The 57,038-nt window shown below is 70.0% G+C and carries 53 protein-coding genes and 1 tRNA gene (1 of these 54 running past the window's edge); 30 read left to right on the top strand and 24 right to left on the bottom strand.

The genetic code is table 11. The features are described from left to right. On the top strand, positions 1-164 hold the 3' end of the coding sequence (locus KBO27_RS17360) for an ABC transporter ATP-binding protein (protein WP_210971047.1). It extends 835 nt beyond the left edge of the window; 164 of the gene's 999 nt are visible here — the last part of the coding sequence; its start codon lies off the left edge, out of view; it ends in the stop codon at positions 162-164. A gap of 63 nt (positions 165-227) precedes the next feature. Here the strand turns inward: KBO27_RS17360 and sepF are convergent, their stop codons facing one another. Together sepF and KBO27_RS17350 are read right to left on the bottom strand one after the other, a co-directional pair. Beyond that, entirely contained in the window at positions 228-470 is a 243-nt protein-coding gene (gene sepF / locus KBO27_RS17355) for a cell division protein SepF (protein WP_210971046.1), read from the bottom strand. Between the two features lie 195 nt (positions 471-665). Next, positions 666-2,132 carry a S10 family peptidase gene (locus tag KBO27_RS17350; RefSeq protein WP_210971045.1) on the bottom strand — a complete coding sequence of 489 codons (1,467 nt, stop codon included), beginning with the start codon at positions 2,130-2,132 and terminating at the stop codon, positions 666-668. Positions 2,133-2,202: 70 nt separating this feature from the next. Here KBO27_RS17350 and KBO27_RS17345 point away from each other — a divergent pair, with 70 nt between their 5' ends. Then, positions 2,203-2,949, top strand: a complete 747-nt coding sequence (locus KBO27_RS17345) for a uracil-DNA glycosylase (RefSeq protein WP_307870482.1) — start codon at positions 2,203-2,205, stop codon at positions 2,947-2,949. 139 nt (positions 2,950-3,088) lie between these two features. On the opposite strand, the gene KBO27_RS17340 is transcribed toward KBO27_RS17345, so the two are convergent. Further along, positions 3,089-3,529, bottom strand: a complete 441-nt coding sequence (locus KBO27_RS17340; RefSeq protein WP_210971043.1) for a DUF3224 domain-containing protein — start codon at positions 3,527-3,529, stop codon at positions 3,089-3,091. A gap of 65 nt (positions 3,530-3,594) precedes the next feature. Here KBO27_RS17340 and KBO27_RS17335 point away from each other — a divergent pair, with 65 nt between their 5' ends. The 8 genes from KBO27_RS17335 to KBO27_RS17300 all read left to right on the top strand — a co-directional run bounded on the left by KBO27_RS17335 (position 3,595) and on the right by KBO27_RS17300 (position 11,562). Then, positions 3,595-4,395 (top strand): helix-turn-helix domain-containing protein, encoded by an 801-nt coding sequence (locus KBO27_RS17335; RefSeq protein WP_210971042.1) that lies wholly within the window; start codon positions 3,595-3,597, stop codon positions 4,393-4,395. A gap of 56 nt (positions 4,396-4,451) precedes the next feature. Then, positions 4,452-5,021, top strand: a complete 570-nt coding sequence (locus KBO27_RS17330; RefSeq protein ID WP_210971041.1) for a DinB family protein — start codon at positions 4,452-4,454, stop codon at positions 5,019-5,021. Positions 5,022-5,334: 313 nt separating this feature from the next. Continuing rightward, the gene (locus tag KBO27_RS17325; RefSeq protein ID WP_210971040.1) at positions 5,335-6,657 is read left to right on the top strand and encodes an NAD(P)/FAD-dependent oxidoreductase; all 1,323 of its coding nucleotides are present in this window, start codon (positions 5,335-5,337) and stop codon (positions 6,655-6,657) included. 311 nt (positions 6,658-6,968) lie between these two features. Continuing rightward, positions 6,969-8,102 carry an ATP-grasp domain-containing protein gene (locus tag KBO27_RS17320; protein ID WP_210971039.1) on the top strand — a complete coding sequence of 378 codons (1,134 nt, stop codon included), beginning with the start codon at positions 6,969-6,971 and terminating at the stop codon, positions 8,100-8,102. Positions 8,103-8,201: 99 nt separating this feature from the next. Continuing rightward, positions 8,202-8,275 (top strand) — tRNA-Leu (locus tag KBO27_RS17315). A gap of 244 nt (positions 8,276-8,519) precedes the next feature. Then, complete coding sequence (locus tag KBO27_RS33735) at positions 8,520-9,326, top strand: hypothetical protein (RefSeq protein WP_246537498.1); 807 nt, start codon at positions 8,520-8,522, stop codon at positions 9,324-9,326. Positions 9,327-9,593: 267 nt separating this feature from the next. Then, entirely contained in the window at positions 9,594-10,628 is a 1,035-nt protein-coding gene (gene yidC, locus KBO27_RS17305) for a membrane protein insertase YidC (protein ID WP_210971038.1), read from the top strand. Positions 10,629-10,770: 142 nt separating this feature from the next. Next, positions 10,771-11,562 carry a Bax inhibitor-1/YccA family protein gene (locus KBO27_RS17300; RefSeq protein ID WP_210971037.1) on the top strand — a complete coding sequence of 264 codons (792 nt, stop codon included), beginning with the start codon at positions 10,771-10,773 and terminating at the stop codon, positions 11,560-11,562. Positions 11,563-11,807: 245 nt separating this feature from the next. Here the strand turns inward: KBO27_RS17300 and KBO27_RS17295 are convergent, their stop codons facing one another. Both KBO27_RS17295 and KBO27_RS17290 read right to left on the bottom strand, forming a co-directional pair. After that, a complete protein-coding gene (locus KBO27_RS17295) occupies positions 11,808-13,028 on the bottom strand; it encodes an acetyl-CoA C-acetyltransferase (RefSeq protein ID WP_210971036.1) in 1,221 nt (406 codons plus the stop codon). A 201-nt stretch (positions 13,029-13,229) separates the two neighbouring features. Further along, positions 13,230-14,168, bottom strand: coding sequence for an SGNH/GDSL hydrolase family protein (locus tag KBO27_RS17290; protein WP_210971035.1), 939 nt, complete (start codon positions 14,166-14,168; stop codon positions 13,230-13,232). A gap of 242 nt (positions 14,169-14,410) precedes the next feature. Between KBO27_RS17290 and KBO27_RS17285 the strand changes: the two genes are divergently transcribed. The 3 genes from KBO27_RS17285 (at position 14,411) to KBO27_RS17275 (ending at position 18,286) form a co-directional block, all read left to right on the top strand. Further along, positions 14,411-15,778, top strand: a complete 1,368-nt coding sequence (locus KBO27_RS17285; RefSeq protein ID WP_210971034.1) for a cystathionine beta-synthase — start codon at positions 14,411-14,413, stop codon at positions 15,776-15,778. A 98-nt stretch (positions 15,779-15,876) separates the two neighbouring features. Then, positions 15,877-17,043 carry a hypothetical protein gene (locus tag KBO27_RS17280; protein ID WP_210971033.1) on the top strand — a complete coding sequence of 389 codons (1,167 nt, stop codon included), beginning with the start codon at positions 15,877-15,879 and terminating at the stop codon, positions 17,041-17,043. Positions 17,044-17,146: 103 nt separating this feature from the next. Next, the gene (locus tag KBO27_RS17275) at positions 17,147-18,286 is read left to right on the top strand and encodes a cystathionine gamma-synthase (RefSeq protein WP_210971032.1); all 1,140 of its coding nucleotides are present in this window, start codon (positions 17,147-17,149) and stop codon (positions 18,284-18,286) included. A 43-nt stretch (positions 18,287-18,329) separates the two neighbouring features. Here the strand turns inward: KBO27_RS17275 and KBO27_RS17270 are convergent, their stop codons facing one another. Then, the gene (locus KBO27_RS17270) at positions 18,330-18,575 is read right to left on the bottom strand and encodes a hypothetical protein (protein ID WP_210971031.1); all 246 of its coding nucleotides are present in this window, start codon (positions 18,573-18,575) and stop codon (positions 18,330-18,332) included. A gap of 200 nt (positions 18,576-18,775) precedes the next feature. Here KBO27_RS17270 and ilvA point away from each other — a divergent pair, with 200 nt between their 5' ends. Both ilvA and KBO27_RS17260 read left to right on the top strand, forming a co-directional pair. Beyond that, entirely contained in the window at positions 18,776-19,987 is a 1,212-nt protein-coding gene (gene ilvA, locus KBO27_RS17265) for a threonine ammonia-lyase (protein ID WP_210971030.1), read from the top strand. 13 nt (positions 19,988-20,000) lie between these two features. Beyond that, a complete protein-coding gene (locus KBO27_RS17260; protein ID WP_307870462.1) occupies positions 20,001-20,546 on the top strand; it encodes an Lrp/AsnC family transcriptional regulator in 546 nt (181 codons plus the stop codon). Positions 20,547-20,667: 121 nt separating this feature from the next. Here KBO27_RS17260 and greA read toward each other — a convergent pair whose 3' ends face one another. Both greA and KBO27_RS17250 read right to left on the bottom strand, forming a co-directional pair. Then, entirely contained in the window at positions 20,668-21,156 is a 489-nt protein-coding gene (gene greA, locus KBO27_RS17255) for a transcription elongation factor GreA (RefSeq protein WP_207918450.1), read from the bottom strand. A gap of 191 nt (positions 21,157-21,347) precedes the next feature. Further along, positions 21,348-21,788: a DUF4307 domain-containing protein gene (locus tag KBO27_RS17250; protein WP_210971029.1), complete on the bottom strand. Its 441-nt coding sequence runs from the start codon at positions 21,786-21,788 to the stop codon at positions 21,348-21,350. Positions 21,789-21,992: 204 nt separating this feature from the next. Between KBO27_RS17250 and mca the strand changes: the two genes are divergently transcribed. The 3 genes from mca (at position 21,993) to KBO27_RS17235 (ending at position 25,407) form a co-directional block, all read left to right on the top strand. Continuing rightward, positions 21,993-22,877 (top strand): mycothiol conjugate amidase Mca, encoded by an 885-nt coding sequence (gene mca / locus KBO27_RS17245; protein ID WP_210971028.1) that lies wholly within the window; start codon positions 21,993-21,995, stop codon positions 22,875-22,877. Then, complete coding sequence (locus KBO27_RS17240; protein WP_210971027.1) at positions 22,874-23,212, top strand: hypothetical protein; 339 nt, start codon at positions 22,874-22,876, stop codon at positions 23,210-23,212. Before mca ends, KBO27_RS17240 begins: the two co-directional genes overlap by 4 nt. 182 nt (positions 23,213-23,394) lie before the next feature. After that, entirely contained in the window at positions 23,395-25,407 is a 2,013-nt protein-coding gene (locus tag KBO27_RS17235; protein ID WP_210971026.1) for a thioredoxin domain-containing protein, read from the top strand. Here the strand turns inward: KBO27_RS17235 and trhA are convergent. Next, on the bottom strand, positions 25,398-26,075 hold the full coding sequence (trhA, locus tag KBO27_RS17230) for a PAQR family membrane homeostasis protein TrhA (RefSeq protein ID WP_372448856.1): 678 nt from the start codon (positions 26,073-26,075) through the stop codon (positions 25,398-25,400). The two genes, KBO27_RS17235 and trhA, sit on opposite strands and share 10 nt — an antisense overlap. A gap of 197 nt (positions 26,076-26,272) precedes the next feature. Between trhA and KBO27_RS17225 the strand changes: the two genes are divergently transcribed. Then, positions 26,273-27,049, top strand: coding sequence for an isoprenyl transferase (locus KBO27_RS17225; protein ID WP_132674022.1), 777 nt, complete (start codon positions 26,273-26,275; stop codon positions 27,047-27,049). A gap of 62 nt (positions 27,050-27,111) precedes the next feature. Here the strand turns inward: KBO27_RS17225 and KBO27_RS17220 are convergent, their stop codons facing one another. Beyond that, positions 27,112-27,357 carry a hypothetical protein gene (locus KBO27_RS17220; protein ID WP_307870461.1) on the bottom strand — a complete coding sequence of 82 codons (246 nt, stop codon included), beginning with the start codon at positions 27,355-27,357 and terminating at the stop codon, positions 27,112-27,114. Positions 27,358-27,607: 250 nt separating this feature from the next. Then, positions 27,608-27,853, bottom strand: a complete 246-nt coding sequence (locus tag KBO27_RS17215; RefSeq protein WP_210971024.1) for a hypothetical protein — start codon at positions 27,851-27,853, stop codon at positions 27,608-27,610. 255 nt (positions 27,854-28,108) lie between these two features. On the opposite strand from KBO27_RS17215, the gene KBO27_RS17210 reads away from it, so the two are divergent. Both KBO27_RS17210 and phoH2 read left to right on the top strand, forming a co-directional pair. Then, positions 28,109-29,323 (top strand): DUF885 domain-containing protein, encoded by a 1,215-nt coding sequence (locus tag KBO27_RS17210; protein ID WP_210971023.1) that lies wholly within the window; start codon positions 28,109-28,111, stop codon positions 29,321-29,323. Between the two features lie 452 nt (positions 29,324-29,775). Beyond that, complete coding sequence (phoH2, locus tag KBO27_RS17205; RefSeq protein ID WP_210971022.1) at positions 29,776-31,152, top strand: RNA 5'-3' helicase PhoH2; 1,377 nt, start codon at positions 29,776-29,778, stop codon at positions 31,150-31,152. A gap of 83 nt (positions 31,153-31,235) precedes the next feature. On the opposite strand, the gene KBO27_RS17200 is transcribed toward phoH2, so the two are convergent. From KBO27_RS17200 to KBO27_RS17180, 5 genes are all read right to left on the bottom strand, one after another. After that, positions 31,236-32,675, bottom strand: a complete 1,440-nt coding sequence (locus KBO27_RS17200; protein WP_210971021.1) for a GuaB1 family IMP dehydrogenase-related protein — start codon at positions 32,673-32,675, stop codon at positions 31,236-31,238. A 50-nt stretch (positions 32,676-32,725) separates the two neighbouring features. Continuing rightward, positions 32,726-33,145, bottom strand: a complete 420-nt coding sequence (locus KBO27_RS17195) for a DUF4288 domain-containing protein (RefSeq protein ID WP_210971020.1) — start codon at positions 33,143-33,145, stop codon at positions 32,726-32,728. A 12-nt stretch (positions 33,146-33,157) separates the two neighbouring features. Beyond that, positions 33,158-34,672 (bottom strand): ATP-dependent DNA ligase, encoded by a 1,515-nt coding sequence (locus KBO27_RS17190; RefSeq protein WP_210971019.1) that lies wholly within the window; start codon positions 34,670-34,672, stop codon positions 33,158-33,160. 42 nt (positions 34,673-34,714) lie between these two features. Continuing rightward, complete coding sequence (locus KBO27_RS17185) at positions 34,715-36,109, bottom strand: class II fumarate hydratase (RefSeq protein ID WP_210971018.1); 1,395 nt, start codon at positions 36,107-36,109, stop codon at positions 34,715-34,717. A gap of 153 nt (positions 36,110-36,262) precedes the next feature. Next, positions 36,263-37,036 carry a S1 family peptidase gene (locus tag KBO27_RS17180; protein WP_210971017.1) on the bottom strand — a complete coding sequence of 258 codons (774 nt, stop codon included), beginning with the start codon at positions 37,034-37,036 and terminating at the stop codon, positions 36,263-36,265. 183 nt (positions 37,037-37,219) lie between these two features. On the opposite strand from KBO27_RS17180, the gene KBO27_RS17175 reads away from it, so the two are divergent. Then, positions 37,220-38,191 (top strand): NAD(P)/FAD-dependent oxidoreductase, encoded by a 972-nt coding sequence (locus tag KBO27_RS17175; protein WP_210971016.1) that lies wholly within the window; start codon positions 37,220-37,222, stop codon positions 38,189-38,191. Between the two features lie 266 nt (positions 38,192-38,457). Here the strand turns inward: KBO27_RS17175 and KBO27_RS17170 are convergent, their stop codons facing one another. Continuing rightward, positions 38,458-39,204: a S1 family peptidase gene (locus KBO27_RS17170; protein WP_210971015.1), complete on the bottom strand. Its 747-nt coding sequence runs from the start codon at positions 39,202-39,204 to the stop codon at positions 38,458-38,460. A gap of 195 nt (positions 39,205-39,399) precedes the next feature. Continuing rightward, positions 39,400-40,410, bottom strand: a complete 1,011-nt coding sequence (gene glpX, locus KBO27_RS17165) for a class II fructose-bisphosphatase (protein ID WP_210971014.1) — start codon at positions 40,408-40,410, stop codon at positions 39,400-39,402. A gap of 177 nt (positions 40,411-40,587) precedes the next feature. On the opposite strand from glpX, the gene KBO27_RS17160 reads away from it, so the two are divergent. Continuing rightward, complete coding sequence (locus tag KBO27_RS17160; RefSeq protein ID WP_210971013.1) at positions 40,588-41,181, top strand: DUF4245 domain-containing protein; 594 nt, start codon at positions 40,588-40,590, stop codon at positions 41,179-41,181. 116 nt (positions 41,182-41,297) lie between these two features. On the opposite strand, the gene KBO27_RS17155 is transcribed toward KBO27_RS17160, so the two are convergent. The 4 genes from KBO27_RS17155 to KBO27_RS17140 form a co-directional block, all read right to left on the bottom strand. Continuing rightward, positions 41,298-41,552, bottom strand: coding sequence for an exodeoxyribonuclease VII small subunit (locus KBO27_RS17155; RefSeq protein WP_210971012.1), 255 nt, complete (start codon positions 41,550-41,552; stop codon positions 41,298-41,300). Next, complete coding sequence (locus KBO27_RS17150) at positions 41,549-41,944, bottom strand: hypothetical protein (protein ID WP_132674006.1); 396 nt, start codon at positions 41,942-41,944, stop codon at positions 41,549-41,551. Before KBO27_RS17150 ends, KBO27_RS17155 begins: the two co-directional genes overlap by 4 nt. A 14-nt stretch (positions 41,945-41,958) precedes the next feature. Further along, on the bottom strand, positions 41,959-43,182 hold the full coding sequence (gene xseA / locus KBO27_RS17145) for an exodeoxyribonuclease VII large subunit (RefSeq protein ID WP_210971219.1): 1,224 nt from the start codon (positions 43,180-43,182) through the stop codon (positions 41,959-41,961). Positions 43,183-43,383: 201 nt separating this feature from the next. Continuing rightward, complete coding sequence (locus tag KBO27_RS17140) at positions 43,384-43,842, bottom strand: lipid droplet-associated protein (RefSeq protein ID WP_210971011.1); 459 nt, start codon at positions 43,840-43,842, stop codon at positions 43,384-43,386. A 162-nt stretch (positions 43,843-44,004) separates the two neighbouring features. On the opposite strand from KBO27_RS17140, the gene KBO27_RS17135 reads away from it, so the two are divergent. Continuing rightward, positions 44,005-45,033, top strand: coding sequence for a 4-hydroxy-3-methylbut-2-enyl diphosphate reductase (locus KBO27_RS17135; RefSeq protein ID WP_132674003.1), 1,029 nt, complete (start codon positions 44,005-44,007; stop codon positions 45,031-45,033). 65 nt (positions 45,034-45,098) lie between these two features. On the opposite strand, the gene KBO27_RS17130 is transcribed toward KBO27_RS17135, so the two are convergent. Further along, a complete protein-coding gene (locus KBO27_RS17130) occupies positions 45,099-45,959 on the bottom strand; it encodes a DUF6542 domain-containing protein (protein ID WP_210971010.1) in 861 nt (286 codons plus the stop codon). Between the two features lie 241 nt (positions 45,960-46,200). Between KBO27_RS17130 and KBO27_RS17125 the strand changes: the two genes are divergently transcribed. The 4 genes from KBO27_RS17125 (at position 46,201) to KBO27_RS34310 (ending at position 52,620) form a co-directional block, all read left to right on the top strand. After that, on the top strand, positions 46,201-47,787 hold the full coding sequence (locus tag KBO27_RS17125; protein WP_210971218.1) for a sugar ABC transporter ATP-binding protein: 1,587 nt from the start codon (positions 46,201-46,203) through the stop codon (positions 47,785-47,787). Next, positions 47,784-48,824, top strand: a complete 1,041-nt coding sequence (locus KBO27_RS17120; protein WP_372448855.1) for an ABC transporter permease — start codon at positions 47,784-47,786, stop codon at positions 48,822-48,824. The genes KBO27_RS17125 and KBO27_RS17120 overlap by 4 nt, the downstream gene beginning before the upstream one ends. 24 nt (positions 48,825-48,848) lie before the next feature. Next, entirely contained in the window at positions 48,849-49,856 is a 1,008-nt protein-coding gene (locus KBO27_RS17115; protein ID WP_210971009.1) for a substrate-binding domain-containing protein, read from the top strand. Positions 49,857-50,298: 442 nt separating this feature from the next. Then, the gene (locus KBO27_RS34310) at positions 50,299-52,620 is read left to right on the top strand and encodes a glycoside hydrolase family 172 protein (RefSeq protein ID WP_210971008.1); all 2,322 of its coding nucleotides are present in this window, start codon (positions 50,299-50,301) and stop codon (positions 52,618-52,620) included. Positions 52,621-52,722: 102 nt separating this feature from the next. Here the strand turns inward: KBO27_RS34310 and KBO27_RS17105 are convergent, their stop codons facing one another. Then, a complete protein-coding gene (locus tag KBO27_RS17105) occupies positions 52,723-53,715 on the bottom strand; it encodes a LacI family DNA-binding transcriptional regulator (protein ID WP_210971007.1) in 993 nt (330 codons plus the stop codon). A 193-nt stretch (positions 53,716-53,908) separates the two neighbouring features. On the opposite strand from KBO27_RS17105, the gene KBO27_RS17100 reads away from it, so the two are divergent. Together KBO27_RS17100 and KBO27_RS17095 are read left to right on the top strand one after the other, a co-directional pair. Continuing rightward, positions 53,909-55,333, top strand: a complete 1,425-nt coding sequence (locus KBO27_RS17100; protein ID WP_210971006.1) for an L-fucose/L-arabinose isomerase family protein — start codon at positions 53,909-53,911, stop codon at positions 55,331-55,333. After that, positions 55,330-56,862: an FGGY-family carbohydrate kinase gene (locus tag KBO27_RS17095; RefSeq protein ID WP_210971005.1), complete on the top strand. Its 1,533-nt coding sequence runs from the start codon at positions 55,330-55,332 to the stop codon at positions 56,860-56,862. Before KBO27_RS17100 ends, KBO27_RS17095 begins: the two co-directional genes overlap by 4 nt. Positions 56,863-57,038 lie beyond the last annotated feature (176 nt).

The following is a 57,038-nucleotide window of genomic DNA, read 5'->3' as shown; positions in this document are numbered from 1 at the left end:
ACGTCCCCAGCCCGGCCAACCCGCCGTCGGGCTGCCGCTTCCGCACCCGCTGCTGGAAGGCCCAGGACATCTGCGCCGAGAAGGCCCCCGAACTGGAGGTCCGCACGGGTTCTCACCCGTCGGCCTGCCACTTCGCGGAGGAGATCCCGCACGTCGTGGTCTGATGCCGCACGAGAACCGGGCGCCCTCACCGAACTCGGGTGGGGGCGCCCTTTTCGCGCGCCGGATCAGCGTTCCGGCTGCTCGGGGTGGCTGAGGAGGAAGACCTTCGGGGCGACCCGCTGCATGTCTCCGCCGCGGGCCACGACCAGGCCGGCCGCGAAGTCGACGAGCTGGGTCGCCTCGGGACCCCGGACGTCGGTGAGGTCCATGAGGACTGCGTTGCCCTGGCGGTAGTAGTCGCCCACGTAGTAGACGTCGGCGTAGTTCTGCGGGTGCAGCGTCTTGACCACGTGCTCAGTGTCGCCCACCGCCGCGCGGTGTCAATCGCAAGCAACCGCCGTGGCGCACCGAAATTTCGAGAATCCGGCGGTCGCGGGGCAGGCGATTCGAATTTCGCGCGAAATTCGAGTGCGAAAGTTCGGGCTCGAATTTCGCGCGAAATTCGAATCCCCCGAGCCGAGCGTGCTCCTGAGCTGCGCAGACACGCCCGGCCGGGGTTTCCGCTAGGAGCGGGTGATGAAGGTGGCGAGGTCGTCGGACTGCTGGATCCGGGACGGCTCGTGGACGTACATCATGTGACCCGCCGGGTAGTAGCGGACGTCGATGTTCTCCCGCAGCTCCTCCGGGACGGGCAACCGCGCCAGGACGTGCTCGGCGGCGAAGTACGGCGTGGCGCCGTCGGTGTAGCCGCAGCCCACGTGCACCCGCAGGTGCGGGTTGGCCTGCATCGCCGCACCGAGCCGGTCCACGACGGACACCGCCGCGCCCTCGAACTCCTTGTACGACCAGGGCTGCACCCGGCCGGTCAGGGTCTCGTAGGGCAGGTCGCTGCGGTAGTCGAGCTCTTCGCGCAGGTAGTGGTTGATGGCCGCCGAGTAGGCGCCGCGGATGCCGGAGATGCTCGGGTCGTCGGTGAAGCGCTCCACCGCGGCGTCGGGCTCCCAGCCGGTGAACCGCCCGTCCATCCGGCCGACGGTCTTGCGCTCGTCGCGCAGCAGCTCGGTGAAGAACCGGACGTGCTCGATGCGCAGGTTGACGCGGTCCACGTAGTCCTCGGACAGGCCCGACAGCTCGGCGACCTTGCGCACCACGTCGGCCCGCTCCTCGGCGGTCAGCCGAGCGCCTCGCGCCAGCGCCCACGCGTAGTCCCCGGCGGCGAACTTCTCGGCCTCGTCGAGGACGTCGCGCAGCGGGCGGTCGCCGTGCTTGCCGTGGTGGTGGGCGATGGCCGCGTAGGTCGGCAGGTACAGCGAGTACGGCAGGTCGTTGCCCTCGGTGAACCGGATCGTGCCCATGTCCAGCACGGACGAGATCAGCAGCAGCCCGTTCGGGTACAGCCCGTGCCGCGACTGGAGGTGGTCGGCCAGCGCCGCCGCGCGCAGCGTCCCGTAGGACTCGCCTGCGAGGTACTTCGGCGACATCCACCGGCTGTTGCGGGTCGTCCACAGCCGGATGACCTCGGCGATCGACTCGACGTCGCCCTGGAAACCGTGGAAGTCACCGGGCTTCCCGCCTTCGATCGCCCGCGAGTAGCCGGTGGAGACGGGGTCGATGAACACCAGGTCGCTGTGCTTGAGCAGCGTCTCGGGGTTGTCGGCGAGCCCGTAGGGCGGCGGGGCGAGGTCCCCGGCATCGCCGGACAGGACGCGGCGCGGGCCCAGCACGCCGAGGTGCAGCCACACGCTCGCCGAACCCGGGCCGCCGTTGAAGGCGAAGGTCACCGGGCGGTTGCTGTCCGGAGCGGCGTCGAGGACGTAGGAGGTCAGGAAGACCTCGGCCTTGGCCTTGTGCCCGTCGAACTTGCCGTCGGTGTAGACCTCGTCGCGCAGCACGACGCGTCCCGTGGTCGCGGTGTAGGACAGCTCGGTGCCGTCCACGGTGATCGCGTGGTGCGTGCTGACCAGATCGTCCACCGGCTCGGCGGGGGTGGTGTCCTGCTGCGTCGCCTCGTCGGCCTTCTCGTCTGCCATGCCGCCCACATTACGTGCCACGAGAGGCGTTTTCTGTCAGTTTTGCGGGGTGGAGAACCCCTCGGAGTTGATCACCGACCCGGCCGGAGAACCCGCCGACGCGGCCCCTGGCGCGGGCGACCTGGCGGAGCTGGACGAACTGGTCGGCCGCTGCACGGCCTGCCCCCGCCTGGTCGACTGGCGCGAGGAGGTCGCCCGCGTCAAGCGCGCCGCCTTCCGCGACGAGGACTACTGGGGCCGCCCGGTTCCCGGTTTCGGCCCGCCCGACGCGGAGATCGCGATCGTCGGTCTCGCCCCCGCCGCCCACGGCGGCAACCGCACCGGCCGGATGTTCACCGGCGACCGCTCCGGCGACGTCCTCTTCCAAGCGCTCCACGACGTCGGCCTGGCCTCCCAGCCGGAGTCGGTCTCGCTGCACGACGGCCTGCGGCTGCACCACACCCGCATCACGGCCCCGGTCCACTGCGCCCCACCGGCCAACAAACCCACCCCGGCCGAACGCGACACCTGCCGCCCCTGGCTGGTCCGCGAGCTGGACCTGCTGCGCCCGACCCTCCGAGTCGTCGTGGTCCTCGGAGGCTTCGGCTGGCAATCCCTCCTACCGGTCCTCGCCGACGCCGTCTGGCAGGTCCCCCGCCCCAGACCCAAGTTCGGCCACCTCGCCCACGCCGAACTCCCCGCCACCGACGGAGGACCCCCGCTCCACCTCCTCGGCTGCTACCACGTCAGCCAGCAGAACACCTTCACAGGAAGACTGACGCCGGCGATGCTCCGAGAGGTCTTCCAACGAGCGAAGCACCTGGCAGAGCTCGAATGAGAGAAACGATGCCGTCGCGACCTCGTCGGCCAGACCGGCTTCGCTCAGTCCTCGCTCGCACCACAGCCATGCTCAACCCGGTTCTCTCGCTTGCGAGGGGCCGGGTCTTTTTGTGCTTCTGGACGGTTCGGGTCAAACCTCAGCCCACGGAGTACGTGAGGGTGAGTTCGTAGCCGTTGTCGGTGTGGCCTGCGATGGCGACGTCGGCTTCGCCTCGGAGGGTTTCGAGGCCGCCGGTGCCCATGCCCGGGACGACCTGGAGGTGCGCGGAGACCGAGGTCTTGTCCTGGGTGCCGGTGTGCTGGAAGACGCAGGTGCCTTCGTGACCTGCGATGGAGCCTTCGAACCGCTCGAAGCAGAGGATCGGTGCCGCGTCGGCCTTGTAGGCGATCAGGTACGTCAGGGTGCTCGTTCCCTCGATCTCCCCGGTGTAGGTGTACTGGACCTCGGCGCGGGTGATGCCCCGGTTCGGGTAGTAGGCGTCGCCGGCCTTCGTCCCTTCGCCGTCGATGTCGACGACGAGGTGTTCCGACCACGCGGTGACGGTGAAGCGAGCGGCGGCTTTGTGCTGGTAGGTCATGCCCTCGACGCTAGGTCGGGTCGTTTCGCCGGTCTTGAACAAACGCGACGGCTTACGCTGAGCCCATGTCGAAAGCCGGGCGGCCCGAGGCGATCGTGCGCCCGAAGGCGGGGGAGCGGGCGTTCGAGGTGGAACGCCTCGAACCGGATGCTGCGCTGGCCGAGTTCGTCGACTACCACTGGCTCGTCCGCTGGAACGTCACCGATCCGCACCGGCAGCAGGTGGTGCCGCAGCCGCGGGTCCACGTCGCGGCGGAGGACGGCAGGCTCTTCGTTCACGGGGTCTCCCGCGAACCGTTCTTCCGGACCCTGACCGGTGCCGGGCACGTGCTCGGCGCGGCTTTCCACCCCGGCGGGTTCCGGGCGCTGCTGAAGGGCAGCGTCGGAGCGATCTCGGGAACCGTCCGGACCGCCGAGGACGTCCTCGGCCACGACGACCGCGCCGCGGCCGAGCAGATCCTGGCCACCAGCGAAACCGCCGAGATCGTCCCGGTCCTCGACGCCTACCTGCTGGCCTGCGAACCCGAACCCGATCCCACCGGCCGCGAAGCGACCGATCTGGTCAACGAGGCCCAACGGCGGCCCGACATCGTGCGCGCCGAACAGCTCGCCCAGCTCGCCGGGCTCAGCCTGCGCAGCCTCCAGCGGCTCTTCGCCGATCACGTCGGCATCGGCCCGAAGTGGGTCATCCAGCGCTCCCGCATCCTCGACGCCACTGCGGCAGCTCACTCCGGCGAGCCGGTCGACTGGTCCGAACTCGCCGCCGAGCTCGGCTTCAGCGACCAGGCCCACCTGACCCGCGCCTTCACCCAGGTCGTCGGCACCTCCCCGGCCACCTACCGCCGAGACCCCGGCACCGCGGGGTGAGCCCTGCGGGTTCGGACGGCCGGTGAACGTCGGTGGGGTGTGGGAGTTTTGGCGCCATGACCGATGAGAAGGCGGCTTTGCAGCACTACGTGCGAGAAGGCCGGGAGGCCGTGCTGTGGAAGGTGGAGGGACTTTCCGAGTACGACCTGCGGCGGCCGATGACGCCGACCGGGACCAACGTGCTGGGCGTGGTCAAGCACCTGGCGACGATGGAGCTGGGCTACTTCGGGGACGTCTTCGGGCGCCCGTCGGGGGTCCCGACGCCGTGGATGGAGCCGGGCGCCGAGTTCAACGCCGACCTGTGGGCCGCCGCGGACGAGTCGAGCGCGTGGGTGCTCGACCTGTACCACCGCGCCTGCGCGCACGCGGACACCACGATCGAGGCCCTGGACCTCGACTCGCGGGGAACGGTGCCCTGGTGGTCGAGCGGCGACGTCACGCTGCACCGGATCCTCGTGCACATGATCCAGGAGACCGGCAGGCACGCGGGCCATCTCGACATCGTCCGGGAACTCATCGACGGGGCCGTCGGCCGCGGACGGGGCAACGACAACATGACCACCGACGACCGGCAGCAGTGGCGCGATCACCGCGACCGGCTGGAGCGGATCGCCCGGGAAGCCTGATCGACACGCAGGATTTCCGGGGTGTTGCCGCTTTGTGACGCGTCGACGCAGGTCGAGGTCAACTTGATCAAGAAATGGTGCGGGCTTGGCGCCTCTCGCCGGAGATTCGGTAGGGTGAGCGCAACCAGACCCCCTGACACCAGAGGCGACGTCTGGTCGATGTCGCCCTCCGCGCTTGTTCGTTACAGAGCGCGTACGCAGCGCGTATGGTCGCCTACCGCGCGTTGATCGTGATCGATGCCACTCGCGACTGGCGTCACATTAAGGGGGGTAGCTGCAGCGCGGTCACGGTATGTGGTGCGACCATAAAGTCATGGCTGGTAAATCCGATCCCACGCGGATTCTCATCCTCGGCGGCGGTTACGTCGGCATGTACACGGCACTTCAGCTGCAGAAGAAGCTGGGGCGTCGTGAGGCATCCGTGACGGTCGTCGATCCTCAGCCGCACATGACCTACCAGCCCTTCCTACCGGAAGCGGCCGCGGGTTCGGTTGAACCCCGCCACGTGGTAGCGCCACTGCGACGAGTGTTGAAGCGGTGCCATGTGATCACCGCATCTGTCACCGAGATCAAGCACGACGACAAGCTCGTCACGATCGAGAACCCGCAGAGCGGAACCGAGACGCTCGCCTACGACGTGCTCGTCGTGGCGCTGGGCTCGGTTTCCCGGCTGCTGCCGATCCCCGGCCTCGCCGAGGAAGGCATCGGGCTCAAGACCGTGGGCGAAGCGACGTACCTGCGCAACCACGTGCTGGCCAAGATGGACGCCGCGGCCAACACCGACGACCAGGAGCTGCGCAAGCGGCTGCTCACCTTCACCTTCGTCGGTGGCGGGTTCGCGGGCGTCGAGGCGCTGGCCGAGCTGGAGGACATGGCCCGCTACGCGAGCCGTGACTACCAGAACGTGAGCCCGGACGACATGTCCTGGGTGCTCGTCGAAGCCGCCGGCCGAGTGATGCCCGAGGTCAGCGAGAAGATGGGCGTCTACGTGGTCAAGGCCCTCGAAGAGCGGGGCATCAAGGTCTACCTGAACACCTTCCTGAAGTCTGTCGAGGGTGGTCACGCGGTCCTGTCCGACGGCACGGAGTTCGACACCGACACGCTGGTGTGGAACGCGGGTGTGAAGGCCAACCCGGTGGTCAAGAACAGCGACCTGCCGCTGGACGAGCGAGGCCGCGTCAAGGCCTCGGCGCACATGCAGGTCGAGGGTCTGCCCGGGGTCTGGGCCGCCGGTGACGTCGCCGCGGTGCCGGACCTGTCCAAGACCGACGAGGACCCGGCCGCGACCTGCGCCCCGTCCGCGCAGCACGCGGTCCGCCAGGCCGACCAGCTCGCCAAGAACGTGCTGGCTACCCTGCGCGGCAAGCCGACCAAGGAGTACCGCCACGCGTACGCCGGATCGGTCGCCGGTCTGGGTCTGTACAAGGGTGTCGCGGACGTCTACGGCTTCAAGGCCAAGGGCTTCGTCGCCTGGTTCATGCACCGCAGCTACCACGTGAGCCGGATGCCCACGTTCAACCGGAAGATGCGGATCGTCATCGACTGGACGTTGGCCTTCCTGTTCAAGCGGGAAGCCGTGTCCATGGGTCAGATCGAGAACCCGCGGGCTGCCTTCGAGCGGGCCGCCGCGAGCTGACGCCACACCGAGCCGAATGACACTCAGGCCGCGCGTCGACGATGACGCGCGGCCTCCATGTTTCCAAGATCCTCGTCCAAGCGGTGGACAAGGACCCCGCTATCCTTGACAATCAGTAGCGGGAAAACGAAGACTCACTTCGGGTCTTCACCTGAAAGGATGCGTCACACGGGGGAAGGGGTGAATCCCTTGACGCTGAAAGAACTGGCGGCGATCTTGCGCAGTGGGGAAGCGCAGGACGGCCCGATCGCGGATTTCGAAGCGGACTACGCCGAAGCGTCGAAGGTGTTCCGGAAGAAGGACGACTGATCATGAGCGCGGCCGATGACCGGCCCGCTGACCAGGGGGAACGGGCCGAGCCGGAGCTCCGCCCGACGCCGGTGCTGCTGCAAGGACAGGACTACTTCGTCCGCGCGCCCGGCACTCCGCTGGACTTCCAGGAACGCATGTACCAGGCGGGCCTCGTCGAGGAGGAGCCCGGCGACCCGGTGCCCTGCGTGCTCGTGCTCTCCCGCGCCACCGACATGGAGATGAACGAGCTCTCCCTCGCGCTGGCCGAGCACGACGTCCGCATGGTGCGCATCGACGCGGACCGCTGCCTGGACCTGCCACTGACGGTGCACGCCGATACTCCTCTGATCGAATTCCACCGCTGGCTCTTGCGCCCGGTACTGATCTGGCGGCGACACTTCGACATGACCGCCGTACCCGTTGATCCCGCAACGGTCTACGGGGCCTATGTTCGTGAGCAGTGGCACGCGGTCGGCAACTGGCTGACCACGAGGGACGATTGGGACCAGGTGAACACGGGGCCGTCCGGAGGAGTGCTCGACCGGCTGACGCAGCTTCAGGGCGCGGCGTCGGTCGGCCTGCGCGTGCCGCGCACCTCCGTGACCACGATGCCCGGGCGCAGCCGCCCCGGTGGCGCGCAGTGCATCGTCAAAACCGCAGGTCACCACATGCTCGAACCCGAACCGGGAGCGCTGCGCGGGCTCTTCCCGCAGCCGTTGGACATCCGCCGCACCGGTGGTGACGCGCGGGAGCCGGCTCCCGTGCTCGTCCAGCAGTACCTCGACGCCGACGAGGAGCTGCGGGTGTTCGTGGTGGGGGAGCGCGCGATCGCCTTCCGGGTGAACAAGCTCGACCCGGCTCAGCTGTGGGTCGACCCCGAATCGGTCGTGGTGGAGCCCGTGGACGTGCCGGGCGACCTGGCCGAACGGCTGCTGCGCCTGTGCGAGCGCTGGCAGCTGGACGTGGCGGGCTTCGACCTGCTGCGGGTGGGTGACGAGTGGGTTTTCCTGGAGGTCAACGTCAACTGCGACTGGCGTTGGTTCGAGCAGCGCGCCGACAGCAAGGACGTCTCGGGGGCGGTGCACGACTGGGTCCGCTCGCGGTTCGACGAGCTGGCGGAGTCGGCGGCGGTGGGTGAATGGGGCAGCTGGTGACCAGATCACGAGGGTGTGGAATCTGCCCGCGCGCGGGAACCTTAGGCGGTCTCGCCGCGTCGTAGTGGCGAACCGGCACACGTGCCGGTATCAAGGCTGGCCCCCGTAGCCCAATTGGCAGAGGCAGACGACTTAAAATCGTCAGAGTGTCGGTTCGAACCCGACCGGGGGCACTTTTCCAATCTAACGGGTCATCTCCGCTCGCACCTCCTTCATCCGCGCATTTCGGGCACCTCGTTCGGGTGATCTTCGCGGTTCGGCTTGTTGGTGAAGGCTTTTCGTGCTGGACGCGGTGGCGTTCCGGTTTCGGTTCGGTGAACGCCCGGCTGCGCTCGACGCTCGATCAGGACGCGGTGGGGTGGCGATTACCCCGCGGGGGTTTCGCCCCGGCCGGGTCAACAGCGACAATGCGCCCTCATGGCCTACGAGCGAGACCCCCGGGCCGGACGGCCGGGACCGGGGCAGCAGGGACCGCAGCAGCCGGGACCGCCGCAAGGCGGCCCTCAGCAGCCCGGACCGCCTCCCGGCCCGCCGGGACCACCGCCGGGCGGTCAGCCGAGGCCGCAGCAGGTTCCGCCGGGGCAGATGCCGCCCGGACCTCCGCAGCAGGTGCCTCCGGGGTACCAGCCCGGTCCGCCGGCTCAGCCGCCGATGGGCGGGCAGCCCATGCCGCCCCAGCAGCCGATGCCGCCCCAGCAGCCGCCGGCGGGCGGAGTGCCCGGCTACCAGCCGCCGGTGAACAACCCGTACCCCGAGACCCGCATCGACCAGCGAGTCGACGGCTACCGGGACGACCCGTACGCCGACCCCTACGGCTACCGGGACGACCGCTACGACGACAGGTACGACTACCGCGAGCCTGAGCGCGACCGGTACCGCGACGACTACGACCGCCGCGAGCGGGACCGCGATCGCGACTACGACCGGCGCGACCGGGACGGGTTCCGCGGGCCCAGCGCGGACGCCATCGGCCGCACGGTCCAGGTGCTCAGCGCGCTGATCGCGCTGGTGTTCGTGCTGCACATCATCTTCTCGGTGACCGGCGCGAACCAGGACAACGACTTCGTCGCCTTCACCTACGGCACCGCGAAGTTCTTCGTGCTCGGCCTCGGCGACGTGTTCACCCCGGGTGACGCGACGATCGGCCTGGTGCTCAACTACGGACTGGCTGCGCTGATCTACCTGTTCGCCGGTCGGATCATCGCCCGAGCGCTGCGGCGGTGACGCTGGGTTGAACCGGACCCGGCCTGCACCGGGTCCGGTATTGCTCACGTCACCTGTCCGCGTGACCAGGGAAAACGTTCCGTGATCGGGCTCGGTCGCGGTGGACTGCCAGGGGGCGACAGCCGTCCGGCGTCCGGGCATGGCACCCTTGAACTGGCCGGACCTGCGTTTCAGGCGGGTTCAGCCGCGCACGTACGGCCCGGGTTGCGCCGGATGAAAACGACGTCGGGCGCTCGCCCCCAGCGGCCCATGACCAGGAGTAGCTGAGTGGAAAGTTTCTTCTCCTTCATCCTCTACCCGGTATCGGCGATCTTGTGGTTCTGGCACAAGGTCTTCGGCACCGTGCTCGGCCCGGACAACGGCTTCGCCTGGGCCCTGGCCGTGTTCTTCCTGGTCTTCACGCTGCGCGTGGTCCTCATCAAGCCCGCGCTGAGCCAGATGCGCGCGGGCCGCAAGATGGCCAAGTTCGCGCCGCACATCCAGAAGCTGCGCGAGAAGTACAAGAACGACCGCCAGCGCATGGCGCAGGAGATGCAGAAGCTCCAGTCCGAGCACGGGGTCAACCCGCTCGGCGGCTGCCTGCCCGCGCTGCTGCAGATCCCGGTCTTCCTGAGCCTGTTCCACGTGCTGCGGAACTTCCACCCGGGCGCGCAGAGCAACTTCATCTTCGACAAGGCGGGCGTCGACTCGTTCATCCAGGCCGACATCTTCGGCGCGAAGCTGTCGAACTGGATCACCCAGCCCGCGTCGGAACTGGCGCTGTTCGGCACCGACCGGACCTCGATGATGATCGTCGGCATCCCGCTGATGCTGATCGCCTCGGTCGCCACCTACTTCACCATGCGGCTGTCGGTGAAGAAGCAGACGGACGCCTCGATGGCCAACCCGCAGTCGGCGATGATGGCCAAGTTCATGATGTACATCGCGCCGATCGGTGCGATCGTCTCCGGCTGGTTCCTGCCGATCGCCGTCCTGCTGTACTGGCTGGCCAACAACGTCTGGACGCTGGGTCAGCAGCACTTCCTGACCAAGAAGATCGACGCCGAGCAGGAGCGCGAGCGGCAGAAGGAGATCGAGGCGAAGAAGGCCACGCCTCGTCCCAAGCCGGGGCAGAAGCCCGTCCGCGACGCCAAGGCCGAGGCCTCCTCGGAGGAGGGCGAGGCCGCCACGGCCACCGCGACCGAGGCCAAGCCGTCCAAGCCCGCACCTGGTCAGCGGCCAGGCGGCAAGCCCGGCGGGAAGAAGAGCCAGCCGAAGAACCGCCCTGGTAAGCAGGCGTCCAGAGCCAAGAAGAGGCGTTAGACAACGTGTGAGCAAAGGCCGGTGGATCTTGTGACCACCGGCCTTTCGCGTCCGGTAAAGTCCGGTTTTACCGAACCGGGAACCGATCGGGACCGCCGGTCGTTGGATCTGGAGACGGCGCAAGAACGCCCAGGAGGATGAGTTGCGCACAACGAGCAACCCCGCGTTCCGCAAGCTGCCGGAAATGGCCGGTGGCTACGCGAACTTCAACTACGGCCAGGGACAGCAGTCGTCCTACGGCCAGGCGCCGGCTGCTCCGCCGCAGGCCGCGCGACCGATGACGATCGACGACGTGGTCACCAAGACCGCGATCACGCTCGTGCTGGCGGTGATCACCGCGACGCTGACCTTCCTGGCCGGCCCGCCCGCGGTGATTCTGGCGCTGCCCGCGGCTCTGGTCGCCCTGGTGATCTCCCTGGTCATCGTCTTCACCAAGAAGGTCCGGCCCGCTCTGGTCGTGGCCTACTCGGCGCTGGAGGGCGTGTTCCTCGGTGGCATCAGCTACCTGTTCGCGTCGCAGTTCAACCTGGGCATGATCATGCAGGCGATCGTGGGCACCCTCGGTGTCTTCGCCGCGATGCTGGTCGTCTACAAGACCGGCGCGATCCGGGTGACGCCGAAGCTGACCAAGTGGATCATCGGCGCGGTCGCGGGTGCGGCAGTGCTGATGCTGGTCAACCTGGTCGCCAGCTTCTTCATGCCGGGCGGTCTGGGCCTGCGCGAGGGCGGCATGCTGGGCATCGGCTTCAGCCTGCTGTGCATCGGCATCGCGGCGTTCAGCTTCCTGCTGGACTTCGACGCCGCCGACAAGGCGATCCGCAGCGGTGTGGACGCCAAGTTCGCCTGGTACATCGCCTTCGGCCTGATGACCACCCTGGTCTGGCTGTACCTCGAGATCCTCCGCCTGCTGTCCTACTTCTCCAGCAGCGACTAGAAGCGTTGTTGGTGGAACAGCTGCTCAGCGGTGCCGGTAGCGGAACCTGAGCGCTCCCGTGGACTCCGGGCGCCACTCCTGATGTATGCCAATACACGGCGTCGCGGCGTCCTCGCCACGGAAGCGCTCAGAACCCGCGGCGGTGCGAGTTGCTCAGGTGGGTAGTGAGAAAGCGGCTGACGCCGCTTGACTGACGTGAAGATGGCCGCCACTCCTCGGGAGTGGCGGCCATCTTCACGTCAAGCTCAGCTGAGGCGTTCGAGGACCATGGCCATGCCCTGGCCGCCGCCGACGCACATGGTCTCCAGACCGAACTGCTTGTCGTGGAACTGGAGGGAGTTGATGAGCGTCGTGGTGATGCGGGCACCGGTCATGCCGAAGGGGTGGCCGACGGCGATCGCGCCACCGTTGACGTTCAGCTTCTCCAGCGGGATGCCCAGGTCCTTGTAGGACGGGATGACCTGCGCGGCGAAGGCCTCGTTGATCTCCACGAGGTCGATGTCGTCGATGCTCATGCCCGCGCGCTTGAGGGCCTGCTTGGAGGCCTCCACCGGGCCCAGGCCCATGATCTCGGGCGACAGGCCGGACACGCCGGTCGACACCACGCGAGCCAGCGGGGTCAGCCCGAGCTCCTTGGCCTTGGTGTCGCTCATGATGACCAGCGCCGCGGCGCCGTCGTTGAGCGGGCAGCAGTTGGCGGCGGTGATCCGGCCGTCGGGGCGGAACACGGGCTTGAGGCCGGCCACGCCCTCCTTGGTCACGCCCGCGCGCGGGCCGTCGTCGGCGGAGACGACGGTGCCGTCCGGGGTGGTGACCGGGGTGATCTCGCGGGACCAGAAGCCGTTGGCGATGGCCTTCTCGGCGAGGTTCTGCGAGCGGACGCCGAAGTCGTCCATCTCGTCGCGGGTGACGCCCTTGAGGCGCGCGAGGTTCTCCGCGGTCTGCCCCATCGGGATGTAGACGTCCGGCACGAGGTCGAGCTCGCGCGGGTCGGTCCAGTTCTCCGCGCCCTGCTCGGCGGTCTGCTGGGTGCGGGCCTCGGCGTCGGCGAAGATCGGGTTGTGGGTGTCCGGCAGCGAGTCGGAGGAGCCCTTGGCGAAGCGCGACACCGCTTCGACACCGGCGCTGATGAACACGTCGCCCTCGCCGGCCTTGATGGCGTGCAGCGCCATCCGGGTGGTCTGCAGGCTCGACGAGCAGTAGCGGGTGATGGTGGTGCCGGGCAGCTGGTCGTAGCCGAGCTCCACGGCGACCACGCGGGCCATGTTGAAGCCCTGCTCGCCGCCGGGCAGACCGCAGCCCAGCATCAGGTCGTCGATGTCGGCGGGGTTGAGCTCGGGGACCTTGTCCAGGGCGGCCTTGATGATCTGGGCTGTCAGGTCGTCCGGACGGATGTCCTTGAGCGATCCCTTGCCGGCGCGCCCGATCGGGGACCGCGCGGCGGAGACGATGACTGCTTCGGGCATGGGGGAACTCCTTCGTTCGCCGGGGCGCGAAAGTTCGTTACTGACGAGTCACTTTAAGGGCGTTGAGACCATCTTGGCGGTGACGCCACTCACCGACAACCCCCGTACCGACCAGTCGGTACCCAGCTTGGCCCGATTTCAGCGAAAGTCCGGTGCCGGATTTCAGTGGAAACCAGGAATCCGATTTCCACTGGAATCCGGTCAGCTCAGGCCGCGGCCCGGGTTGTGGTGGTGGAGGCGGCGGTTGAGGTGGGCGACGATGCGGCTGGTGGGACGGCGGGCCTCCGCCGTTTCCGATCGGGTCGGGGCCGGCGGCAGCGGGCCGCCCTGCCAGGCGCCGATGGCCATGCACATCACCGGGAGCAGGATCTCCGCGGCGGCCTCGTAGCCCGCGCCGGACGGGTGGAACCGGTCCGGGCTGAAGAACTCCGCCGGCCGGGTCAGGAACTCCGGTGAGAGCAGGTCGGCGAGCGGGACCGCGTATCCGCCGGCGGTCTCCACGCTGCGGCGCTGCGCGCGAGCCAGCGCGATGCTCCAGCGGCTGGCCACCGAGCGCAGAGGCTGCGGGATCGGCCGGATCGAACCGAGGTCCGGGCACGTGCCCACGACGACCTTCACGTCCGCCTCGACCAGCCGCCGGACCTGCTCGGCGAGCAGCTCCGCGCACCGCGAGACCGGCAGCTTCGAGGTCACGTCGTTGGCGCCGATGATGATCAGCACCGCCTCCGGGGGCTGCCGCAGAGCCGCGTCGACCTGCGCGGACAGCTCCCGCGTCGTCGCGCCGACGATGGCGTGCGTGGTCAGCGCGACCGGCCCGTCCAGCTCCTCGGCCAAGCCCTGCGCCACCCGGACGCCGGGCAGCTCGCTCGGGAAGTTCGCTCCCAGCCCCGCCGCTGAGGAATCCCCGAGCACCGCCATCTCCAGCGGCCGGACGCCCTCGGGGACCTCGCTGCGCGGCACCGGGCCGACACCGGTGGGCAGGTGCACGCCGTCGGCGCGCAGCGGCTCGGCGATCGGCGGTCCGATGACCCTTCGCGCGTGCCCGGCCTGACCGTTGAGCAAGCCGTAGGCCGCTCCGGACAGGCCACCCGCGGTACCTGCGGCCAGCAGTGCGAGCCGCAAAGCCTTCGTCGCGATCATCTCGGCCCCTCCCTCCACACCACCCCGGGGACTGGGAATGTAGACCCGTCGCACCAGGGATGCGCTCGGCGAAACGCCTACACCCCGCTACTGGATAGACGCCACCGAGCCGAAAAAACTTCCCTGACCGTGTGTCGTCCGGAAGGTCCCTTGGGTTAGCGCCTGAACAGGCGATTACGCTCGGCATCACACCCGCGCCGGAGACCCGCCGGGCGGGACCGACCGACGACTGAGGACGAGGCGTGGACTACGTCGAGCACGTCACCGAACTGGTGGGCAACACTCCGCTGGTCCGGCTGAACGCGGTGGCCACCGGCAAGACCCCGGTGCTGGCGAAGGTGGAGTACCTCAATCCCGGCGGCAGCGTGAAGGACCGCATCGCGCTGCGCATGATCGAAGCCGCGGAGGCTTCCGGCGAGCTCAAGCCAGGCGGCACGATCGTGGAACCGACCTCGGGCAACACCGGGGTCGGGCTCGCCATGGTCGCCCAGCGCAGGGGTTACCGCTGCGTGTTCGTCTGCCCGGACAAGGTCAGCGAGGACAAGCGCAACGTCCTCAAGGCCTACGGCGCCGAGGTCGTGGTGTGCCCGACCGCCGTGGAGCCCGAGCACCCGGAGTCCTACTACAGCGTCTCCGACCGCCTGGTCGAGGAGATCGACGGCGCCTGGAAGCCCAACCAGTACGCCAACCCGCAGAACCCCGAGTCCCACGTGCACTCCACGGGCCCGGAGATCTGGGAGCAGACCGAGGGCAAGGTGACGCACTTCGTCGCCGGCATCGGCACCGGCGGCACCATCTCCGGCACCGGCGAGTACCTCAAGAAGGTCTCCGGCGGCAAGGTCAAGGTCATCGGTGCGGACCCGGAGGGCTCGGTGTACTCCGGCGGTCACGGCCGTCCCTACCTGGTCGAAGGCGTCGGTGAGGACTTCTGGCCGTCCACCTACGACAACGGGATCTGCGACGAGATCGTGCCGATCTCCGACGCCGAGTCCTTCCAGATGACCCGCCGCCTGGCCAACGAGGAAGCGCTGCTGGTCGGCGGTTCCTGCGGCATGGCGGTCGCCGCGGCGCTCAAGATCGCCGAGACCGCGAGCCCGGACGACGTGATCGTGGTGCTGCTGCCCGACGGCGGTCGCGGCTACCTCGGCAAGATCTTCAACGACTCCTGGATGGCCTCCTACGGCTTCCTCTCGCCCGACGCCGCCGGCGGCACCGTGGGCGACGTGCTGCGCCGCAAGGACGGCACGGTTCCCGAGCTGGTGCACACCCACCCGAGCGAGACCGTCGCGGAGGCCGTGGCGATCCTGCGCGAGTTCGGCGTCTCGCAGATGCCGGTCGTGCGCGCCGAGCCGCCGATCATGGCCGCCGAGATCGCGGGCGCGGTCAACGAGCGGGACCTGCTGGACGCGCTGTTCGCGGGCCGCGCGAACCTCGCCGACACCGTCGAGCAGCACATGTCGCCGCCGCTGCCGACCATCGGTGCTGGTGAGGAGATCAGCTCGGCGATGTCGGCGCTGACCGGTGCGGACGGTGCGATGGTGCTCATCGACGGCAAGCCCGCCGGCGTCGTGACCCGCCAGGATGTGCTCGGATTCATCGCGGGTCGATGACGAGTTGGTGCTGAAACACCACTGCGCTCTGGCCTGATCAGATAGCGTAGGGCCGAAGTATGCCCAGGACTTTGGACGCCGCAAGGGAGTAGTACCCGATGAGCTCTCCGCAGCCGCCGGACGGCGGTCAGCAGGGTTCGGATCCGATCTCGAACCGGATGGACCCCCAGGACGAGAACCAGGCGGGCGGTGACTCGACCCAGGTCGTCCGGCCCGTCCAGTCGCAGGGGCAGCAGCCTCCGTCGGAGGCGACGCAGGTCGTCCGGCCCGCAGGCCAGCCGCAGGGCGGTGACTCCACCCAGGTGGTGCCGCCGTCGATGCAGCCGCCGCAGCCGATGTACCAGCAGCCGGGCCTCGGTGGTCAGCAGCAGGGCGGTGCGGACGCGACGGCCATGGTGCCGCCGTCGATGCAGCCGCCGCAGCCGATGTACCAGCAGCCCGGCACGCAGAGCCAGCCCGGCGGATTCCCCGCGCAGCCGCCGCAGCAGCCGGGCACTCCCGGCGGCGGCTTCCCGGCTCCGCAGGCCCAGGGCGGTTTCCCGCCCCCGCAGGCCGGCGGCTTCCCGGGCCAGGGCGAGGCGGGCAACCCGCAGCTCGCCAAGGTGTGCGCCATCCTGGGTATCGTCCTCGGTGTTCTGGGAATTCTCGGCGGGTTCTTCAGCTTCGCAGGTCTCGCGGCGCTGTCGGCGATGTCCTCGCAGGCCGCGGAGCTCGGCGTGGACGTCCCGCCGGTGGGCTTGCTGTACGTCCTGGTCGTCGTCAGCATGCTGCTGTCCATCGCCTACGCGGTCGGTGGTGTCCTGCTGCTCAAACGGCGTGCCCTCGGCGCGATGATGATCGGTGGTGCCGCGGCCGTCGGCGTCGTCGTCGCCATCATCCAGCTGATCATGATGCCGAGCGGAATCACCGGTTGGTTGGGCGTCCTCTTCGGCATCGCTCTCGCCGTGCTGGCGTTCCTGCCCGCGGTCCGCGAGTGGGCCAACGCCGGTTCCGGCGCTCCGGCGCCGCAGGCCGGTGGGTACGGCCAGCCGCAGGGCGGCTACGGCCAGCAGGGCTTCGGCCAGCAGCAGCCGCCGCAGCAGTTCGGCCAGCCCGCACCGCCGCAGCAGTTCGGTCAGCCCCAGCAGGGCTACGGTCAGCAGCCCCCGCAGCAGGGCTACGGCCAGCAGCAGCCCCCGCAGGGCTACCCGCAGTCCGGTGGCTTCCCGCAGCAGGGCGGCTACCCGCAGCAGCCCGGCCAGCCCCCGCAGCCCCCGCAGTGGTGAGCTGAGCTCAGCGTCGAAGTGCCCCCGGCCGACCAGGTCCGGGGGCACTTCGCTTTTCGGGCCCGGGTCGGCGGATCGGCGCTGGAGTAATACGCTGCTCCACATGAGTGACGGCTTCGCCACCCGCGCGATTCACGCGGGCCAGGAGGCAGACCCGACGACCGGTTCGGTGATCGTGCCCATCCACGCCACCTCGACCTACGCGCAGGACGGCGTCGGAGGGATGCGCTCGGGCTACGAGTACTCCCGCACCGGCAACCCGACCCGGACCGCGCTGGAGCGCTGCCTGGCTGAGCTGGAGAACGGCAGGCACGCGCGCGCCTACGCCTCCGGCATGGCCGCCACCGACGCGGTGCTGCGGTCCGTGCTGCGCCCGGGTGATCACCTGGTGATCCCGGACGACGCCTACGGCGGCACCTTCCGGCTGATCGACAAGGTGCTCTCCGGCTGGGGCATCTCCTACACGCCCGCTCCGGTGTCGGACGTCGACGCCGTGCGCGCGGCGATCCAGGACAACACCAAGCTGGTCTGGCTGGAGACGCCGACCAACCCGCTGCTCAACATCGGCGACATCGCCGCGCTGGCGCAGGTCTCCGCGGACGCGGGCGTGAAGCTCGTCGTGGACAACACCTTCGCCTCGCCGTTCCTGCAGCAGCCGCTGGAGCTCGGCGCGACCGCGGTGGTCCACTCGACCACCAAGTACCTCGGCGGGCACTCCGACGTGGTCGGCGGCGCGGTGGTCACCTCCGACGACGAGCTGGCCGAGCAGCTGGCGTTCCTGCAGAACGGCGCGGGCGCGGTGCCCGGCCCGTTCGACGCGTTCCTGACGATGCGCGGCCTCAAGACGCTCGCGGTGCGCATGGAGCGGCACAGCGTGAACGCGGAGCGGATCGTCGCGGCGCTGAGCGGTCACCCCAAGGTCGCCAAGGTCCTCTACCCGGGCCTGCCCGAGCACCCCGGGCACGAGGTCGCCGCCAAGCAGATGAAGCACTTCGGCGGCATGGTCTCGTTCCTGCACGCCGACGGTGAGCAGGCCGCCCTGGACGTCTGCTCCCGCACGCGGCTGTTCACCCTCGCCGAGTCCCTCGGCGGCGTCGAGTCGCTGATCGAGCACCCGGGCCGGATGACGCACGCGAGCACGGCGGGTTCGATGCTGCAGGTCCCGTCGGACCTGGTCCGCCTGTCGGTGGGCATCGAAGAGGCCGACGACCTCGTCGAGGACCTGCTGGCCGCGCTCGGCTGATCACGTGGGCGGTCGTGCCCGGAACCCTTCCCGGGCACGACCGTCACCGGGCCACGAACGGGTCCGAGCTGCCCGGGGACGGCGGTTCGGCCGTCTCGCGCGGGGCGACCGGCAGGTCGCTGGGCCGCAGGCAGCCGCCGATGAGCTCCACGACCCCGTCGTGCTCGTGGTAGGAGCCCGGGTCCTCGCAGCCGGAGTTGAGCACCACCAGGACCGCCGCACCGGACAGCGTCGCCGCGGTGATCATGCCGACGAGCAGCGGGAACACGCCGTTGCTCGGCTGCGCCATGCTGCCCTCCAGGCGGTGTGTCGGTGCGCGCCTCGCGCTCGGTGACCGTGCTGCCCACTGAGCGTACCGAACGTGCCGCGCCGAGGTCGGTTTCGAAAGCAGCAGAGCCATCGTGCCCTCCGGTGAGCGCCGCCGCTCCTGCGCGACGGGACTTCGGCGCACGCCTAGTACCCGTAGATCAGCGGTGGCACGATTGGCCCATGCAGCTCGTCGACCTCGACCGAATCCGCGAAGCGGACGCCCTGCTCGCCAAGGTGGCCCGGCGGACCCCGATGGAGCACTCCCGAGTGCTCGGCGAGTACACCGGCGGCGAAGTCCACCTCAAGTGCGAGAACCTGCAGCGCACCGGCTCGTTCAAGCTCAGGGGCGCCTACGTCCGGCTGCTCGGGCTCAACGCCGAGCGCCGCGCGGCCGGGGTGGTGGCCGCCAGCGCCGGCAACCACGCCCAGGGCGTCGCGCTCGCAGCGCACCTGCTGGGCATCCCCGCCACCGTCTACATGCCCGAACGCGCACCGCTGCCGAAGCTGGCCGCGACCAAGTCCTACGGCGCCCAGGTCACGCTGCACGGCGCGGTGCTCGCCGAAACCCTCGCGGCGGCCAAGGAGCACGCCGAGCGGACCGGCGCCGAGTTCATCCACCCCTTCGACCACCCGGACATCGTCGCAGGTCAGGGAACGGTCGGTCTGGAGATCCTGGAGCAGCTGCCCGAGGTGCGCACGATCCTCGTGCCGACCGGTGGGGGAGGGCTGGTCGCGGGCGTGGCCGCCGCGGTGAAGGCGACGCGCCCCGACGTGAGGGTGCTGGCGGTGCAGGCCGAGCAGGCCGCCGCGTGGCCGCCCTCGCTGGCCGCGGGCAAGCCCGTCCCGCTGACCGACACCCAGACGATGGCCGACGGGATCGCCGTGGGCGAACCGGGCGCGGTGCCGTTCGCGCACGTGTCGGAGCTGGTCGACGGGGTCCTCACGGTCAGCGAGGAGTCGCTGTCCCGCGCGCTGCTGCTGTGCCTGGAGCGGGCGAAGCTCGTCGTCGAGCCCGCCGGTGTCGCCGCCGTCGCGGCATTGCTGGAGCACCCCGAGCAGGTCGTGTCACCGACCGCCGCGGTGGTCTCCGGCGGCAACATCGACCCGCTGCTGCTGCTCCAGCTCATCCAGCACGGCATGACCTCGGCGGGTCGCTACCTGTCGCTGAGCGTCCGGCTGCCCGACCGGCCCGGGTCGCTGGCGGGCCTGCTCGCGCAGCTCGGCGAGCTCAACGCCAACGTCATCGACATCGAGCACTCGCGCATCTCGGGTGCGCTCGCGCTCGGCGAGGTCGACGTCGAGGTCTCGCTGGAAACGCGAGGTCAGGAGCACCGCGAGTACGTCGTCGCCCAGCTCGAAGCCGCCGGGCACACGATCCTCGCCCGACGCTGAGAGGAGCGCTCACGTGCCTGCCACCAGCGGTCCCGACGAACTGGACGCCCGGTTGCTGCTGCTGCTCTCCGACGAGCCGCGGCTGGGCGTGCTGGAGTGCTCGCGCCGGCTCGGCGTCGCGCGCGGCACCGTCCAGGCCAGGCTGGACCGGCTCGTCGAGCGCGGCGTCCTGCAGGGGTTCCCGCCCGAGCTGGACCTTGCGGCGATGGGCTACGGGCTGACGGCCTTCGCGGTCCTGGAGATCACGCAGGGGCACCGCGGGCTCGTCTCCGAGCAGCTGGCCGCCATCGACGAGGTCTGCGAGGTGCACGCGACCACCGGCCAGGGAGACCTGTTCGTGCGCATGGTCGCCCGGTCCAACGACGATCTGCAGCGCGTGATCGACGAGGTCGTCGGAGTGCCCGGAGTTCGGCGCACTTCGACGTCCATCGCGTTGTCCACGCCCGTTCCGCCGAGAGTGCGTCCGCTGCTCCACCGACTTTCCGGGGAAAAGCGAGCGGGCGTCCCGGAATCCGGAACGCCCGCGGACCGAGCGCACAAGCCCGGTATCGATTCTTAATTGCGGTGAAACCGAAGGAACGGTTTCACCCGCATAGGCCCCATAGGCCCGGTGAAGCCAGATCAACAAAGGCGCGCGGCCACTGCAGCGGCTGCGCGTGAAAGAACTTCGGAATGAAAGATCAGCCGTTGAAGGGCTCGGCCTTGACGAGCGTGACCTTCATGTTGCCGCCGTTGGGCAGCTCGTACTCCCGGCTCTCGCCCTCCTTGGCGTCCAGCAGAGCCTTGCCCAGCGGCGAGCTGGGGGAGTAGACCTCGAGGTCGCCGTGCGCGCCCTCTTCGCGGTTGGCGAGCAGGAACTGCTCGGTCTCGTCCTCGCCGTCGTAGCGGACGGTCAGCACCGAACCGGGCTTGGCGATGCCGGACTCGGTGGGCACGTCGCCGACCTGCGCGGTGCGCAGCAGTTCCTGCAGCTGGCGGATGCGAGACTCGATCTGACCCTGCTCTTCGCGGGCGGCGTGGTACCCGCCGTTCTCGCGCAGGTCGCCCTCCTCGCGGGCTTCGTTGATCTTCGCGGCGATCACCGGGCGGTTGGCCACGAGCTCGTCCAGCTCACCCTTGAGCCGGTCGTAAGCATCCTGGGTCAGCCAGGTCACCTGGGTCTCGCTCACGGTCACCACTCCTCGTCGACTTCCGGCCCGCACTCACAACGGGCCAAATTGCAATTCCGTCCTTTTCTCAGCCAATGCCAAGTAACGGAAAAACACGGCCCTCAGCGGGGGCCGTGCTGCGCTCGACGATAGCACGCATCAGCACGCAAAGGGACCGGATTCTCCTCGCGCCCGACGTGCAGCGGGGCGCTTCACCCGGTTGGCCGCGTGTGAGTGGACAAATATTCAGGAACGTTGTAAGTGCAGCCGTACACCTCCCCGATGGTCGCTCGGGACGATGTACGAAGCACAGTGTCCTGCCGACTCACGCCGTTCGCCGGATGGATCAGGACTTCGCGCCTGCCGACCTCCTCGCCGGATTCGGCGCGACCCCGCACCACGCAGTCCGCGGGTCGCTGCGGATCCTCCCGCTGGACCTCCACGGTGATCCGAACGGAGTGGTCGTCGATCACCTCGAAGGCGACCTGCTTGCCCTCGATCGGAGCAGAGCCGATGTTGCGGTATCCGATGAGCGCGACGCCCACGAGCGCCAGCAGTGCGACCGCGAGCAGAACCCAGCGGAGGACGGGACGGGAGCGCGCGCTGCGAGCGCGCGAGCCGTACCGGTCCTGCGGGACCTGCTGCTGCGTCACGGCGGCCTTTCGACGCGGGCGGTGGATCTGCGGCCGGGACCACAAGGGGTGACGGCCGGGATGTCGGCTCCACCGGGAACAATGGAGGACGACATCCACGTTGAGTATCCCTGGAGCGCCCAGCGGAGGAGACGGCGGGGCCGTCGACGCGGAGGAGCCGTGCACAGGGCGGATGCTGCTACTAGCGGGAGGAACAAGCGGGCGATGGCGGACAAGCTGCGACTGATGACGGTGCACGCGCACCCGGACGACGAGTCCAGCAAGGGGGCCGCGACCACCGCGCGTTACGTGGCCGAGGGCCACGACGTGATGGTGGTCACCTGCACGGGAGGTGAAGCGGGCAGCATCCTCAACCCGGCCATGGATCGGCCCGAGGTCGTGGAGAACCTGACCGACGTGCGCCGGGAGGAGATGGCCAAGGCCGCCGAGATCCTCGGCGTCGAGCACCGCTGGCTCGGCTTCGTCGACTCCGGGCTGCCGGAGGGCGACCCGATGCCGGCGCTGCCGGAGGGCGTGTTCGCCACGGTGCCGATCGAGGAGTCCACCCGCGAGCTGGTGAAGGTGATGCGGGAGTTCCGCCCGCACGTGGTGATCACCTACGACGAGAACGGCGGATACCCGCACCCGGACCACATCCGGTGCCACGAGATCTCCGTCGCGGCCTTCGACGCCGCCGGTGACCCCGACCTCTACCAGGGGCAGGGCGAGCCGTGGCAGCCGCTGAAGCTGTACTACTCGCACGGTTTCTCCCGCAAGCGCATGCAGCTGTTCCACGAGTCGCTGCTGGCCGACGGCAAGGAATCGCCGTACACCGACTGGCTCGAGCGCTGGGACTCCCAGAACCGCCCCGACCCGGACGACCGGGTCACCACGCGCGTGCCGTGCGGGGAATACTTCGAGCAGCGGGACGACGCGTTGCGCGCCCACGCGACCCAGATCGACCCGACGAGCCGCTGGTTCGCGGTCTCGTGCGACGTGCAGCGCGAGCTGTGGCCGACCGAGGACTACGAGCTGGTGCGCTCGCTGGTCGACACCACGTTGCCGGAGGACGACCTGTTCGCCGGCGTGCAGGAGAAGGTGTGCGCATGAGTGCCCAGGAGACCGTCGCACTGGTGCTGGCCCAGGCGCCGGTGCCGCCGCAGGACCCGGGCGGGCAGGGTGAGGACTTCGGCAAGTCCTCACCGCTCGGCCTGGTGCTGCTGATCGTGTTCGCCATCGCTGTGGTGTTCCTGATCCGCTCGATGACCAAGCACTTGAAGAAGCTGCCGGTCGTCTTCGACGAGGAGAAGGCCAACGCCGCTGCCCCGGCCCACGTCAAACGAGCCGAGGCGGAAGCCGCGAAGCGGGCGGAGGACTCCGAGGCCACCGAGACCCCGGAGCCGGAGGAGACCTCCTCCAAGCCGTCACAGGCGAAAACCGACTGACCCCCGACTCGGAACGGGGCCACCTGGGAAACCGGGTGGCCCCGTTCTGCGTCAGATGACCGGAATACCGCAGTAATCAGGTCCCCGATTACGGCGGTATTCCGTCCCCCGATTACGGCGGTAATCCGGTCACCCCCACCCTCACCAGTGCGTTCGGAAGATCGAGATGGGAAGGTGGGGGTATGGCGAACCGGCTTGCGGACGCGACGAGTCCGTACCTCCTCCAGCACGCTGACAACCCGGTCGACTGGTGGCCGTGGTGCCCGGAGGCGTTCGCCGAGGCCCGCCGCCGGGACGTCCCGGTGCTGCTGTCGGTCGGGTACGCGGCCTGCCACTGGTGCCACGTCATGGCGCACGAGTCGTTCGAGGACGACGAGACCGCGCGGCTGATGAACGAGCGCTTCGTCAACGTCAAGGTGGACCGCGAGGAACGCCCCGACATCGACGCCGTCTACATGGAGGCCACCCAGGCCATGACCGGCCAGGGCGGGTGGCCGATGACCTGCTTCCTCACCCCCGACGGCGAACCGTTCCACTGCGGCACCTACTACCCGGCGTCGCCGATGCCCGGGATGCCGTCGTTCCCGCAGCTGCTCTCGGCGGTCGCGGAGGCCTGGGAGGGCCGCGGCGAGGAGGTCCGCCAGGCAGCGAGCCGCATCGTCGAGCAGCTCAACGCGCAGCGCTCACCGCTGCCGGAGTCGATCTTGGACGACGAGGTGCTGACCGGCGCCGTCGGCCGGTTGCGCGGCGAAGCCGATCGCGAGCGCGGCGGCTTCGGCGACGCGCCGAAGTTCCCGCCGTCGATGGTGCTGGAGTTCCTGCTGCGCCACCACGAGCGCACCGGCTCCGAGCAGGCGCTGGAGCTGGCCCGCGACTGCTGCGCGGCGATGGCGCGCGGCGGCATCTACGACCAGCTGGCCGGCGGTTTCGCGCGCTACAGCGTCGACGCGGCCTGGGTGGTTCCGCACTTCGAGAAGATGCTCTACGACAACGCCCTGCTGCTGCGCGCCTACGCCCACCTGGGCAGGCTCGGCGACGACCTGGCGGCCCGCGTGGCCAGGGAGACCGCCGGGTTCCTGCTGCGCGACCTGCGCACGCCGGAGGGCGGTTTCGCCGCGTCGCTGGACGCCGACACCGAGGGCGTCGAGGGCTTGACCTACGTGTGGTCGCCGGAGCAGCTGCGCGAGGTGCTCGGCGAGTCCGACGGTGACTGGGCCGCGTCGCTGTTCCTGGTGACGCCGGAGGGCACCTTCGAGGAGGGGACGTCGACGCTCCAACTGCCGCGCGACCCCGACGACCAGGCACGCTGGGCGCGTGTCCGGCAGAGCCTGCTGGCAGCGCGGGAGCAACGCCCTCAGCCGGGCGAGGACGACAAGGTCGTCACCGCGTGGAACGGACTGGCGATCACCGCTCTGGTGGAGGCCGCGACCGCCCTGGAAGAACCGTCCTGGATCGAGGCCGCCGCCGGTGCCGCCGAGCTGCTGCTGTCGACGCACCTGGTCGACGGCAGGTTGCTGCGCACCTCCCGGCACGGCGTCGCGGGCACGGCCGCCGGGGTGCTGGAGGACTACGCCTGCTTCGCCGACGGACTGCTGTCGCTGCACCAGGCCACCGCCGATCCGCGCTGGCTGACCACCGCGTGCGAGCTCCTCGACGTCGCGCTGGAGCAGTTCGCCGACGCCGACCACCCGGGCACGTTCCACGACACCGCCGCCGACGCGGAGGCGCTGGTGCGCAGGCCCTCGGATCCGACCGACAACGCCAGCCCGTCCGGTGCCGCGGCTCTGACCTCGGCGCTGCTGACGGCATCCGCCCTGGTCGGGCCGGAGTCCACCGGTCGCTACCGCACCGCCGCCGAGCAGGCCCTGTCGCGGGCGGGCCTGCTGGCCCAGCGCGCGCCGCGCTTCGCGGGTCACTGGCTGGCGGTCGCTGAGGCCCGCGCCCAGGGCCCGATGCAGGTCGCCGTCGTGGGACCGGACGAGTCCTCGCGGGCTGAACTTCTCGCGACGGCCCACCGCGGGGGTCCGGGCGGCGCGGTCGTGGTCGCCTCGACGCCGGAAGCCACCGGAGTTCCTCTCCTGGCCGACCGGCCTCTGGTCGACGGTGCTGCGGCCGCCTACGTCTGCCACGGCTACGTGTGCGACCGCCCCGTCACGACCTCCGACGAACTGGCGGACAAGCTCGCTCAGGCGTAGAGCGCGAGCCAGATGGCGACGTGGTGGCAGATGGCCGCCGCGGTGACCGTCGAGTGGAAGAACTCGTGGTAGCCGAAGGTCTTCGGCCACGGGTCCGGCCAGCGGGTGGCGTAGAAGACCGCACCGACCGTGTAGAGCGCGCCACCGACGATGAGCAGCACCAGCACCGCCGCGCCCGCGCTCTCCAGCAGGTCCGGCAGCACGAACACGGCCACCCAGCCCAGCGCGATGTAGACCGGGACGCCGACCCAGCGCGGCGCGTTCGGCCAGGCGAGCTTGAGGATCACGCCACCGAGCGCGCCCGCCCACACCACGGCGAGCACGATGGCACCGGTGGTCGGCTGCAGCGCGATCATCGCCAGCGGCGTGTAGGTGCCCGCGATGAACAGGAAGATCATCGAGTGGTCGAGCCGTCGCATCCAGGTGCGGGCGCCGACCGAGTTCCAGGTCTTGCGGTGGTAGAGCGCGCTCACGCCGAACAGGCCGAGCACCGTTGCCGAGTAGATCGAGGTGCCCAGCGCTGCCTCAGCCGACACCGTCGAGGCGGCCAGCGAGATGAGCGTCGCGCCGGCGGCGAAGAACGCCAGCAGCGACCAGAAGTGGATCCAGCCGCGCATGCGCGGCTTGACGATCGCGTGCGGGACTCGGGAAGACACGGCGTTGGTCACGCCACAAAGGTTACGGGACCGTAGGTTTGGTCCGCTGTGACGTCTGTTGCACACCGGGCTTTCGCGACGTCCGGTGCACCCGATCGAGGGCTCAGAACCGGCAGCCGTGCGGGTTCTCAGGTGGTGGGAGGAGAAAGCGGCTGCGCCGCTTGGGCTCGGCGCTGATGGTCATCCGCATCCGCGTAGTCTCATCTGGCGTGGCGCTCAAGGTTCGGTTGAAAGAACTCATGTACTCGGTCTACGAGCGACGGCTCAGCCGGAAGCTCGATGGCCTGCAGCATCCCAGGCACGTCGGCGTCATCCTGGACGGAAATCGCAGATGGGCCAAGGAAGCCGGTCTGGACGCGGCGCACGGCCACCGGGCGGGCGCGCGCAAGATCGCGGAGATGCTCGGTTGGTGCGAGGAGGCGCAGGTCGAGGTGGCCACCCTGTGGCTGCTGTCCACCGACAACCTCAACCGCAGCGAAGCCGAGCTCAACGCCCTGATGGAGATCATCGCCGGGGTGGTCGACGAGCTCACCGGTCCGGGCAAGTCGTGGCGGGTGCGGATCGTGGGTGCGCTGGACGTGCTGCCCACCGAGACCGCCGCCAGGTTGACCGCCGGTGCGCTGCGGACCGAGGGCCGGACGGGGATGCAGGTCAACGTCGCGGTCGGCTACGGCGGCAGGCGGGAGATCGCCGACGCGGTCCGCAAGCTGCTGCAGCAGCACGCCGAGGCCGGGACCACGATCGAGGAGCTCGCCGAGGTGCTCACGGTCGACCACATCGCCGAGCACCTCTACACCTCCGGCCAGCCGGACCCGGACCTGCTGATCCGCACCTCGGGTGAGCAGCGGTTGTCGGGCTTCATGCTCTGGCAGTCGGCGCACTCGGAGTTCTGGTTCACCGAGGCCTACTGGCCGGAGTTCCGCCGGGTCGACTTCCTGCGAGCGCTGCGCGACTACGCGGTGCGCCACCGCCGCTTGGGCCGCTGACCCGAGCAAGCGGAAAGGCCAGGTCGGTGACGACCTGGCCTTTCCGAATGCGGTCAGCTCGTTCAGCCGGCGGACGGGTGGTCCAGAACCGGGGCGTTGACGCATTCCGCAGTCTGCGGGGACAGGATCGGAACGACCGCGCCCAGCACCGCAACGTTGTTGCCGCAGGCCTGCACCGGCAGGACGCTGAGGTTGTTGTCGTTGAGGACGTTCACGCCGTCGTTGTCCGAGCTGTCGGCGTTGGCGACGGGCGCCAGGGCCAGCAGACCGGCGGCGGCACCGGCGACAATCGCTGCCTTCTTCAGCACTTGGGTCACTCTCCTTTAGGAATTCCGCGGGATTCGGAGTTCACACCAACGGACTCGGTCCAAATCCCGGTTGGGAGACCGAGTGTGGTGTGTTCCGGTCGCAAACTACAGCGAACATGCCCGTTGCCCAAAATCCGTAACACCATTGTGTGAATTCGGATCCATGAATCGCTGGTAGACGCGGAATGCGCGCGCGGACGAAAAAGGAGCGCCGGTTCGTTCCGGCGCTCCTCCCTCGTCGGCGAAGGCGTCAGCCCGCGCTCGGGTGATCCACGATCGGTGCGTTGACGCACTGGGTGTGGTTCGGCGAGGCGATCGGTGCGGTGAGGCCCAGGACGGCAACGTTGTTGCCGCACAGCTGCACCGGCAGAACGCTGACGTTGTTGTCGTTCAGGACGTTGATGCCGTCGTTGTCCGAGCTGTCGGCGTTGGCGACGGGGGCCAGGGCCAGCAGGCCGGCGACGGCACCGGCGACAATCACTGCTTTCTTCAGCACAGCTTTGCTCCTTGATGAGATGAGTTGAGCAAGTGCGTGCTTCTGCCCGGAAAGAGTGAATTCCGGAGCGAGTGAAGCACCTGGCTTGAAACGTAACCAGGGGTTGTGGAACGCGACACTCGAATACCACTATTGTGTGTACTATCGCCGCCAGCACTCATGTACTCGCGAGTATTCGCCGAAAAGCCCCAGCACTTTTCAGGGCCGATGAATTCGGTGAAATCGGGCTCGCGTCCGGACGCGTACCGTCCAGGGGTGGACTCAGCGCGGTTGGTGTCCGACTACGTCCGGCTCGGGCTGCGGTTCGACCGGCTCCACCCCGGCCTGGTCGACTCCTACGCGGGAGACCCGGGGCTGCGGCTCCGGGTGCGCCACGAGCCGCGTCCCGACCCGCTGCGGCTCGTCGCCCGGGCCCGCGAGCTGCGCGAGGAGCTGGGCGGTTGCGGGCTGGCCGAACCTCGGCGGCGGTTCCTCGACGCTCAGCTCACCGCGCTGGAGGCGATCGGCCTCCGGATCGCCGGTCGGGAGATGTCGTTCACCGCGGAAGTGCGGGCGTGCTTCCAGGTCGGCCCGGTGCTCGGTGATCCCGACGAGTACCGGGAGGCCCACCGCGAACTCGACGCGCTGCTGCCGGGGACGGGGTCGCCGGCCGACCGGCTCGCCGCCGTCCGGCGCCGCGACCGGCTGCCGCCCGAGCGCCTGGAGGTCTGCCTGGACGCGGTGTCCGGTGCGCTGCGATCGCGGGTGCGCGCTCGCTTCGGCCTGCCGGTGCAGGAGCGGGTGCGGTACCGGATCGTCACCGATCGGCCGTGGAGCGGGTTCAACGAGTACCTGGGCGGATTCCGGTCGCGCGTGTCGGTCAACGCCGACATCGGTCACCGCGCGTCGACCCTGCCGCAGCTGATCGCCCACGAGTCCTACCCGGGCCACCACACCGAGCACTGCCGCAAGGCCGCCGGGATCGCGCGCACCCAGCCGGAGCAGGCGATCTTCCTGGTCAACACCCCGCAGTGCGTGCTCGCCGAAGGTCTCGCCGACCTGGGCCTGCACGCGGCGGTGGGGGAGGGCTGGGGCTCGTGGGCGGCGGAGATCTTCGCCGACCTGGGCATCGCGGTGGACGGCGAGCTCGCCGAGCGGCTGGAGGCGGTCCTGGTGCGGCTGCTGCCGGTGCGCCAGGACGCGATGCTGATGCTGCACTCGCGGGGGAGGTCGGAGCAGGACGCCATCGATCACCTGCGCCGCTGGCTGCTGATGCCGGAAGGCCGCGCGCGGCACCTGGTGGGCTTCATGCGCGACCCGCTGTGGCGGGCCTACACCACGACCTACGTCGAGGGGGTTCGCCTGCTGCGGCGGTGGCTGTCGGACGACCCGGACCGCACATCGAGCGCCGATCGTTACCGCCGATTGCTTGACGAGGCGCTTGTACCAGAGGTCCTCCGCGCTGAGATCACGGCACGCTCGCGTCCCTGAATTTCACCCGAAAAGAGCAGCAGGGCTCACCGGGAGTGTTGAATTGAGTTCGTTCTCGTCGTGCTCCGGGGACGCGTCCTGACCTGCTGACGAATCGTCTGGAAACCTTCTATTTACCTTGTGACCTGCGAAAACAGGCCAGTAGCGCGCGGTGAGCGCGGGAATGGTTCGAATCACCTAAGTGGCTGTCTGCCGAAGAGCGATCTCGAAGGTAGCGTTCGCTGGTGACGGGCCGTTCTTCTTTTGCACGTCCGAACGCGGCCCGTCCGGGAGGCCCTGATCGTGGCTGTTGGCTGGAGCGGACGTTCACACGTCCACCTTGGTCGCGGAGGGGGTCGGTACCCGGCCCTCGCGTGGCGTCGGTGGACCGGACGGTCCAGTCGGAGCACGGCGGGGCTAGGCCCGGCCCACCGACGAGCGGGCGTGTTCGGCACGTCCGCGAGGGAGTAGCCGTGACCGCACGACGTTCCCAGCCTCAGGCGCACGAAGCCGTCCGCAGCGACGCGCCCGCGCCCACCGCACCTGGCGGTGACTCCGAGGTCCGCACCTACGTCCTGGACACTTCGGTCCTGCTGTCCGACCCGTGGGCGATGGCCCGGTTCGCCGAGCACGACGTGGTGCTCCCGGTGGTGGTCATCTCCGAGCTGGAGGGGAAGCGCCACCACCCCGAACTCGGCTGGTTCGCCCGCGAGGCGCTGCGCGTGCTCGACGATCTCCGGATCAAGCACGGCAGACTGGACCACCCGGTGCTGGTCAACCCTGAGGGCGGCAACGTCCACGTGGAGTTGAACCACTCCGACCCGTCGGTGCTCCCGCCGGGATTCCGCACGGACTCCAACGACTCCCGCATCCTGGCCTGCTCGCTCAACCTCGCCGCCGAAGGCCGTGAGGTCGTGCTGGTCACCAAGGACATGCCACTGCGGGTCAAGGCCGCGTCGGTGAACCTGGCCGCCGAGGAGTACCGCGCTCAGGACGTGGTGTCGTCGGGCTGGAGCGGCATGGCGGACATCGACGTCGGTTCGGACTCGGTGGACTCGCTGTTCAAGGACGGTGTCGCCGACCTGGAGGAGGCGCGGGACCTGCCGCCGAACACCGGTGTGCGGATGCTCGCCGGGCAGCAGAGCGCGCTGGGCCGGATCACCGCGGACAAGCAGGTCCGGCTGGTGCGCGGCGACCGGGAGGTCTTCGGGCTGCACGGTCGTTCGGCGGAGCAGCGGATCGCGCTGGAGCTGCTGATGGATCCCGAGGTCGGGATCATCTCGCTCGGCGGCCGGGCCGGTACCGGCAAGTCGGCGCTGGCGCTGTGCGCGGGCCTGGAATCGGTTCTGGAACGTCAGCAGCACCGCAAGGTCGTGGTGTTCCGGCCGGTCTACGCCGTCGGTGGGCAGGAGCTCGGTTACCTGCCGGGCTCCGAGGGCGAGAAGATGGCGCCCTGGGCGCAGGCCGTCTTCGACACGCTCGGCGCTCACGCCAGCGAGAACGTGCTGGAAGAGATCATGGACCGCGGCATGCTCGAAGTGCTGCCGCTGACCCACATCCGCGGCCGTTCGCTGCACGACGCCTTCGTCATCGTCGACGAGGCCCAGTCGTTGGAGCGCAACGTGCTGCTGACGGTCCTGTCGCGGCTCGGCGCGAACTCGCGGGTGGTGCTCACCCACGACGTCGCGCAGCGGGACAACCTGCGGGTGGGCCGCCACGACGGCATCGCGGCGGTCATCGAGAAGCTCAAGGGCCACCCGCTGTTCGCCCACGTGACCCTGACCCGATCGGAGCGGAGCCCGATCGCGGCCCTGGTCACCGAGCTGCTGGAAGGGGACCACACGCCCTGACGCGGTCGTGGGGAGGGCGCCTCCGCCGGAGGTGCCCTCCCTCGTCCGGATTCGAATCCCCCGCTCCGGGGCGCGCGAGTTCGTCACCAGCCGGACGGCAGCGGCCGGCCTTCGGCGAAGCCGGCGGCCGACTGGATGCCGACGAGGGCGCGCTCGTGGAACTCCTCCAGGGTGTGCGCGCCCGCGTAGGTGCAGGACGAGCGGACGCCCGAGGTGATCTGGTCCAGGAGGTCCTCCACACCCGGGTTCTGCGGGTCGATGCGCATCCGGGAGCTGGAGATGCCCTCCTCGAACAGGCCCTTGCGCGCCTGGTCGTAGGCGCTGTCGGTGCGGGTCCGGGCTGACACGGCGCGCTTGGAGGCCATGCCGAAGGACTCCTTGTACGCCCGGCCGTGCTCGTCGCGCTGCAGGTCGCCGGGGGACTCGTAGGTCCCGGCGAACCACGATCCGACCATCACCGACGAGGCTCCGGCGGCCAGCGCCAGCGCGACGTCGCGCGGGTGGCGGACGCCGCCGTCGGCCCACACGTGCTTGCCGAGCCTGCGGGCTTCCGCGGCGCACTCGGCGACGGCGGAGAACTGCGGGCGGCCGACACCGGTCATCATCCGCGTGGTGCACATCGCGCCCGGCCCGACGCCGACCTTGATGACGTCGGCACCGGCCTCGACCAGGTCGCGCACGCCCTCGGCGGTGACGACGTTGCCCGCGACGACCGGGACGGTCGGGCTCGCGGAGCGGACGGCCTTGAGCGCGGCGATCATCTTCTCCTGGTGACCGTGCGCGGTGTCCACGACCAGCGTGTCCACCCCGGCCGCCAGCAGCGCCGACGCCTTGGCGGCGACGTCGCCGTTCACGCCGATCGCGGCGGCCACGCGCAGGCGGCCCTCGGCGTCGAGAGCGGGGGTGTAGATGGCGGCGCGCAGGGCGCCCTTCTTGGTCATGATCCCGGCGAGCCGGCCTTCGGCGTCGACCGCGATCGCGACGTTGCGGCCCTGCTTGTGCAGCTGCTCGAAGACCTCGCGCGAGTCCGTCTCCAGCGGCAGCACCACGGGGTGGGCGTCGGCGACCTCGCCGACCCGCGCGAAGCGGTCCACGCCGGTGCAGGCGGCCTCGTCGACGACGCCGAGCGGCTTGTCCTCGTCGTCGACCACCACCAGGGCGCCGTGGGCGCGCTTGGGCAGCAGGTTCAGGGCGTCGGCGACCGCGTCGTCGGTGTGCAACGCCAGCGGCGTGTCCCACAGCGGGTGCCGGGTCTTGACCCAGGACACGATCTCGGAGACGGCGCTCGGGTCGACGTCCTGCGGCAAGATCACCAGGCCACCGCGTCGCGCGACGGTCTCGGCCATGCGCCTGCCGGCCACGGCGGTCATGTTCGCGACCACGATCGGCAACGTCGCGCCGGTGCCGTCACAGGTCGCCAGGTCGACGTCGAAGCGCGACTCGACTCCGGAGCGCCGGGGCGCCAGGAAGACGTCGTCGTAGGTCAGGTCGGTGGAGGGCTGTTGCCCGTTCAAGAACTGCACGTCTCACCACGATACGTGCTCCGAGCAGCCGCCGGGCGGTGCGGCGTTCCTCAGGCGTCCTCTTCGGTGAGGGGTTCGACGGACCGGTAGGCGTCGTAGTTGCGGAAGAAGCGGCTGTAGAGCTCGGAGCCGTCGTCGAAGGTGGCGTCCTCTAGGGGCTTGACCTCGACGATCTGCTTGAGCTTCCAGGTGACCGTTTCGTGGTTCTCGTTCTGGTAGCTGGTCTCCTGCTGCTTGCCGCACTCCTTGGCCTTCTCGGCGGCCTCGTCCTCGGACTCGGCGGTGAGCAGGACGAACGACTCCTCGTAGAGGGGCTTGTGGTCGGTCGCCTCGCTGGTGGCCTCCAGCAGGAGCACGGCGACGTAGTGGTCGAGCTCGACCGATGACGCGCGCTGCTGGAAATCGCGCGGGTCGATGGTTCCAGGGCCGATGTCGATCGAACCGACGGCGTCGAAGTCCTCGCTGCTCATGCCACCAGGATCTCACCCGCCGCGGAGCATCCCGCGAACCGCCTCGATGGTGTCCGCCTCGGCGGCGTCCTTGTCCGGCCGGTAGCGCAGCACGCGGGCGAAGCGCAGCGCGACTCCACCGGGATACCGGCTGCTGGTCTGCACCCCGTCGAGCTCGATCTCCACCACCAGCTCCGGGACGACGCGCACCACCCAGTCGTCGCCGCCGGTGGCCCGGCGCTGGAACTCGGCGGTCTGCCAGGTCAGCAGCTCGTCGGTGAGGCCCTTGAAGGTCTTGCCGACCATGATCGGCGGGCCGCCGTCGGGGTCGCGGGCGCCGAGGTGCAGGTTGGACAGGTAGCCGCGGCGGCGGCCGTGGCCCCACTCGGCGGCCAGCACGACCAGGTCGAGGGTGTGCTCGGGCTTGACCTTGCGCCACGCCTTGCCGCGCCGGCCCGCCGCGTACGGCGAGTCGAGGTCCTTGACCACCACGCCCTCGTGGCCGTGCGCCAGCGCGTCGTCGAACAGCGCGGCGGCGTCCTCGGGGGTGGGGGACAGGACGCCCGGGATCCGGTGGTCGCCCGCGACCTTCTCCAACGCCTTCAGCCGGTCGGCCAGCGGCCGGTCGAGCAGGTCGGTCCCGTCCAGGTGCAGGCAGTCGAAGAAGTACGGGTGCAGCAGCTCGTCCCGCTGCTCCTGGGCGCCGAAGCGGGCCATCGTCTCCTGGAACGGGCGGGGACGTCCGGCGTCGTCGAGGGCCAGCGTCTCGCCGTCGAGGACCACCGAGCGGCAGTCCAGGCCCCGCACCAGCTCCACCAGCTCGGCGACGTTGCGGGTGATCTCGCGCAGCGTGCGGGTGTAGACGTGCACCTCGTCGCCGTCGCGGTGCACCTGGATGCGCGCGCCGTCGAGCTTGTGCTCGACGCTGCACCCGCCGAGCTCGGCCAGCGCCGCGTCGAGGGTTTCCGCTGGTGAGGCCAGCATCGGGCGGATCGGGCGGCCCAGCTCCAGGTGGAACTCGGCGAGCGCGGGCTCGCCGCCGCTCAGCGCCGCCTCGGCGGTCGCGGGGAGCCTGCCGGAGAGCATGAACGCGCGCCGCACGGCCTCGGTGCGCACCTCGGCCGCCGCGGCGATGGCCTCGACCATCACGCCTTCCAGCGCGCCCTGCCGGAGCTCGCCGCCCAGCAGGCGCAGCAGGAACGACTGCTCGGCCTCGGTGGCCCGCCCGAGCAGCGCGCTCAGCGCGTCGGCCCGCCGCTGCCCGGACCCCGATCCGCTGATCGTGCGCACCTCGCCGACCGCCGCTTCGACCTCGCCGATGGTCAGCCGGGGTTCGGTCGCGGGCACGACCCGCAACGCGGACAGCGTCGACCAGCCGACCCCGGCCCGTCCACCGGGGAGTTCGCCCGCCAGCAGCGCCGTGGCCGCGGCGACCTCCGCGGGCTCCAACCGCCGCAGCAGCTCGGCGATCGCCGACGTCTTCGCCTTGCGGGAGGACGTCGCCGCGACCTCGGCGGAGGCCGCGACGACGTCCGAGAGCAGCACCATGGCTCCATGGTGCGCAGACCTCCGACAATTCGCGGAGTTCGGTCAGCCGCCGTTGGCCATGCGGAGGACATCCAGGGCTTCGTCGAGCTGCTCGATCGTGAGCTTGCCGGACTCGACGTGGCCGCGTTCCAGGACGACCTCGCGGATGGGCTTGCGCTCCTTGAGGGCCTGCTTGGCGACCGCGGCGGCCTCCTCGTAGCCGATGTAGCGGTTGAGGGGCGTGACGATCGACGGCGAGCCCTCGGCGTAGGCGCGCGCCTGCTCGGTGTTGACCTGCACGTCGGCGAAGACCTTGTCGGCCAGCTGCCGCGACACCGCCGCCAGCAGCCGCGACGACTCCAGCACGTTGCGGGCGATGACCGGCAGCATCACGTTGAGCTGGAAGTTGCCCTGCGACCCGGCGAAGGCCACGGCCGCGTCGTTGCCGATGACCTGGGCGACGACCTGCAGCGTCGCCTCCGGGATCACCGGGTTGACCTTGCCCGGCATGATCGACGAACCGGGCTGCAGGTCCGGCAGGGCCAGCTCGCCGAGACCGGTGCGCGGGCCGGAACCCAGCCAGCGCAGGTCGTTGGCGATCTTGGTGAGGCTGACCGCCACCGTGCGCAGATGACCGGAGGTCTCCACCACGGAGTCCTGCGCGGCCTGCGCCTCGAAGTGGTCGCGGGCCTCGGTCAGCGGCAGACCGGTCACCCGGGCCAGCTCCTCGGCGACGGCCTGGCCGAAGCCCTCCGGCGCGTTGAGCCCGGATCCCACGGCGGTGCCGCCGATGGGCAGCTCGCCCAGCCGGGGCAGGCCGGTCCGCAGCCGCTCGACGCCGTAGCGGACCTGCGACGCCCACGCGCCCGCCTCCTGGGCGAGGGTGATCGGCACGGCGTCCATCAGGTGCGTGCGGCCGGACTTGACGACCTCGGTCCAGCCCTTCGCCCGGTCCTCGATGGTGGTCGCGAGGTGCTCCAGGGCCGGGATGACGTCGGCGACCACGGCCTCGGTGGCGGCCACGTGGATCGTCGTCGGGAACGTGTCGTTGGACGACTGCGAGGCGTTGACGTGGTCGTTCGGGTGCACGTCGCGGCCGAGAGCGCGGGTGGCCAGGGTCGCGATGACCTCGTTGGCGTTCATGTTCGACGACGTGCCGGAGCCGGTCTGGAAGACGTCGATCGGGAAGTGCTCGTCGTGCGCGCCCTCGGCGACCTCGTCGGCGGCGCGGGCGATGGCCTCGGCGACGTCGGCGTCGAGCACCCCCAACCGGCCGTTGACCCGGGCGGTGGCGGCTTTGAGCAGGCCGAGCGCGCGGATCTGCGCGCGCTCCAGGCCGCGGCCGGAGATCGGGAAGTTCTCCACGGCCCGCTGCGTCTGCGCCCGGTAGAGGGCGTCGGCGGGCACCCGAACCTCGCCCATCGTGTCGTGTTCGATCCGGTACTGGGATTCAGCCATGTTCGAAGTGTCCCGCCGATCAACCGGCCAGGTCAGCGTGGCACGCCCCACCGGCCGGGCGTTCCCCCTGGAAATGGCCCGATCTGGAACGATCTAGGTGGCTGATCTGACAAAGCCCGCTCCCGGAGAGCGGGAGCGGGCTTCGTCGAAGGATCAGCCGATGGTGGAGGAGATCCAGTCCTTGTAGGCGGTGGCGTCGGTGTAGACCGAAGGAGCCGTGCCGCAGACCGGGACCGGGCTGCCGAGGCGGCTGGTCACGCCGGTGAGCTTCCAGTCGCCCGGGGTGCCCTCCAACTGGGGGCCACCGGAGTCGCCGAAGCAGGCGTTGGCCAGCAGCTCCTTGCTGGAGGTGCAGATCTCGGTGGGCCCGTCGATGGAGCTCAGCGTGCACCCCGCGTCAGGGGCGACCTGGGTCTCCAGCTCCTGCAGCTGCTCCGGCGGTTCGCCGCAGCCGCGCACCGGGCAGGTCACGCCCCAGCCGATGATCCGCGACGGGGTGCCGTCGGCGCCGGAGGCGTCGGCGATGTCGATCGGCGTCTCGGACACCGCCTGGTCGAGCTTGAGCAGCGCGATGTCGCCATTGGGGGTGTTGGTCTCGTAGTCCGGGTGCACGACGACCTCGGACACGCCGGCTTCGGTGCCGCCGCCGCTCCAGGTCGGGCTGCCGATGCGCAGGCCGAGGTCGGCCGGAGCCGCGTCGACGACGCAGTGCGCCGCGGTGAGCACCCACTGCTCGTCGATCAGCGAGGCGCCGCAGCTGTGCGACCCCGATCGTTGCAGCGAGGCCATCCATTCGTAGGACTCGGTGGCGTCGTGGCCGCCGACGATCAGCGCACCCGGGTTGTCGATGGCCTGCGCCGCCGGCGCGAAGCCGGCGCTGAGCGCGAGCGCTGCGATGCCGCTGAGCAGCGCGGATGATTTCTTCACAGAGATTCCCCTCCCCGACGTGATCCCCTTCCCCCGGAAGTTAGGGGTGGGGTGCGGGGCCAGGTACCGCCGCACGCCGCAGCGAACTGCGCTGATCGGCCCAGCGTCGGAGAAGGGCGGACACAGCGGCCGGAGCCGACTAGCCTGAGATCCGTATCACAGGTCCTGCGACGGGATGTCGAGATGGCGCACGAGGTCGATCTGCTGGTGGTGGGCGCCGGTCCGACGGGGCTGTTCGCCGCTTACTACGCCGGGTTTCGCGGGATGTCGGTGGCGCTGGTCGACGCGCTGCCGGAGCCGGGTGGCCAGGTGACCGCGATGTACCCGGAGAAGATGATCTTCGACGTGGCGGGGTTCCCGGAGATCCGGGGGCGCGACCTGATCGCCGCGCTGGTCGAGCAGGCCGAGCAGTACGGCCCGCGCTACCTGCTCGGGCGCCCCGCCGTCTCGCTGTCCGATGTGGACGGCGGTCTGCTGGTCGACGTCGGCGAGGGCGAGCAGGTCCGGGCCGGGGCGGTGCTGGTCACCGCCGGGATCGGCGAGTTCACCCCGAGACCGCTTCCCGCAGGTGGGGAGTGGGTCGGCAAGGGAATCGTGCACTTCATCCCCGAGCTGTCCGCGCACGCCGGGCACGACGTGGTCGTCGTCGGCGGCGGCGACTCGGCGTTCGACTGGGCGCTGGCGCTGCAACCGGTGGCCCGCAGCGTGACCCTGGTGCACCGGCGCACCCGCTTCCGCGCGCACGAAGGCCTGGTCACCAAGGTCGAGCAGCTGGGCATCCCGCTGATCGTCCCGGCCGAGGTCGCCGAAATCCGCGGCGACTCGGGCGGACTCATCGAGGTGGCCATCGACGTCGACGGGCAACGACGCGTCCTGCCCGCCCAAACGGTCGTCGCCGCACTGGGTTTCACCGCCGACCTCGGCCCGATCGAATCCTGGGGCCTGGACCTGGAGAAGCGCTCCATCCTGGTCGACACGACGATGCGCACCAGCCGCGCCCGCGTCTACGCCGCTGGTGACGTCGCTTCCTACCCGGGGAAGGTCAAGCTCATCGCCACCGGCTTCGGCGAAGCCGCAACGGCCGTCAACAACATCGCCGTCGAGCTCAACCCCGACGCCCATCTCTTCCCCGGCCATTCCTCGAACCTCAGTTGAGCGCTCGGCTCGTTGTGCTCGGCGGTGCGGGTGGCGGAACCTGAGACGCCGCCTGGACTCCGGGCGCCACTCCTGATGTATGCCAATGCACGGCGTCGCGGCGTCCTCGCCGGACGACATCTCAGAACCCGCGGCGGTGCGAGTTGCGGGAGTGGCCTTCACGGCTCGCGGCTTCGCCGCTTGCAAACGTCCTGAAAGAACTCCCGAACGTGGAAACGGCACCCGGGAACGACGTCCCGGGTGCCGCGTCAGGGGTGCTGAACGGGTCAGCTGCCGGTGTTCTGGTTGATCCAGTCGGCGAAGGCGGTCACGTCGGTGTAGATCGACGGGCCGGTGGCGCAGGTGGAGTCGCCGTTGCCGGAGCGGCTCGTGGCGCCGATCAGCTCCCAGCTGCCCTGGGTGCCCTTGATCTGCGGCCCGCCCGAGTCGCCGTAGCAGGCACCGGAGTTGCCGCCCGGGTTGTCGGTGCAGATCTCGCCCGCGCCGTCGATGCCGGTGCAGCCGGCGTCGTCGACGATGCTCGTGTCCAGCTCCTGCAGGTTCGTCGGAACCTCGCCGCAGCCGGTCTCCGGGCAGGTCTGGCCCCAGCCGATGATGCGGCTCGGGGTGCCGGCCTCACCGGACTCGGCGGCGATCGAGATCGGCGCAGCGGACAGCTGCTTGTCCAGCTGCAGCACCGCGAGGTCGGCGCTGTCGTGCACCTGGGTCTTGGTCACGGCGGCTTCCTCGCCACCCGTGGTGTTGTCGTTGCTGCCCACGCGGACGGTGAAGTCACCGCCGCTCTGAACGCAGTGCGCGGCGGTCACCACCCAGTCCGGCTTGATCAGCGCGCCGCCGCAGATGTGGCTGCCCTGCTGCTGCAGCGAAACCATGAACGAGTAGGTCTCGGTCGCGTCGTGACCACCGATGATCATCGGGTCGACGTCGTCACCGGCGGCGACGGCGGGCATGCTCAGCGCGCCCACTGCGCTGACCGCGGCGACCGCGGCGATGAGAACCGAACGAATGCGCATGTGTGTCGAATCCTCCGGGTACCCCGGCTCCGAAGGCCGGCTGGCCGCTGACGCTAACGGCGCCCCCGACCCCGGCGTACCGACGAAGGTCGTAGGAGGCGAACCGAAAAGGCGGTGGCCGGCGGACAATGCGCAGGCCACCGCCTTGATCAAGATCGGTCAAGCCGGTTTTTCCCGGTTTCCCGATAAGGGCGACTACTCGCCGCTCTCGCCCAGGTCCACGTCGGCGTACTCGCGCAGCTTGGCGAGCTTGTGCGAGCCGTCGACGACGCGCGTCGTCCCGGACTTCGACCGCATCACGATCGACTGCGTGGTGCACCGGTCGGCGCGGTAGTGCACGCCGCGCAGCAGCGCGCCGTCGGTGATGCCGGTCGCCACGAAGAACATGTTGTCGCCGCGCACCAGGTCCGAAGTGGTCAGCACCTGGTTCGGGTCGTGCCCGGCCTCGCGCAGCTTCGCCCGCTCCTCGTCGTCGCGCGGCCACAACCGGCCCTGGATCTCACCGTCGAGGCACTTCAACGCGCACGCGGTGATGATGCCCTCCGGGGTGCCGCCGATGCCCAGCAGCATGTCGACGCCGCTGTTCGGGCGGGCCGCCGCGATCGCACCGGCCACGTCGCCGTCGGAGATGAACTGCACGCGGGCACCGGCCTCGCGGACCTCCTTGACCAGCTGCTCGTGCCGCGGCCGGTCCAGCACGCACACCGTCACGTCGGAGACGTCGACGTGCTTGGCCTTGGCGACCCGGCGGACGTTCTCCGCGATCGGGGCGCTGATGTCGATGACCCCCGCTGCCTCCGGGCCGACCGCCATCTTCTCCATGTAGAACACCGCGGACGGGTCGAACATGGTGCCGCGCTCGGACACCGCCAGCACCGCCAGCGCGTTCGGCATGCCCTTGCTGAGCAGCGTCGTGCCGTCGATCGGGTCCACGGCGACGTCGACCTCCGGGCCCTCCCCGTTGCCGACCTCCTCGCCGTTGTAGAGCATCGGCGCTTCGTCCTTCTCGCCCTCGCCGATGACCACCGTGCCGCGCATCGACACGGTGCCGATGAGCTTGCGCATGGCGTCCACCGCGGCTCCGTCACCCGCGTTCTTGTCACCGCGGCCGACCCAGCGACCACCGGCCATCGCGGCGGCTTCGGTCACGCGGACGAGTTCCATCGCCAAGTTGCGATCGGGTGCTTCCGGGTGTCGTTGCGTCATCGCGCCCTCCGGAGTTGTGAGGCATCGTCGGTACCGCCCGAGTCCGGCGGGAAATGCCCCGCGCTCAGGCTTGTTGGCTGCGATCTTCCCAGATCATCGGGGTCCGGGGATCATTCGCGTGGGGCAGCCCACTCCCTCTGCCCCTGCCCGCTGAGCTGCGGTGCCGCCGGTGAGAGCATGGGTGCCGTGGCTGAACCCCGCAACCAGCAACCGGCTCCGTCCCGCCCGCCGCGGACCATGTCGGCGATGCTCTTCGCCATCCTGCCGTTGGTGCTGGTCTCGTTCGGCGTCGCGGGCCTGTTCACGCAGTGCTCCTTCACTCCCACCGGCCCCACGGTCGACAACGGATCGGTGCCCACGGTGAACGTTCAGGCCGAGCTGCACGACGCCGCCGCCGGAGTGGACTTCCCGGTGGTCGATCCGAAGCTGCCCGCCAGCTGGCGGGCCAACTCCAGCACCAGCACCACGCTGCCCTCGCACACCGAGGTCGTCCGGGTCGGCTGGTTGACCGGCGACGCGCAGTACCTGCGCCTGGCCCAGTCCAACGCCGCCGAGGAGGAGCTGGTCGTCGGCGAGACGCGGCAGGCCCCGCAGGCGCTCGGCGCCGTCGAGGCCGGTGGCCGCCAGTGGGTCCGCTACCAGGGCGTTCGCGACGAGCAGGCGTGGGTGTCCGAGCGCGACGGCGTCCGCCTGCTGATCACCGGCAACGCCGGCGAAGCGGAGTTCCGCACCCTCGCCGAAGCCGCCCTCACGGCCCCGCCGGTCGGCTGAACCCGCCTTCGCGAGTCACACCGCCGGGTGAGGAATTCGAATTTCGCGCGAAATTCGAGCCCGAACTTCGCGACTCGAATTTCGCGCGAAATTCGAAAAGGGCTGGTGGCGGTGCCTCAGGAGTCGTCTTCGACCGCGGCGAGAGCGCGCTCGACGCGCTCGCGGGCACCGGCCAGGTGGCGTTCGCAGACCGCCGCCAGCGCTTCGCCCTTCTCCCAGAGGGCCAGCGAGTCCTCCAGGGACAGCCCGCCGGCCTCCAGCTGCTTGACGACCTCGGCTAGCTGATCGCGGGCGTCCTCGTAGCCGAGCTCGGCGACCTCCGGGTGCTCGGCGACCGGGTCGAAGTGCTCGTCCTGCTGGTTCTCGGTCACGGGGTGGGGCTCTCCACATTCGCTCGCACGGACACCACCGCGGTGGCGATCGCCTGGTCGTAGCCGACGAAGGCCTCGGCGAACTCAGCGCCGTCGCCTTCGCGCACCGCGTCGTTGATGCGCAGCTGGGCCTCCGCGACCCTACGTCGGTGGGCCGACGCCGCCCACCAGGTGGGGCCCACGTACCCCGAGGTCGCGTCGATCAAGGCCCGCAGCCTGCCGGGCAGGTCCTTGCGCTCGGCCGAATCGCACCCGCCCAGGAGCGCAGCCCACGTCCCCTCCGCCGTGACCTCGGCGGCCTCGGCGCAGCGCCGGACCTCGCCCGCCCGCTCCGCGGTGCGCGCCGCGCCCACGGTGAGGGGGAGGAACGAGGGCTCCTGCTTCGGGTGCACGTGGAATTCCTTGGTCAGTCCGGTACGACGGCGTGGACCGCGCCGTCGGCGACCCGCACCCGCAGCCGGGTGCCCGCAGGCGCGTCATCGACGGTGCGCAGCACCCCGTCGACCTCGTCGGCCTCCTCGATGCGCTGCACGATCGCGTATCCACGAGCCAGAGTGGCCGCAGGGCCCAGGGTCGTCAAGCGTGATCGCGTAGCGCTCAGCGCGTGACCCTCCGTGGTGAGCACCGTGCTCATCGCCCGCCGGGAGCGTTCGCGCAGCATCGCGACCTGCTCGGAGCGCTGCTGCAGCGGGCGGTGCGGGTCGGCCAGCGCGGGCCGGCTGCGCAGCTGGTCGAGCAGCCTGCGCTCACGATCCACCCATCCGTGCAGCGCCCGCCGAGCCCGGTCGCGCAACTGCCGGATGCGCTGGCCCTCCTCGGCCACGTCGGGCACCACGCGCTTGCCCGCACCCGTCGGTGTGGAACAGCGCACATCGGCCACGTGGTCGAGCAGCGGCGAGTCCGGTTCGTGCCCGATCGCGCTGACCACCGGGGTCTTGCAGGCCGACACCGCCCGGCACAGCGCCTCGTCGGAGAACGGCAGCAGGTCCTCGACGCTGCCGCCGCCGCGCGCCAGCACGATCACGTCGACCTCGGGCATCCGGTCGAGCTCCTCCAGCGCGGGCAGGATCTGCGGCACCGCGCTCGTGCCCTGCACGGCGACGTTGCGGATCTCGAACTGCACGGCCGGCCAGCGCAGCTGCGCGTTGGTCAGCACGTCGTGCTCGGCGGCCGAGGCGCGGCCGGTGATCAAACCGACCCGGTTGGGCAGGAACGGCAGCGGCCGCTTGCGCGCCGGGTCGAACAGGCCCTCGGCCTTGAGCAGCTGGCGGAGCCGTTCGATGCGGGCCAGCAGCTCACCGATGCCGACGGCCCGGATCTCGTCGACCCGCAGGCTCAGCGTGCCGCGACCGACGAAGAACGTCGGCTTGCCGTGCACCACGACCCGGCTGCCATCGGTCAGCGGCGGGTCCATCTTGCGCAGCAGCGACGACGAGCAGGTCAGGGTCAGCGACACGTCCGCGGAGGGGTCGCGGAGCGTCAGGAACGCCGTCTGCGCGCCGGACCGCATCGAGATCTGGGTGATCTGACCTTCGACCCAGATCTGCCCGAGCCGGTTGATCCAGTCGGCGATCTTGCGGGCCACCGTCCTGACCGGCCACGGTTCCTCAGCACTGGTGGGCGAGCTCAGCGTTCCTCCTCTTGTGGTGGTTCCGGCTCATTCTGCGTGGCGGTGCGGGTGGGGGAACCTGACCGGCTCCGTGGACTCCGCGCCACTCCTTGAGTATGTCGATACGCGGCGTCGCGGCGTGCTCGCCACGCAGCCGCTGGAGAACCCCCGGCGGTGCCAGCTGCTCAGGTGGGGCAAGGAGAAAGCGACTCCGTCGCTTGTCTACTGCTCCCTGAGGCGGGTGAGGCGGTTGCGCAGCATTCGGACGTAGTCCGGGCGCTGCTCGTGGCGCTCCTCGTGGGCGAGCAGTTCGGTGAGGTCGTCCTCGGTGAACGAGCGCAGGCGACCGCGCAGCTGGGGGAGGCTCAGCGCGTCGTAGTCGGCGAGCAGCGAGTTCCCCTCGCCCTCGGGCTCGGGGACCACCGCCGGTTCCGGGGCGATGTCCTCGTCGAAGGTCGCCCACGACGGTTCTTCCTCGGGCGTGCGCAGGACCGACAGCGCCTCGTCGCCCTTGATCGCGAGTTCGGTGATGTGCTGCTGCACCCGCATCGACGCCTGCAACGCCTGGCTGGCGACGGTCACGGGCATGCCGAGGAGGGTGGCCGGGAGCGCGCGGGCCTGCTCGACGGCGGTCGCCGCGAGCCCGGCCGCCACCCGCACCGGGAGGGGGAACTCTGACATGCGCCCAGCCTGCCGCAGATGTGGCCGCCAGACCATCGGTTCAGCGCCGGAATGTGACCGAGGACCGACGTCCGGCGGAACCGCGATGGACCCCACGATGGAGTGACGGTGAGCACCGACCGGCGGCGGAGCGGGCAGGCGCGGATCCGTACCCTTGATGGCATGACGACCACGCCTGAGGCCCGCGACCTCGAACCCGACCCCGTTGACGACGCCGGCCGGACCAAGCGGGTCCTGCTGGCCAAGCCCCGCGGGTACTGCGCAGGTGTCGACCGCGCAGTCATCACCGTCGAGAAGGCGCTGGAGACCTACGGCCCGCCCGTCTACGTCCGCAAGGAGATCGTGCACAACCGGCACGTCGTGGACACCCTGACCGAGCGCGGCGTGATCTTCGTGGACGAGACCGACGAGGTGCCCGAGGGCGCGCTCGTGGTGTTCTCCGCGCACGGCGTCTCCCCGGCCGTCCACCAGGAGGCCGAGGAGCGCAAGCTCCGCACGATCGACGCCACCTGCCCGCTGGTGACGAAGGTGCACAAGGAGGTCAACCGCTTCGCGCGCGACGACTACGACATCCTGCTGATCGGCCACGAGGGCCACGAGGAGGTCGAGGGCACCGCCGGTGAGGCGCCCGAGCGCGTGCAGCTGGTGGACAAGCCCGAGGACGTCGACAAGGTGCAGGTCCGCGACCCGAGCAAGGTCGTCTGGCTGTCGCAGACCACCCTCAGCGTCGACGAGACCATGGAGCGGGTGGACCAGCTCACCGAGAAGTTCCCGACGCTGCAGGCCCCGCCAAGCGACGACATCTGCTACGCCACCTCCAACCGCCAGCAGGCGGTCAAGGTGATGGCCCCGCAGTGCGACCTGGTGATCGTGGTGGGCTCGCAGAACTCCTCGAACTCCAAGCGGCTGGTCGAGGTCGCGCTGCAGGCCGGGGCGTCGGACTCGCACCTGATCGACTACGCCTCGCAGATCGAGGACGCCTGGCTGGACGGGGTCACCACGGTCGGCGTCACCAGCGGCGCGTCCGTCCCGGACGTGCTGGTGCTGCAGGTCCTGGACCACCTCGCCGAGCGCGGCTGGGGCGACGTCGAAGAGGTCACGACCGCCAACGAGAAGGTCACCTTCGCGCTGCCCCGCGAGCTCCGCAAGGACCTCGACGAGAACAAGGACAACCCCAAGAGCGTCCGCTGAGCTGACTCAGACGAAAGAAACCGCCCGGCTCCGATTCCCTGGAGCCGGGCGGTTTTTTCGCGTCTCTACGGGCCGGGACGCCGGGGACGGCCCCCCGGTGGCGGTTCCGGCGGGCGCGGCCGCCCTGGGCCGCCCTGGCGGGGCGGACGGGGCCCTCCCGCGCGCGGGTCGTTGGGGCGAGGGCGTCCGGGCACGTCGCCGCGGCGCGGGGAGTCGCCCTTCGGGCGTCCCTGGGACTCGCGCGGCCCGGTGCCCCGCGGCTGCCGGGGGTCGGCGCGCCGGTCGCCACCGCGGCCGTCCTCGCGCGGCTTGCGCTGGTCGCCGCGGGGTTTGCGGTCCCGATCCGAGGCCGGGCGCTTGCGCGGCGCCTCGTCCCGCGCGGACTTCTTGCGCGGCGGCGGAACGGGTCTGGCCTTCTTGGTCTTGGCGTCGGGGTCGACGCCGAGGTCGAAGTCGTCGTCGGTCTCGACCTTCTGCGTGACGAACATCCGGAGCAGCCCGATGCCGAGCGCGACCGCGGTGGCTCCGGCCATGATCGGGAAGCTGGTGATCAGCGGGCGCGCGACCGACAGCGCCTTGCCCATGATGCCCGCGCCCGACGTGCTCCCGGCCCCGGTGATGAGCACCAGCACGGGCATCACGATGCCGAGAACGAGCGGTGGCTGCACCATCGGACCGAACACGCTTCGCCGCTGCACCAGCAGCACCGCAGCCAGACAACCGAGGAAGAAGCAGGTCTTGAAGATGAATCCGGGCTGTTTCCAGATCAGGGTGTCCAGCACGGTGCCGATCGCGGTCGGGACGGCAGCCAGCAACACGGCGCCCCACAGCGGCACCCCGTTGGTGCTGAACGCGGAGCGCGCACCCCATTCGGGCGCGCCATTACCGGAAGTTGAAGCGCTCTGGCTCTCGCGGATCGCGGTCACAATCCCCAACGGTAACGGTCCAGTACCCCACCGCGAGAGCCCTCTCGGGGAACGGGCGCATTACCCCACGTCGGGTGATGGTTTCGACACGACGCGGCGTGATCGCCGCGTGATCTTCGTGCAGCCAAATGGATGCCGTATCGCTCGGCCGAGCGTGTGAGCCTTGACACAGGGAGTGCGGCCATCTTAGCGTCCGAGCAATCGTTTTCTCGCCTGCGTGAGCGACGAGACGGGGGTCGGAATGAACACGGCGCCACCGCTGGTCGAGATGACCGGCATCACCAAGCGTTACGGCGGTGTGCTCGCCTGCGACGCGGTTGACCTCACGGTTCGCGGCGGCGAGGTGCACGCCCTGCTCGGCGAGAACGGGGCCGGCAAGAGCACCTTGATGAAGGTCCTCTCCGGCGACATCACCGACCACACCGGTGTGATCACCATCGAGGGTCACCCGGTCCAGTTCGGAAAACCCGCGGACGCGCAACACGCCGGGGTCGCGATGATCCACCAGGAGCTGGACCTCGTCCCGGCTCTGAGCGTCGCCGAGAACCTCCACCTGGGACGCGAACCGCGCACCCGGCTGGGCACCGTGGACCGGCGGGCGATGTCCGAGCGCACCCGGGAGTTGCTGCGGCGCACCGGGATCGACCTCGACCCGAACCGCCCGGTGGGCGAGCTGCGGGTCGGCGAGCAGCAGCTGGTCACCATCGCCCGCGCGCTGTCGTTGGACGCCAAGGTGCTGATCATGGACGAGCCGACCTCGGCACTGTCCACAACGGAGGTCGACCGGCTCTTCGGCGTCATCGGCGAGCTGCGCCGCACCGGCACCGGCATCGTCTACATCTCGCACCGGATGGATGAGATCGGCAAGGTCGCCGACCGCGCCACCGTGCTGCGCAACGGCCGCAAGGTCGCCGAGTTCGACGCGCAGGCGATGACCGCCGAGGAAGCCGCCGAAGCGATGGTGGGGCGTTCGGTGCAGACCCGCTTCCGCTCGCAGACCGTCGACATCGGCGAAGAACTGCTCAGCGTCAAGGGCTTCGCCGTGCACCCCCGCCGCGCGCGGGTCGGCAGGCGGGAACCCGACGGCATCGACCTGACCGTCCGCCGCGGCGAGATCGTCGGTCTGTGCGGACTGCTCGGAGCCGGGCGGACCGAACTGCTCGAATCGCTCTACGGGGCGGGCTCGTCCGGGACCTGGGAGGGGGAGGTCTCGCTCGACGGCACACCGGTGCGCCCGGCAGGGCCGAGGCAGGCGCTGCGCTCGGGGATCGCCTTCGTTCCGGAGGACCGGCGCAGCTCCGGGCTGGTGCTCGGGCACTCGGTCACCGCCAACACCGTGCTGTCGGTGCTCGACCGGCTGGGGGTCGCCGGAATGGTGCGCCGCAGCTCCGAACTCGGCGCGACCCGGCGCAGCGTCGACCAGCTCAAGGTCAAGCTCGACCGCATCTCCGACGCGGTCGGCACTCTCTCCGGCGGCAACCAGCAGAAGGTCGTCTTCGGGCGCATGCTGCTCACCGAGCCCCGGCTGCTGCTGCTCGACGACCCGACGCGGGGCGTCGACATCGGCGCGAAGGCGGAGATCTACCAGTTGCTCTCGGACATCGCCGGTCGCGGCATCGGCGTGCTGCTGGCCTCCTCGGAACTCCCCGAGCTGGTGGGGGTGTGCCACCGGGTGGTCGTGCTGCGCGCCGGGCGCAGCGTCGCCGAGTTCGACACCGCTCATGCGGGGGAGGCCGATCTGCTGGCAGCGGCGATGGGCGATCGGAACGGGAATCCACCGGGGCCGGCGGTCGGCACCGGGCAGAGCACCGGGGGAGGTGCGAATTGAGCAATCAGACGGAGCAGCGGCCCGTGCCCGGAGATCTGCCCGCGCAGCGTTCCAAGCGGACCGACACCGTCGAGACCCTGTTCAAGTTCCAGAGTTTCTTCGGTCTGGTCGCGGTGTTCATCGCGGCGGTGATCTTCTCGCCCCGCAACGACGGCCAGATCCTGTTCCTGAGCAGCGACAACCTGTTCAACATCGTGCGCGCGGTCTCCGAGATCGGGATCATCGCGATCGGGCTGACCTTCGTGATCCTCATCGGCGGCATCGACCTGTCGGTCGGGTCGGTCCTCGGGCTGGCGGCGGTCGGTTCCGCCGTGCTCATGGTCAACAGCGGCTACGGCGTGCTGGCCACGGTCGTCGTCGTGCTGCTGGCCGGAATCGTCTTCGGGTTCCTGCAGGGGGCCGCGGTGGCGCTGCTGGGGGTGCAGGCGTTCATCGTCACCCTGGCCGGGTTGCAGATCGCGCGCGGGCTGGCGCGCATGTGGTCCGGCGGCGAGACCGTGCAGATTTCCTACGGCGACGGCCCTGGGCAGGCCCCGATGCTGTTCTCGCTGCTGGGGGAGCGGACCTTCGGCGGCGTGGTGCCGATCCCGGCGCTGATCTTCGCCGCCGTGGCCGTGATCGCGATCCTGTTCCTGCGCTCCAGCGCCTACTCCCGGCACCTGTACGCGATCGGCGGGAACGAGAAGGCGGCTCGTCTCTCGGGCGTGCCGGTGAACCGGGTCAAGATCATCGCCTTCGTCATCGCGGGGTTCTGCGCCGCGCTGGCCGGCATCGTGCACGCCGGTCAGCTCAACGCGGGCAGCCCCAACGACGGAACCGCCTACGAGCTCGACGGAATCGCCGCGGTGGTCGTCGGCGGCACCAGCCTGGCCGGCGGCCGGGGTTCGGTGATCGGCACCATCGCGGGTGCTCTGCTGCTCGGCATCCTCAACAACATCCTGAGCCTGAACAGCGTCAACACCGATCTGCAACTGCTGATCAAGGGTCTGGTGATCGTCGCGGCGGCGGCGCTGCAGCGCCTGCGCCCCACGGCCTGAGGCAGATCTACCGAAGGGAGCACGATGCGCAAGACAACGAAGTCCTTGGTCGCAGTCACGTGCGCCGCGGTCGCGTTCGCCGCCGCCGGTTGTGGGACGACCAGCGAGAACACCGGGCAGGTCCAGGCCCAGGACCCGACGAAGGGCTGCCAGGGCGCCAACGGCAAGTACACGATCGGGATGAGCCAGGCGAACCTCGCCGAGCCCTACCGGGTGCGGATGGACGACGACATCCGCAAGGCCGCGCAGAAGGTCCCGCAGTTCGAGGAGGTGCAGTTCTCCGACGCCGCGAAGGACAACTCCAAGCAGGTCACCGACGTCGAGAACTTCATGACCAAGCAGGTGGACCTGCTGATGATCTCGCCGAACGAGGCGGCGCCGCTGACCGACGTGGTGCGCAAGGCCTACAACCAGGGCATCCCGGTCGTGGTGCTGGACCGCAAGGTCGACGGCGAGGCGTACACGACCTACATCGGCGCGGACAACGTCGCCATCGGCAAGCAGGCGGGCGAGTTCTTCAAGAACACGCTGCTGCCGCAGGGCGGCAAGATCGTGCAGATCAAGGGCCTGTCCGGCTCGACCCCGGCCGCTGAGCGGGAAGAGGGCTTCAAGCAGGGAATCGCGGGATCCAAGATCGAGGTCGTGGCCACCGCCGACGGCGAGTGGGAGCGCTCGGTCGGGCAGCAGAAGATGGACGCGCTGCTCAAGGCCCACCCGGACATCCAGGCCGTGTACTCGCAGAACGATCCGATGGCCGAGGGCGCCTGGCTGGCCGCGCAGGCCGCCAACCGCCCGGACCTGAAGTTCGTGGGCATCGACGGGCTGCCGATCCCCTCCGGCGGCATCAAGGCGGTGGAGGAGGGCCGGTTGCAGGCCACGAACCTCTACCCGACGGGTGGCGCGGAGGCCGTCGAGGCGGCCAAGAAGATCCTGGTCGACTGCCAGCAGGTGCCCAAGACCCAGACCCTGGGGACCGAACTGATCACGAAGGACAACGCGGCCGAGGTGTACGGCCGGCTCAACCAGGGTTAGAAGCCGAAGTGGACGAGAACTTTTCCGGGTTGCAGGAGTAGGCGCGGAAAGGGCCGCGTCGCCCCGGACCGAAAACAGGCCGCAGCGCTCGTTTCGAGCGCTGCGGCCTTTTCGCGCGCGAAAAGTCGGCGACACTGGTTCGATACACCGAATTCCACTGCCCGGCAACCAAAAACACCTGGTTGGCGGCTGTCGTAAGTACGACACACCAGAGACCATCTTATTGAGTGAATTCGCGTATCGATGACTATTCCGTGCCTGTTGTTTGGTTGCCGTCCGGGAGGCCATTTCTTACGCTGCGCTAGATCGCGCTTTGAGATCTTGCCGGGTCCGAGTCGGTTGGAAACCACTGAGTTAGAGCGCATCACGATTCACCGGAACCGGAATCAGCGGCAGAACTGTCTGCGGTGGACAGCGCTGTCCGCAGGGGAGGGCGAGCACGATGACAGAACGCTCCGCACCATCGCGAAGCGACGCCCGCCGGCGATCACGCCGGCTCGCCGCCTACCTGGGTGTCTTCTCGCTCGCCGCGGCCGCGGTGATCGCCGACGCCGGGTTCGCGAGCGTCCGAGCCCACGCCCAGCAACCTGCGCCGCCGAGCAAGGGCCAGGTCGGCTGGGACTCGTACCGAGACCTCGACGGGATGCCGCGGCTGCGCGGCGCCGAGCAGTCCTTGCAGTTCTCCAGCTACGACCGGTCCGGCGGCAACGACGACGGATTCGAGGGCACCTACTCCTGCCTGCGCGAATCGGCGCAGGGGTGCGTGATCGCCGAGCACACCGGGCCGGGTGAGATCTCCGGTCTGTGGAGCACCCGCGAGCCGTGGGGCGATGTCACGGCGACCGGCAACATCGTCGTCGAGCTCGACGGCCGCACGGTGCTCGACGCCCCGTTCATCGACGTGGTCAGCGGCAAGGTCGGAGCGCCGTTCGTGTGGCCGCTGGTGGGCAACGCCGACGACGCCGCAGGCGGTGTGGTCAGCAAGGTGCCGATGCCGTTCCGCGAATCGATGCGCGTGACCGTGCGCAACAACCCGGACTTCTACCACGTGAACTACCGGACCTTCCCCGACGCGGAAGGCGTGGAGACCTTCGACCCCTCGGACCCGGCCACCGACGTGCTGACGAAGATGCAGGGCTTCGGCGTGTCCGATCCGAAGAACGCCACCGGCGGAACACCGGTGCGCAGCGACTTCGGCCTGGCTCCCGGTGGCGCGCACACCGTCGCCGAGGTGAGCGGACCCGCGCGGATCAACCAGCTGCGGGTGCGCTTGCCGCAGGTGGTGGCGGCTCCGCAGGTCGTCGACGACGGCATGGCGTTCGGGCAGGGCGGTGGCAGCCGGTTCCGGATGCGCGTGGACCCGAACAACGAGGGCGTCCGGGTGGTCCGGCGGTTCGACCCGCAGGTCGCCGACCAGGTCGCGAGCATGGCCGTCAACGGCCAGGTGGTGGGCGAGTGGCGCAGCGGCGCGGCCGCTCCCGGCCAGTGGGGCGTGCAGTCGATCGACGTGCCCGCGGACGTCACCGCCGGGGAGTCCTCGATCGAGGTCGACAACCGGTTCGTCTCGTCCTCCTTGGACGTCAACGAGTTCCGCTACGACGTGCAGAGCCTGGTCAACGGCGAGTGGGTGCGCACCGACGTGCTCGACCTCGGTCCCGGGCACCCGGGCGAGGAGAGCGCGCACGGCTACCAGATCGACAACCCGGTCTTCGAGCGCTCGCAGCTGTTCGGGCGGTACACGATCCCGCCGGAGCAGGTCGCGGCCTCCGACGAGGTGCTGTCCTCCGCGCGGCTGCGCATCACCTTCGACGGCAAGACCACTGTGGACGCACCGATCGGCGAGTTCTTCGGCACCGGGCTCGGCGAGTACGACGTGCGCACCATGATGAGCTCGGTCGATCCCGGGCAGGACGGCTGGTACACGGCGTGGTGGCCGATGCCGTTCAACGAGAGCGCCAAGGTGGAGATCGTCAACGCCAGCGGCATCCCGATCGAGGGGGCCACGGCGGAGGTCGTCACCGGGCCCGGCGGCCTCGACGAGGGCAGCGGTCACTTCCACGCCACGCACAAGCGCGGCACCACGATCCCCGGGCAGGACTGGAACTTCCTCGACCCCGGTGGGGCGGGCACGTTCTACGGGGTCACCCACACCATGCGCGGCCTGATCCCGCTCAACGAGACCAAGGCCAGCGTGCTGCCGCACTCCACGCGGCAGACGGCGTCCAACCCGCGCAACTACCTGGAGGGCGACGAGCGGTTCTACGTCGACGGAGCCCAGGAACCCGCGTGGCACGGGACGGGGAGCGAGGACTTCTACGAGTCGGGCTGGTACTTCCGGTTCGGCACGACGTTCTCGATGCCGCAGGCCGGCAACCCCGGCCACGAGGTGAACCAGGACGGCTGCCAGTTCGACTGCACCGGCGCCTACCGGCTGATGGTGGGCGACGCGGTGTCCTTCCGGAACGGGCTGGTCGCGGGCATCGAGCACGGCCCGGTCAACGACGAACCGGGCGACTACAGCTCCACGGCCTACTGGTACGGAGCTCCGGCCGGGCGCAGCCTGCCGGCGGGCCCGCCGGCACCGGAGGTCCCACCGGCCCTCCCGCCGGCGCCACCGGCCCCGACCCAGCCCCCGTCCCAACCGGCTCCCACCGCTCCGCAGGACCCGGGCCCGCCGACCTCCACCGGCTCGGCGCCACCGGAGCCGGGTACGAGTGAGCCGTCGACCAGCGAGGACAACGGCCTCACACCGAGCTCGAACTGAGCGCTCGCGAAAATCGGTACCCGGATCTCGCAGGAGACCCGGGTACCGATTCGCGTTGGGACGCCTCCGCGGCACCGGGATGCCCCGGGCCGGAACCGACGCTCAGCGGGAGGAGCTGCCGCGCGCGACCAGGTGGGCGGACAGCGTCGTCGTGGAGGTTTCCTCGCGGTCGCCCGAGATGCGGTCGAGCAGGAGGCGGGCCGCCAGCGCGCCGATGTCGTAGGCGGGCTGGGCCACGACCGACAGCGGCGGGTCGAGCAGCGTGGTCCAGGGGGCGTCGTCGAAGGCGACGACTCCGACGTCGCGGCCCGGCTTGAGCTTCAGCGCCGCTAACGCCTCCAGCACGCCGACGGCCATCGCGCTGTTGCCGACCAGCAGCGCGTCCGGCGGATCGTTCTGCCTGAGCAGCGCGTGCGCGGCCTGCTGCGCGCCGTCGGCCTTGAACTTCGACCGCCGCACCAGCGAGGTGGAGCTGGGCAGCTTCGCCGCGCGCAGCCCGTCGCGGTAGCCGGCCAGCCGGTCGTCGGCCGTGGGCACGCCGCTCGGGCCGGTCAGGCAGCCGATGCGGCTGTAGCCCTGCCCGGCCAGGTGCAGCGTCGCGTGCTTGGCCGCCAGCCGGTTGTCGACCAGCACCGTGTCGCTCGCGCGGTCCGGCAGCGGCCGGTCGACCGCCACCACCGGCGTGCGGTGCCGGGCCAGCAGCTCGGCCGTGCCCGGGCTGCCGGTGGGCGAGAGCAGCACCCCGGCGACGCGCTCCTGCAGCGCGACGTCGACGTACTCGCGCTCCTTGTCCGGGGTGTCGTCGGAGTTGCACAGCACCAGCGAGTAGCCGGCCTCGTGCGCGACGTCCTCGACGCCGCGCGCGATCGCGGTGAAGAACGGGTTCTCCACGTCGGAGATGATCAACGCCAGCACCGCGGTTTCCTGTTTCCGCAGGTTGCGGGCGGGGCCGTTGGGGCGGTACCCGAGCTCTTCGGCTGCGGCGAGCACCCTGCCGGCGAGCTCCGGATCGACCGTCTCCTTGCCGTTGAGAGCCCGGGAGACGGTGGCCGTGGACACTCCCGCGCGGGTCGCCACGTCGTTGATGGTCGCCACGACTTCCTCCCTCACCGCTGGGCGAGTGACGGTGGGTCACCCGCCTTGACAGCTCGTATTACGCCAGAATAGCGTCCGAGAAAACGATTGCTCGCGCTGGTTCGCACGGTCTTCCAGGCGATTCGGCCGAGCATCTGCGCACCGCCGGTTCAGCAGCAGTCAACGCCGTCTGTGAAGCGAACTTGGAGGAACTGTGGCTCGCATCGGTGTCGTCAGCATCTCGGACGGGCGTGGTCACGTGCACGCCCGCAACGCCGAGTTCATCCAGTCCAAACAGGACGCTCTGGTCGCCTCGCTGCGCGCGGCCGGCCACGAGGTCGTCGTCGGCGCCGATCTGGTCGCCACCAACTCCCTGGCCGTCTCCGTCGCCCGCGAGGTCGCGGCGGCCGACGTGGACGTCACCGTCTTCTACTACGCGGTCTGGTCGTTCCCGCACTTCACGATGCTGGCCGCGGACGCCACCCGCAGCCCGCTGGTGCTGGTGGCCAGCACCGACCCCACCGAGCCCGGCCTGGTCGGGATGCTCGCCGCAGGCGGCGCGCTCGACCAGATCGGCCGCAGGCACACCCGCGCCTGGGGAGCCCCCGACGACGCCGACCTGGCCGCCAAGATCGGCGTGCACGCGCAGGCGTCGGCCGCGGTGAGCTCGCTGCACGGCTCCACCTTCGGCCGCTTCGGCGGACGCCCGATGGGCATGAACACCGCCGTGGCCAACACCGACCAGTGGATGCGCAAGTTCGGCGTCGACGTCGAGGAGATCGACCAGTACGAGCTGGTGCTGCGCGCCGAGCAGGCCGACGGCGCCGAGGCGAAGAAGGCCCGCGAGTGGATCGAGCAGCACGCGGCCGGGGTGCACTACGACGGCGACAAGCTGACCCCTGAGCTGCTGGAACGCCAGATCCGCTCCTACTTGGCGATCCGCGACATCATCGACGAGCGCAACCTGGACTTCTCCGGGATCAAGGCGCAGCCCGAGCTGACCGAGAACTTCGCGACGATGGACGTCACCGAGGCGTTCCTCAACGACCCCTACGACTGGAACGGCCCCAAGCAGCCGCACGTGTGCGCCACCGAGGCCGACATGGACGGCGCGCTGACGATGCAGCTGTTCAAGGCCATCTCCGGCACTCCGGTGCTGTTCGCCGACGTCCGGCACTACCACGCCGACCGCGACATCTGGGACCTGTGCAACTCCGGTCAGCACGCCACCTGGTACGCCGCGCGCAGCGACGACCCGGCGGAGAACCTGTCGAAGGTCAACTTCTACCCGGAGGTGTTCTTCTTCCCCGCGGGCGGCGCCTCGGTGCAGCACATCGCGGCCCCGGGAGAGATGACGCTCGGCCGTCTGACCAGGGAGAACGGCGAGTACCGGCTGCAGCTGATGCTCGGCGAGTTCGAGAACTACGACGAGGCGACGAACAAGACCCTCGTCGACCAGTCCACACCGGAGTGGCCGCACGCGTTCGCGCGGCTGGACGCGCCGGGCGAGGTGTTCCTGTCGAAGTTCGGGGCGAACCACATCCACGCCGTGCCCGGTGATCACCGAGCCGCGCTGCGCGCCGTGGCCGAACAGCTGGACATCCGCCTGGACGAGTGGAGCCGGGGGTCGGGGTCGTGAGTGCTGAAGCCGGTGCGGACCGGCTTCAGCACTCACAGGCGGTTCTGCTCGGCATCGACATCGGCACCTCCAGCTCGAAGGGGGTGCTGGTCGACGCCACCGGCAAGATCGTCGCGCGTGCGAGCCGACCGCACCAGACCTCGCACCCGCACCCGGGTTGGGTGGAGCACGACGCGGAATCGGTGTGGTGGGCGGATTTCCTGGAGCTGACCAGGGAATTGCTGCCCGCCGCCGAGGGCTACGAGCTCGCCGGGCTGGGCGTCAGCGGCATCGGACCGGTGCTGCTGCCCGCCGACGGCAGCGGAAAACCGCTGCGCCCGGCGATCCTCTACGGCGTCGACACCCGCGCGACCGACGAGATCGACGAGCTCACCGCCGAACTCGGCGCCGAGGAGATCCTGCGGCGCGGCGGTTCGGCGCTGTCCAGCCAGGCGGTGGGGCCGAAGATCCGGTGGCTGGCCAAGCACGAGCCGGAGGTCTACCGGCGCACCGAGATGCTGCTGATGTGCAGCTCCTACCTGGTGCACCGGCTGACCGGGCGGTACGTGCTCGACCACCACTCGGCCAGCCAGTGCGACCCGATCTACGACCTGGAGGCGCGGGACTGGTCCGCGGACTGGGCCGCTCGCGTCGCGCCCGACCTCCCGCTGCCGGAACTGGCCTGGCCGACCGAGGTCGTCGGCCGCGTCGGCGCGGAGGCGGCGGCCGAAACCGGCCTGCCGGAGGGACTTCCGGTCACGGCGGGCACGGTCGACGCGTGGGCCGAGGCGACCAGCGTCGGCGTGCGCGCTCCGGGTGACGTGATGCTGATGTACGGGACCACGATGTTCTTCGTCGAGGTCCTCGACGAGGTCACGCCGCACCCGGCGCTGTGGGGCACCTGCGGCGCCTTCCCGGGCACCTACACGCTGGCCGCCGGCATGGCGACCTCCGGCGCGGTCACCGACTGGCTGCGCGGGCTCGTCGACGGCGACTTCGCGCAGCTCGTCTCGGAGGCCGCGACGGTCCCGGCGGGTTCGCGGGGACTGTTGCTGCTGCCGTACTTCGCCGGGGAGCGCACGCCGATCTTCGACCCGTCGGCGCGCGGCGTGCTCGCCGGGCTGACCTTGGAGCACGGGCGTGCCGAGCTGTACCGGGCGGCGCTGGAGGGGATCTCCTTCGGCGTCCGGCACAACCTGGAGGCGATGGGGCAGGCGGGTGGTTCCGCGCGCCGGTTGGTCGCGGTCGGTGGTGGCACGCAGGGCGGGCTGTGGACGCAGATCGTCTCCGACATCACCGGCAAGGAGCAGCAGATCCCCGCCGAGACGGTCGGCGCCGCCTACGGCAACGCCCTGCTGGCCGGCGTCGGCACCGGCGCCGCGGTGGACCCGGACGCCTGGAACCCGATCGTGGACACCGTCCGGCCCAACCCGGACAACACCGAGCGCTACGAGAACTACTTCCGTCACTACCGGGACCTCTACGAGTCGACGGCCCGGATCGCCCACTTCCTGGCCGCAGAACAACACGAAGCCGACCACACCCCCTGACCCACCCGGCCCCGGTCCACTCCCAGCCCGATCCCGGAAAACCCCAGTGGGGACTGTCGGGGTAACGGTGTTTCCAGCCTGACGCGCCGGGCGTGGGTCCGGCGGGATGGGCACTGTGAGTGATGAGCTCTGACGCTGTGAGCGCAGACCGGAAGAAGATCGGCAAGTCGGATCGG

The sequence above is a fragment of the Saccharopolyspora endophytica genome (genome assembly GCF_018070075.1).
Classification (GTDB): domain Bacteria; phylum Actinomycetota; class Actinomycetes; order Mycobacteriales; family Pseudonocardiaceae; genus Saccharopolyspora; species Saccharopolyspora endophytica.
The sequence above is the reverse complement of the archived record's forward strand: the minus strand, read 5'-3'. Positions and strand labels throughout refer to the sequence as shown.

Coding starts and splice junctions, on each gene's coding strand:
- KBO27_RS17350 (WP_210971045.1), bottom strand. CDS start 2,132: ATGGCAGACGAGAAGGCCGACGAGGCGACGCAGCAGGACACCACCCCC.
- KBO27_RS17340 (WP_210971043.1), bottom strand. CDS start 3,529: ATGACCTACCAGCACAAAGCCGCCGCTCGCTTCACCGTCACCGCGTGG.
- KBO27_RS17335 (WP_210971042.1), top strand. CDS start 3,595: ATGTCGAAAGCCGGGCGGCCCGAGGCGATCGTGCGCCCGAAGGCGGGG.
- KBO27_RS17330 (WP_210971041.1), top strand. CDS start 4,452: ATGACCGATGAGAAGGCGGCTTTGCAGCACTACGTGCGAGAAGGCCGG.
- KBO27_RS17325 (WP_210971040.1), top strand. CDS start 5,335: ATGGCTGGTAAATCCGATCCCACGCGGATTCTCATCCTCGGCGGCGGT.
- KBO27_RS17320 (WP_210971039.1), top strand. CDS start 6,969: ATGAGCGCGGCCGATGACCGGCCCGCTGACCAGGGGGAACGGGCCGAG.
- KBO27_RS33735 (WP_246537498.1), top strand. CDS start 8,520: ATGGCCTACGAGCGAGACCCCCGGGCCGGACGGCCGGGACCGGGGCAG.
- KBO27_RS17295 (WP_210971036.1), bottom strand. CDS start 13,028: ATGCCCGAAGCAGTCATCGTCTCCGCCGCGCGGTCCCCGATCGGGCGC.
- KBO27_RS17290 (WP_210971035.1), bottom strand. CDS start 14,168: ATGATCGCGACGAAGGCTTTGCGGCTCGCACTGCTGGCCGCAGGTACC.
- KBO27_RS17280 (WP_210971033.1), top strand. CDS start 15,877: ATGAGCTCTCCGCAGCCGCCGGACGGCGGTCAGCAGGGTTCGGATCCG.
- KBO27_RS17275 (WP_210971032.1), top strand. CDS start 17,147: ATGAGTGACGGCTTCGCCACCCGCGCGATTCACGCGGGCCAGGAGGCA.
- KBO27_RS17270 (WP_210971031.1), bottom strand. CDS start 18,575: ATGGCGCAGCCGAGCAACGGCGTGTTCCCGCTGCTCGTCGGCATGATC.
- ilvA (WP_210971030.1), top strand. CDS start 18,776: ATGCAGCTCGTCGACCTCGACCGAATCCGCGAAGCGGACGCCCTGCTC.
- mca (WP_210971028.1), top strand. CDS start 21,993: ATGGCGGACAAGCTGCGACTGATGACGGTGCACGCGCACCCGGACGAC.
- KBO27_RS17240 (WP_210971027.1), top strand. CDS start 22,874: ATGAGTGCCCAGGAGACCGTCGCACTGGTGCTGGCCCAGGCGCCGGTG.
- KBO27_RS17235 (WP_210971026.1), top strand. CDS start 23,395: ATGGCGAACCGGCTTGCGGACGCGACGAGTCCGTACCTCCTCCAGCAC.
- KBO27_RS17195 (WP_210971020.1), bottom strand. CDS start 33,145: ATGAGCAGCGAGGACTTCGACGCCGTCGGTTCGATCGACATCGGCCCT.
- KBO27_RS17190 (WP_210971019.1), bottom strand. CDS start 34,672: ATGGTGCTGCTCTCGGACGTCGTCGCGGCCTCCGCCGAGGTCGCGGCG.
- KBO27_RS17185 (WP_210971018.1), bottom strand. CDS start 36,109: ATGGCTGAATCCCAGTACCGGATCGAACACGACACGATGGGCGAGGTT.
- KBO27_RS17175 (WP_210971016.1), top strand. CDS start 37,220: ATGGCGCACGAGGTCGATCTGCTGGTGGTGGGCGCCGGTCCGACGGGG.
- KBO27_RS17170 (WP_210971015.1), bottom strand. CDS start 39,204: ATGCGCATTCGTTCGGTTCTCATCGCCGCGGTCGCCGCGGTCAGCGCA.
- glpX (WP_210971014.1), bottom strand. CDS start 40,410: ATGACGCAACGACACCCGGAAGCACCCGATCGCAACTTGGCGATGGAA.
- KBO27_RS17160 (WP_210971013.1), top strand. CDS start 40,588: ATGGGTGCCGTGGCTGAACCCCGCAACCAGCAACCGGCTCCGTCCCGC.
- KBO27_RS17140 (WP_210971011.1), bottom strand. CDS start 43,842: ATGTCAGAGTTCCCCCTCCCGGTGCGGGTGGCGGCCGGGCTCGCGGCG.
- KBO27_RS17135 (WP_132674003.1), top strand. CDS start 44,005: ATGACGACCACGCCTGAGGCCCGCGACCTCGAACCCGACCCCGTTGAC.
- KBO27_RS17125 (WP_210971218.1), top strand. CDS start 46,201: ATGAACACGGCGCCACCGCTGGTCGAGATGACCGGCATCACCAAGCGT.
- KBO27_RS17115 (WP_210971009.1), top strand. CDS start 48,849: ATGCGCAAGACAACGAAGTCCTTGGTCGCAGTCACGTGCGCCGCGGTC.
- KBO27_RS34310 (WP_210971008.1), top strand. CDS start 50,299: ATGACAGAACGCTCCGCACCATCGCGAAGCGACGCCCGCCGGCGATCA.